We start from the raw sequence: 57,671 nt of genomic DNA, 5'->3' as shown, positions 1-57,671 counted from the left end.
TCTACCTCAGATGCGGTTTCCGGCGCGAAGCAGATTCAGATGCTGGGCCTGGACGGAGCATACACCTTGATGACGACTGACAACGTTCCCGCCCTGCGGGGTTTGGCGACACCTTACCGGTTGAACTACCTCTCAGGCACATACATTGACGCCATTGACATCATCAAAGGCACCGGCTCGGTATTGAATGGCTATGAATCCATCTCGGGGCAGGTGAACGTGCGATTGAAAGACCCGGAGAAATCAGACCGACTGTACGTGAACCTCTACGGCAACAGCCTGGCCAAGTGGGATGCCAACGTGAACACCTCGTTCACCCTCACGCCCAAACTGAGCACCGTGCTCATGCTTCACACCGACCAACTGAGCAACCGCGTAGACGGCAACAATGACGGTTTTCTGGACCTGCCCCTGGGCAAGCACTACAACGTGTTCAACAAATGGAAATTCAACACTGGCAAACAATGGGTAGCCGAGATAGGCCTTCAGGCGCTGCGTGAAACCCGCACCGGCGGACAGGTGAATTACCGCTCTGGCATGCCGCAAAGAGAAGGAAGCTTTTACGGCACTGAGTCCGAGACCGGCCGCTTTAGTGGCTTCTCCAAAACCTCGTACACGTTCAAGAACAAGCCATACCAGAGCATCGGGTTGATTTTGTCTGGTGCGCGGCATGATTTTGACTCGCAGTATGGGCCCAGAACCTACAAGGGCTACCAGAACAGCGGCTTGGCGAATTTGATCTTTCAGTCGGCGTTTGGGAACACGGCTCACACCTATAAAACCGGGTTGAGCTACCAGTACGAAGATTATAAGGAGAATCTGGCCGGTCAGCGGCTGAAGCGCCAAGAGCGGGTGCCAGGGGCGTTTTTCGAGTATATTTACCAAAACAGCACCAATCTGACGCTGGTAGGCGGCGTTCGGGCCGATCATCATAACCTGTTCGGGTGGGTGTACACGCCGCGTTTTAACGTGAAATACGACTTCAACCCGAACTCTATTCTGCGTCTGGCGGCCGGAAAAGGCTTTAGGGTAGCCAATCCCATTGCGGAGAACGTGGCCTCGCTCATCAGCAACCGCGCCTTCTACTTCAAGGACAACCTGCAACCCGAGAAAGCCTGGAACCTGGGCGGAAGCTTCACGCAGTACTTTGAGGTGGGCGAGCGCAAAGGCGCCTTCATCACCGATTACTACTACACTTCTTTCCAGAACCAGATTGTGCCGGACATGTACAGCAGTCCGTACCTGGTGACGTTCACCAACCTGAACGGACGCTCCTTTTCCAAAAGCTTTCAGGCCGAGGTGCAGTATGAGCTGACGTCTATGCTGGATGTGAAAGCGGCTTACAAGTACTTTGACGTGCGCACCACCTACAACGGCGAACTGCTGCGGCGGCCGTTCATCCCCAATCACCGCGCGTTCCTAAACCTGGGCTTCGCGACGCCTTTTGACAAATGGCGCGCCGATTTGACCGCACAATGGTTCGGGAATAGGCTGGTTCCTTCCATGGAGCATAACATGAACCAGCACGAAACCTCCATTATGACACGAACTGTTCATCCCTACGCGGTGTTTAATGGGCAGATCACCCGGGCTTTCAAACGCTGGGAAGTGTACGTAGGCGGCGAGAACCTCCTGGATTACAAACAGAAAAACCCGATCATCGCCGCAGACCGGCCTTTCAGCCAGGAGTTTGACGCGAGCATGGTGTGGGCCCCGGTGATTGGCCGCGTGATTTACACCGGCATGCGCTTTACTTTGAAATAATTGTTGATTGCTGATCAGAAAAACAATCAGCAATTAACAATTGAATCCGTTTTTGGCCTGATTTTCGCAAAACATGCTAAAATCGCTCAGCAATAAATTAAACGTTTAATCCATATCTCTAACCCTTAACCATCAACCATGAAAACCCTTAAAATCTGGATGTTTTCTTTAGTGCTCATCGGGCTGTCTACTGTAGGTTTCGCGCAGGACGGCAAGAAAGGCGAAGAAGTGAAAATTAAAACCTCGGCGGTGTGCGGCATGTGCAAAGCCACCCTGGAAAAAGGCCTGGCCTACGAGAAAGGCGTGAACAAAGCCACCCTGGACGTAGACTCCAAAATTCTTACCGTGTCTTACAACGGCGAGAAAACTTCTTTGGAAAAAATCAAAAAAGCGGTGAACGAGCTGGGCTATGACGCAGACAGCTCACCGGCTACGCCCCGCGCCTATGACCGTCTGGATGCCTGCTGCAAAAAAGACGCGGTGCACTAAGCTTCTTTTAGCGTTTATATATCCTCTAAAGCCTGCTTTTCAGCAGGCTTTTTTGTTGTACCGCATTCCGTTTCAAGCCGATTTTCCAAAAACAGGCTAAAAACAGACACCACCGGGGCAGATCAGAAAATTCGTGCACCAAAAATCCGACTGTCCTGAAAGCTCCGTACGTATGAGCTAACCCAAAACTAACCCTATGAAAACCATCCTCTTTGTTCATGGAATGTTCCAGAATCCCAAAAGCTGGGAGAAGTGGGTAGCGTTCTTCAATGAACGAGGCTATAACTGCATGGCCCCTGCCTGGCCGCTACACGCCGGAGAACCGGCCCAACTGCGCGCCAATCCGCCCGCCGGATTGGGAAAACTGGGCCTGGACGATATTATCGCCGAAGTAGAAGTCTTGGTCCTCACCCAAAACCAAAAGCCTATCGTCATCGGGCACTCCGTAGGTGGGCTGGTTGTACAGATATTAGCGAACCGCGGGTTGATTGAGGCCGGCGTGCCCATCAGCTCGGTAGCGCCCAACGGTATGATTGATTTCGATCTGTCGTTCTTCAAGAACAGCGCTACCATTGCCAATCCGCTGAAAGGCGATGAGCCGGTCTTCATGGACCTGGAGACGTTTCACGCGGCCTTTGCCAATACCTTGCCCGAAACAGCTGTGCAGGAAGCCTATGAGCGCACCGCCACGCATGACAGCCGCAACGTATTCCGGGACTGCATGGGCTCTTCGGGCAAAGTAGATTTGGAACGGTCTCACCCGCCGCTACTTTTTATCTCCGGCGCAGAAGACAAAATCTGCCCCGCCGATCTGGTGGAGAAAAACGTGCGGGCCTACGAAGACAAAAGCAGCATTCTGGAATTAAAGGAGTTCCCCAAGCGTAGCCACTTCATCTGCGGCGAGCCCGGCTGGGAAGAAGTAGCCACCACCATTTACAACTGGCTCCAGATCCTTCCGGAAGAAGAACTCTAGGAAGAAATCAAACTTGCAAAGGCGCTTTAGAGTCGTTTTCCTGAAAACGGCCCTAAAGCGCCTTTCCATTTGAACGCCCAGGAAAATGGCCGCTGTGGGTACGCCTCACGGCAGAAAGCCTTACCTTTAGCCTGCAGTCCTGTTCCCACTGCCCATCACTGCATGCGATCACCCAAACAACTTCTCCTCTGCGCGTTGCTGGCGGTAAGCACCAGCGTCTTTGCCCAGCAGCCCTTGCCCATGCCGCGCAACATTGCGGCCGCGTACCAGAACGGCACCCGCAGCCTGGACGGCTCGCCCGGGGAAAGCTACTGGCAAAACACCGCCGACTACACCATCAAGATCGATTTTGACCCGTTTTCCCGTAAACTGGCCGGAACCGTAGACATCGCCTACACCAACAACAGCCCCGACACGCTGAAGCAGATTGTCTTCAAGCTCTACCCCAACCTGTACCAGAAAGGCGCTCCCCGGGCGGGCGGCATCGCCCCCGAGGACGTGAGCGAAGGCGTGCAGATTGAGCGCCTCAGCGTGAACCAGGAGCCGCAGAATGTGCAGAGGCTTCGCGTGGACGCTACCAACCTCACCCTTCGGGTCAAACCTATTCCGCCTAAGCAGAAAGCCAATTTTTCCATCGCCTATAACTACACCTTAAACGCGGGTTCGCACATGCGCACCGGGCAGGTAGACTCGCTGGGATCGGCGTTTGTGGCGTACTTTTTCCCGCGTATTGCCGTGTATGACGATGTGGACGGCTGGAACCGTATTCCGTACCTGGGTCCGCAGGAGTTTTACAACGATTTCTGCTCGTTCAACACCGAGATCACCGTGCCTAAAAACTTCGTGGTGTGGGCCACCGGCGATCTGAAAAACGCGCCGGAAGTGCTTTCCAGGAAATACGCCAAGCGCCTGGCCGATGCCGAGAAGAAAGACGCCATCGTGGCCATCATCGACCCAAACGACCTGAAACGCCAGGACATCACCGCCCAGAAAGCCCGCAACACCTGGAAATTCTCGGCTGACAACGTGGTGGATTTCGCGTTCGCTACGTCAGACCATTACCTCTGGAACTCTACCAGCCTGGTGGTGGACCCTAAGACCAAACGCCGCACCCGCGTAGACGTGGCCTACAACCCGGCCCACCATGACTTCGAGGAAGTGATTCATTTCGCCCGCAAAACCGTGGAGGCCATGAGCTACACGTTCCCCAAATGGCCTTTCCCCTACTCCCACGAAACCGTGTTTGACGGCCTGGACCAGATGGAATACCCCATGATGGTGAACGACAATCCGGTGAAAACCCGCGAAGACGCCATTACCCTCACCGATCACGAGATCTTCCACACCATGTTCCCCTTCTACATGGGCACGAACGAAACCAAATACGGCTGGATGGACGAAGGCTGGGCCACCATTGGCGAATGGATCATCTCGTCCATCATCGAACCCAAGCTGGTAGATGATTATGGCGTGACACCCTACGCCCGCCTGGCCGCCACCGAGGCCGACATGCCCATCATGACCTTGTCTACCCAACAGAACGGCACTCCTTTCTTCCTGAACTCCTACCCCAAACCGGCACTCGGCTATTTGTATGTGAAACAAATGCTGGGCGATGAGCTGTTCACGAAGGCCCTCCACCACTACATTGCGCAATGGAACGGCAAGCATCCGCTGCCCTGGGACTTCTTCAACGCCATGAACACCGGCGCGGGCCGCAACCTCAACTGGTTCTGGAAGCGCTGGTTCTTTGACGAAGGCTACCCCGATCTGGCCATCGGCAACGTACAGCAGCAAGCCGGCCAATACCAGGTGACCGTGCAGGCCAAAGGCACTAAACCCGTTCCGGTGGAACTGGTGGTGACCTACGCCGATAACAGCACTTCCCACATCACCCGGAACGTGTCTGTCTGGGAAACTGGGAACACCTCGGTTCAGGTTGATTTCAAACCTGAGAAAGCCGTGAAGAAACTGGAGCTGAAAGGCACGTACGTACCAGACTCCAACCCCAGCGACAATGTGTATTTGGTGAAGTAATTTTCCACCAGTCCTAAAACAGGCAAGGCGGGCAAAGAGAGGTATCGTTCTCTTTGCCCGCCTTGCCTTTTGGGCCGTTTTTCTGAAAACGGCCACGAAACGCTATTGCCCTTTTACTAGCCGGTTTTTCTCCTGGTAGAGTTTCCACCAGGGCAGATACGGCTTGTCATGGTGCTCATAATGGTACCCAAAGAAATAGCAGCTGAAAAAGGCCCACAGATGGTTTCTGGACTGGGTGGAGGATTTGTGACGATTGTCGTGCTCGTGCTCACCCCGATGCGGCAGGTACGTCCCGAAGTAGAACAGTTGTAACGTGGCCAATACGGCCGGTACCATCCAGAACAGAATCACGTTCTCCACCGGAAACCACACCTGCAGCAAATGGTAGGTGCCCGCCATCAGCAGCACTTGCACCACGGTGACGTACTGCATCGCGAAGCTAAGGAACCACAGAAAGAAGTTTCCGCCGTGGTAATCGGGGTCCTGGTCGGTGGCGACGTGGCGGTGGTGCAGGTGATGTCTGGGGTACAGGCGACCGTAGTAGTTGTAGGCGAACAGACCGGCGCAGATGGTGCCTATGACGGTGTTGAGTGGCTTGTTTCCGGGGGCGACTACCCCGTGCATTGCATCATGGGCGGTAATGAACAATCCGGTATACAGGTGCATCATGACCAGTACCGCCAAGTAGGTAAGCGGAGACCAGAAGTTTACCTCCCAGTGCAGCAGAGACCACAGCACGGCTCCCCAAGTCAGCAAAATGACGAGGGCGATGATGATTCCGGTATGTTTTTGAAAAAACTGCTTCAAAACGCGTTAGACTCTGTTCTATCTTTCGGTACGAAGGTACCACTCTTTCTGATAACTTATTTGACGGGTGTTTGCGCTGGTCTTGCGGATTGTTAGCTGAACACCCTCTTCGAATTTACTTCCCTGACACTTTCTTCTGTTAGTCACGGAAGGAACTTCCGCGCCATAGCTGGAATCAGGAACATGAACTCCATAAGTACCGCAAGAGCGTTTAGAGCCCCTTTTTCAAAAAACACCCTCTAAACAGCTTGTCTCTAGATTATAGAACCGCCTGATTTTTGGCTAACCGCTAAAACGCCATCAAAGCATTTCGGACCTCCTCCATAAGCCACATGGGCGTAGAGGTGGCTCCGCAGACGCCAATGGTATCTCCCGGGGCAAACCACTCGGGGTTCAGTTCCTCCACTTTGGAGACGAAATACGTGTTGGGGTTGGTGTCTTTGCAGACCTGGTACAGCACCCGCCCGTTAGACGACTTGGTGCCCGACACGAAAATCACCTTGTTGTATTGCTGCGCGAAACGGCGGAGTTCCTTGTCGCGGTTGGAGACCTGGCGGCAGATGGTGTCGTTGGCGGCCACGGAATAGCCCCGCGTCTCCAGCTCGTTCTTGATGCGGTAGAAATTATCGGTGCTTTTGGTGGTCTGGCTGTAGAGCGTGATGTTCTGTGGCAACTCGTGCCGAAGCAGTTCCTCCAGGTTCTCAAACACCACGGCTTCGTTGTTCGTCTGGCCCAGCAATCCCAACACTTCGGCGTGGCCGTGTTTTCCGTAGATGAAGATCTGGTCTTTTTTATCAAACGACGTTTTAATGCGGTTCTGCAGCTTGAGCACCACCGGGCAAGAGGCGTCTATGAGCGTGAGGTTATTCTGCAGCGCCGTTTGGTAGGTGGAAGGCGGCTCGCCGTGCGCCCGGATGAGCACACTTTCGTCGCGCAGGTTCTGCAAGGTGTCATAGTTGATGATGCGGAGCCCTTTCTGCTGCAGACGCTCCACCTCCTCGTCGTTGTGCACGATGTCTCCCAGGCAATAGAGGTATCCCTGTTCCTCCAGCAGGTCCTCGGCCATCTGAATGGCATAGATCACCCCAAAGCAAAAGCCCGAATTCGAATCAATTTGTACCTGTAGCTGACGCATATACCCTAAACAAGTCATGTACCGGATTGTTTACACGTACCCCTGCTTTTCCCTTGAAAAAATCACAGAAGCGTGATCAGCAGCATTTATCTTATCTCCTCGGCCGGGATAGCGAATTCTAAAAGCAACAAGCAGCGGGTCTCTCCATTTCTATGGGTGAGGTCCCCTCCTTTTGCATGGGACCAAACGAATACTTCGCCTGGTCTGAACGTGGTGAGTGTCAGTACGCTCCAAGGAGTATGACACATACAGCTAATTTATAAAAGTCTGATGAAAAGACGTCAGAGATGATCCAGAAAAACAACCGTACTCTGCGCTATGAGTTAGTTTTAGATAGCATGACGGTTTATACCTGCCTTCTGTACTTTTACGCATTTAACAACTAAATGGCGGGAGTTCAGAAAGCATAACCAAAAGATAAGGCTCTGTTTTTGAGCTACTTTCTTGAAAAAGAGCCAAAAACGGCTCTGCTAGAGATCCAGCTTGGCGAGTTGTTGCTGCTCCTGCTCGGTGAGTAAGTCTTTGCGCATGAGAAAATCGCGCATGATCTTCACGGTCTCCGCGGAGATGCCGGAGCGCGGATGCCGCAGGATAGCGTCCATGAAAACTCTCTTGTCTTCCTCCAGGTGGCTGCTCATGTTCAGGTAGCGCGGAATGTAGTTCTCAATGGAAAAACGCAGAAAACGGACCTCGGCGTCTTGCTTGTCCAAAGCCACCGCCTGTTCAAAGAACTGGGAAGACTGCCGAAGGTACTTGAGCTTGGAATACGGGCTCCAGACATGTTTGGCCATGATGGCGTGCGACACCGCCCGGTAACCCATCTTCAGCGGATCTTTGCCCGGGTACTTGTCCATGAGGGAAACAAACTTCTTGGCTATCTCTTCGTCTTTGGCGGCCGTCTGGTAATAGTTTAACAGGGTGGCATGAGCGTAAGGGTCTGCTTTTTGCGGCAGAGAAACCAGGCTGAAGCAAAGAAAGACAAGAGAAGCGAGTAACTGCATTAGATCGTTTTAAACTGGTACCTAATATACGAACTTAACAGTAAAGCCAACTTCGTATTATCAGGCACTCTTACGCGTTCTGCCAAAATTTGGGCAGCAGGAAGCTGTTTAATTTTCTTAAAAAGCTTCAGATAGTAGATGTACGCCAGGTAAACGCCCAGTTTGGCTCCTTTGGGCAAGGCTACGATGCCCGCGTAGGCGTTGTCAAAATCCTGCTGAATGTCCCGCTCGATCTCCTCTTTGTCTTTGTTGCAGAACGAACGGAAATCTACCTTGGGAAAGTAAACGCGGCCCCGGTCCTGGTAATCACTGCGGATGTCTCTGAGGAAGTTCACTTTCTGGAACGCCGCGCCCAACGAGCAGGCGGCGGCTTTCAAGCGGTCAAACATGGGATTGTCACCCTCGCAGAAAACCCGCAGACACATGAGGCCTACTACTTCGGCGGAACCGTAGATGTATTCCTCGTACAGGTCACAGTTGTACTTCTGGTCAAACAGGTCCATTTCCATGCTGTGCAGGAAGGCGTTAATGAACTCCCGATCAATGTGGTACTGGTTCACCACCATCTGGAAGGCGTGCAGCACCGGATTGAGGCTGATTTTCTCTTCCAGCGCCTGGTACGTCTCCTGTTTGAACCGCTCCAGCAGGCTAGCCCGGTCATGGGTGTGGAAGGTATCCACGATCTCATCGGCGAACCGCACAAAGCCGTAAATGGCGTAGATGGGATCATGGAACCGCGGGTGCAGCGTTTTGATTCCTAACGTGAAGGACGTGCTGTAGCGCTGCGTAATGAGTTTGCTACATTCCAGCGTGGTGTGGTCAAACAGGGTCATGGGCGCTGAAATCATCTTCATACGGTTAGGGTGGTTTCCTGCGGGGCAAAATCCTTTATCACCTCGGCGGCCACTACCTGCCCTGAGATCAGGGAAGGCGGCACTCCGGGGCCCGGCACGGTCAGTTGCCCGGTGTAAAACAGGTTACGAACTTTCTTACTTTTCAAGCTGGGCTTCAGCACGGCCGTTTGCAGCAGCGTATTGGCCAGCCCGTACGCATTGCCTTTGAAGGCGTGGTAATCCTGGATAAAATCCTGATGCGCGTAACTGCGTTTATAGATCACCTGGCTCCTGATTTCCTGCCCCGTGATCCGCTCCAGGCGGTCCATGACCAGGTGGTAATAATGCTCGCGCACGGCTTCGGTGTCTTGCAGATCAGGCGCGACCGGAATCAGAATAAACAAGTTCTCATTGCCTGCCGGGGCTACCGAGGCATCGGTCTTGGAAGGCACCGATACGTAGAACAGCGGTTTTTTAGGCCAGGCAGGTTGCGTGTAAATCTCATGGGCGTGCGGCCCGAAATCCTCGTCGAAAAACAGGTTGTGGTGGCGCAAGCCTTTGAGTGGCTTGTCCACGCCGAGGTAGAAAATCAACGAGGACGGCGCCATCACGCGGCTGTCCCAGTACTTAGGGGTATAACTCTGAAATTCCTGAGGAAGCAGCTTCGTCTCCAGATGGTGGTAATCTGAGCCGCCAATCACCACCTCGGCTTCATACTGGCCTTTGGCAGTGATGACGCGGGTAATGGTATCGTGGTCAAACTCCAGCCTTTGTACTTCTTCGCCTAACCTGATTTTTACGCCCTGCTCCTGCGCCAAGGCCACCATGCCTTCCACAATCTTGTGCATGCCGCCCATGGGATACCAGGTGCCCAGCGCCATATCGGCGTAGTTCATGAGGCTGTACAGGGCCGGGGTGTTCTGGGGCAAAGCGCCCAAAAACAGGATGGGGAACTCCATCAACTGGATCAGCCGGGGATGTTTGAAGTACTTGCGCACGTGCTTGTGCATGGATTGAAACACATCCAGGCGCAGCACGTCTACCAGCAGCTTCACGTCCAGAAACTCGGTGAGCGAGCGGCTGGGCTTGTACACCAGGTTGTTGATGCCCACCTCGTATTTATAAGCGGCCTGTTTCAGGAACGCCCGTAGCTTTTCCGCCGATCCGGGTTCCAGGGACTCAAACAGGGCTTCCAGTTGGGGCATGCCCGCGGGAAGCTCCATGGTATCCTGCTCGCCATACAACACCTGGTAAGACGGGTCAAGGCGCTCCAGGTGGTAATAATCTGTAGTGGTTTTGCCGAACTTCTGGAAAAACTGCTCAAAAACGTCGGGCATCCAGTACCAGCTGGGCCCCATGTCAAAGGTGAAACCATCGGCTTTAAACACGCGCGCCCGGCCACCGGCCACGTCATTCTTCTCCAGCAGGGTAACGTCATAACCAGCCTGGGCCATACTGGCGGCGGACGCCAATCCGGCAAACCCGGCACCGATGACTACTACTTTTTTCCTGGGGAGCTCACGCATGTTGAAGGCTTTCTGATGAAAGATGGATAGATTCTGGGTACTTATACTTCAAATATGGACGATTTGCTGAAACAAGATACATTCTTTTTTCACCATAATCCAGCTCAGCGGGGTTAGAGGCTGAGCCAGAGGAGATGGCAAAGAAGTAATTCTCAGTCAGCGTAGGCGTATCCTTTCAGTTCCTGCTTGAGCTCTTTGCGGGCCAAGTGAATCCGGTTCTTCACCGTGCCAATGGGGAGTTTGAGCTTTTCAGCAATCTCCAGGTACTTATACCCCACATAGTACATCATGAAAGGAGTCCGCAACTCCTCGGGCAGGTTGTCAATGGCGGCATAGATGTCATTGAGGGCGAAATCGCCGGAGGCGCGGTTCACGGCAATCATGCGGTCATCTGAGGGGTGCGTCTGGATGTAGTCAGTGGTGTCTACGTTACTAGAGCGCTTGGTCACCTTGTTGTAATGGTTGATGAAGGTGTTGCGCATAATCGTGTACAACCAAGCCTTGAGATTGGTACCCGCCTTGAACCGGTCACGATTGACGAAGGCTTTCAGGAGGGTTTCCTGCACTAAATCCTTCGCATCATCACTATCACGGGTCAGGTTATACGCGGCGGGGCGGAGAGAGGGCGCCATGCGCTCTACAACGGAAGTAAAATCTAGTGCAGTCATTTTGTTTAACTATTAACAACAAACATTAAACAATAATACGGATCAAAAAATATTAAAGCCAATGTTTGTTCAATATTTTTCACACATCCTTAAACATTATTCGAAATAAAGTAAGATCACTCCTTGAGGAGGCCAGAAACCATTTGCTTGATTAGTAAGCAATTTTGGCAACATCCCTAAGCCCCGCAAAGGCCGAAAAGGCCCCGGTTGCATCAGAGATGCAATACTTACTAGAAAGGGAAGTACTTTGGATTTCGGCCCAAGAAAAAAAAGAGGAAGTATAAAAGCCGTTTTGCCCCTGTTTTGAGTAAAACAGGGGCAAAACGGCCCGGCAGGACATCGCCTTAGCGGAGTATCCTTCAATTGCAGAAGAAAGAATAGGAGTTGGGAAGATAATTTGGTGAGCTTTACCCGATAATCAGCCTATGTAATGGCCTGCCACAGAAAAGCGTATTCCTTCAGCGGCGTTTCCAGGGTTCAAGCGCAGGAAAGCTTTTGCTCAAAGTATCAGGCGGTGACTTTTCCGAAGGAGGCCAGCCACCGCTCAAAACTCTCCAAAGATTCAAAGTAGGTCACCCTTTTGGGCAGGTTTTGCTGAAACGGCTGTAAAATGTACCCGCTGAGCATCAGCTGCACGTCTGGCAATTGCTCCAGCAAACGGCTGAGGTAGCTCTCCACCTCGTCGCGGACGGGAGACGTGGTGAACACCGAGCAGATGTAATGCGGCTCATACTGCTTGGCGGCTTTGATGAGATCTTCCAGCGGCAGGTGCTGGCCCAGGTACAACGTCCTGAAGCCGGTGGCCCGGAACTGGAAATGGCTGTAAAGCAAAGAGAGCTCGTGCAATTCGCCCTCGGGGAGGTACAGCAACACTTTGGGGGCAGCAGCATCTTTGGTCAGGCGCTGCCCGTCTATGGCCACCAGCATTTTCTGCCGGATGAGCTGGCTGATGAAGTGCTCATGGGCGGGCGTGATGTTGCCGGTCTGCCACAGCAACCCGATTTTGTTCAGGAAAGGATACACAATCTGCTGCACCGCGGCCGGAAAGCCCAACTGCAACACCGCCCGGCTCAGCACGCGCTCAAACAGACTCTCGTCCAGCTCCACCATGGCAATGATGAGCTGGCTCATGAACTGATCCTGCCCCAGATCGGCCTCGGTGACTTTGAGCACCTCATGGGCTACCTGGTCGGGCGGCAATTTCGCGATTTTGGAGATTTTGTAGCCCTCCTGGTACAGCAACGCCACGTTGAGCAGGTTCTTCAGGTCCGCGTCATCATAATACCGGATATTGGTAGTCGTGCGCTTAGGGGCCAGCAGCTGGTAGCGCTGCTCCCAAATACGAAGCGTGTGGGCCTTAATGCCCGACAAATGCTCTAACTCTTTAATAGAGTAATGCGCCACAGGAGAGAGATTAGAAACGAAACGTAAAGTTAACGCTTCCGGGCGATACGAAAGAATTTAGGATGGACCCAGAGCATGCCAAATGACTCTGAGCCGTCTCTGCCTTTGGTTTTATGGTGCACTTTGTGCGCTATGTCCAGGGCTCTGAGGTAGGTGCTTCTTGTCTTGCCAAACAGCTTGAGCCGTCTATGGATAAACAAATCATGCACCAGAAAGTAAGCCGCGCCGTACAGCGAGATGCCCACCCCAATCCAGAACCGGTAGTCCAGCGTCTCCGTCCCATAAATGAAGCACAAGGCCGCAATCACCCCGTAGAACACAAACGAGACATCGTTGAGCTCAAACAGATGGTTGTGCCGGGTGTGGTGAGACTTGTGGATGTTCCACAAGAAGCCGTGCAACACGTATTTGTGCACCGCCCACGCCACCAGCTCCATGATGACAAAGGTTCCTATTACTATCGCCGCGTTCGTCAGCATACTCTCTCAACCAACAGCTTGGCCAATTGTTTTAAATATATTTTCCTGAATATCTGTTTTCAGCCCGAAATCTGAAAAGTATGCGCTAAATGTAGCAAACTGGTTACACTTACGAGGCCAAAACTTTTGCCGAATATCCTCTGGATTTACTTTCTCCTGTTACACCTGTTCAGAAAAGCGAACGCGAGCTACCACGGCCCAAGCGGCGGATGTTCACCAGCCAGCGAAAGGCCCTTTTGTTGGATGGTGGGCGAGCACAACGACCAGTGGACGGCCGAGTTGTCAACTCTGCTTTACAAAATAGATTCAAAGGCTCCTAGTATGATGAACCGTGCTCCAGACCTGGGCGAAAAAAACCGAAAAGAAATTCTTACCAGATCATGGACTGCTTGTCCAGGAACGCCTGAATTCCCAGTTGGCAGTCATCGGTGGCACGGGCCAGGGCGTTGCGTTCGGCGGCGTACTCCAGGGCATCCAGAAGCGGGAGTTCCTGCACGTGGGCAATCATTTCCTTTGTGACTTCCATGGATTGGCCGGAGTTCTGGAGGCACATCCGCTCCGCCAGATCCCGCACGAAGGTATCCAGCTGATTCTCAGGCATTACCTCCGTAACCAACCCGTAGGCCTTGGCTTTCTCAGCGGAGATCAGGTCGCCGGTGAGCAGGAGTTCCTTGGCCCGGGCCTCCCCTATCTTGCGTAACAGAAACACTTTCACGATGGCGGGCAAAAACCCGATCTTCACCTCGGGGTACCCAAACTTAGCCGATGGGGCGGCATAGGTTAAGTCACAGACGGTAGCCAATCCGCAGCCCCCGGCTAACGCCGTCCCAGCCACCTGAGCAATCACTACTTTCTTGAGCGTGTAAATCTGGTAGAAAAGCTGCAGCAGGTGCTTTGAATCGTCTAAGTTATCGGCATAGGAGGAATTGCCCACCGTTTGCAGGTACTCCAGATCTGCCCCGGAACAGAACACCGGTCCGGCCGCCTTCAGGATGATGACTTTGCATTCATCGTCGTCCTCGGCGGTGTCAAAAGCCTGCTTCAGCTCACTGACCATCTGGTAATTGAGGGCGTTCCGTTTCTCGGGGCGGTTCAGGGTGATGGTCGCCACCCGGTTAGAACATTGGTAATCTATGTAATGCAGTGCCGTGACGGCCGTAGAGGTTGTAGGCAGGTGTTTCATTTTACTTTTTACGGAGCCTGTTTTATTAAGGTACCAAAAAGTGCTCCGCCTCCCTCCTTCTCCTTGCGCGTACACCAGAGATTGCTCAAGAAAATCTTGTACATTTTTCAACGTTTTGGACCTGTTTTGGCGAAAACGGCAGCAAAAAAGCCCGACTCCTTTCGGAGCCGGGCTTCGCCTTAAAAAATATCCTGTTTACAGACTTCTGATGCCTTCCACCCAGGGGATCAGGTTCTTGATCATGGGTTCCAGGCTACTGAAGTGGGTGCCGCCCTTCACCGGAATAAAGGTCAGGTTAGGGGCACCGGCGGCTTTCATGGCATCAAACGTCACCTGCGAGTTCACAAAAGGGACCATAGTATCAGCGGTGCCGTGGTACAGGCGGGTGGGGCTTTTGGGCACGAAGTTCTTCAGGCTGTTCGTCTTCAGGGCTTGCTTTAACGCTACTTCCCCGTCGCCTTTGAGGCCGGCCAGAAAAGCCGGATTAAACAACTTCGCCGGATCTTTGGCCAGCGCGCTGTTGATGGAGCTACTGGTGCGGGTGCCGTCAATCAGCTCCTGGATACGGGTGGCATACGGCTCCTGGAAGAAATCGGTGAGCAGCCGGTTCCAGTTGTAAGTTTTGTTGTAGGCCTGCAGAATGAAGGCCAGGTTAGCCGGATAGTCATATGATTGCCCCGATACCACGCGTGCCAGCATGCCTTCCAGGTCATACCCGCCGGCCCCGGCCCCCGAGGCGGCCACCGTAAGGCCATGGCCTGGGTTTTCCTCAATCTCTTTCTGCGCCGCTAGGGTCACGTAGCCACCTTCTGAGTATCCGGCCAGGAACAGCTGATCAGACGCTTTGATGCTGTTTTTCTGGAAGTACTCTTTCCCGGCTTTGATCATGTCCACCACGGCCAAGCCCGAGTGCTTCACGTCATAGTACGGGTGCAGAATCTGCTTGGACTCGCCGTAGCCCAGGTAATCGGGGACCAAAGTCAGGTAACCGGCCGCGCCAAACGCCTCAAACCCGGTAAAGGAGTTAATCTGGAAATTGCTTGGGGCGTACTTCTGGTCAAAGGTGGTGCCGTGGTGTGCGCTCAGAATGGGAGCCGGAGCCGTCAGGTTCAAAGGCACCACCATCAACCCCGAGGCCCGCACCTCTTGCCCGTTGTACTGGGTGAGGTACACCAGGCGGTACACGTCCACGTCATATTTCACCATGGCCGCCAGATCGCGCTGTCCGTTGCTGATGGCGAGTTCCCGCAGTCCTGCCGCCTGAATGGTGGTCAGTTTCTCCGCGGAGATAACTAGTTCTTTCTGAGGTTGCTGTACCTGCTGGTCGTCCAGCACCTCGGTTTCCTTGCAGGAGGAAAACCAGGAAGACATAGCCAGCAGTACGGTTATGAAGATTGTTTTCAAAGTCTGAGTTTGGTTAGATGTTCTACTATAGAAAGGATACCTTCTGCCCTAAAGTTCCTTCCGGCGGGCAGTGTTTTAGGCCTTCTTTCCTGAAAAACAGCCTAAACCAGAACTTGTTTACCTGAGCCGACCTTCACCCCGAATTGCCCTTTTCCGTATATTGGCATGAAACATCTATCTAATTGCCATGCCGAAGAAATCTTTTCAGGAAATCATCAACAGCCCGGGCATGCCGGTGCTGGTAGACTTCTACGCCGATTGGTGCGGACCCTGCAAAACCATGGCGCCTATCCTGCAACAGGTGGCCCGGCAGTACGAAGGCAAACTGAAGGTGATCAAGATTGACGTGGACAAAAACCCCGCCGTAGCCCAGCAGTACCGCGTCCAGGGCATTCCCACGCTGCTGCTCTTCCACCAGGGCAAACAGCTGTGGCGGCAATCCGGCGTAGTACCCGGCCATCAGCTGAGCCAGGTGGTACAGCAGCACCTGCCGTAAACAGCCGTTTTGGGGCCGTTTTAGCAAAACGGCTTTAAAAGAGGTTGATCTGCTGCTAGCCGTTAGAATACTGGCAAAGCCTAGAATCCCCTACTTGAAGTAGGCCGTTAAATTCTAAAATAATGCTGGTTCAAAAATATGGCTGGTTCAAGTTTCCAACTTGGACCTAGAATGAGCTGAAGTTTGTAACTTCAGTGAGCCGTGAGGCTCAAAATGTGCAGTACCGTTAATGGCCTTCCCGAAAGTAGCAAACCATCGAAATAGAACTTAACGGCCCTACCGGTTAGGGATTGGTAAACGTTTCTTAAAACCAAGCTCAGAACAATATTGACACAGACGCTCGCAGGACCTTCGGACGCTGCGAGGTCATTAGAGCAACCGGAATAGCGCCGGCTATCTAGAGAACTCCCCTCCTGATTCAGGAGGGGTGCCCGAAGGGCGGGTGGTCATAAGGCAGCAGCTAATGCAATAGACTTGTTTATCTACTCTCCAGCAACCATAGTTTCGCGGCTACCGCCCCGAGGGTAGTCAGGAGACTACCCATTATCCGTAGGCACGAGTTACAAACTCGCGCCAGAGAAAAGCACAGTGCGCCAATGGAGCAATCAACAACCAGTAATTAACAATCAATCCGCTATTTGGCAGGAAGAAGCGGCAAGGTGAGATGGAAAGTGGTTTGGACGTAGGGAACGGAAGAAGCGTGCAGTACGCCGCCGTGTTGCCGCACAATCTGACGGGACAGGCTTAGGCCAATGCCGGAGCCATCGGGTTTGGTGGTGTAGAACGGGATGAAGATCTGCTCCTGCAACTCCGGCTCAATACCCGGGCCGTTGTCTATCACCTCCATTCTGACTTTGTGCGGCTGTTTGTGGTCCAGAGCGGCGCGCAGGGTCACCGCCGGGGCATCCACTAGCTGGGCGGCTTCCATGGCGTTTTTGAGCAGATTCAGGAGAACTTGCTCTAATTGCTCGGCATCCGCCGAAAGCCAGAGTTGCTCCTCGGGCAGTTGGAGGGTAAAGGCAATCTGTCGGTTTTTCATCTGGGACTCCACCAAGCGGCTGACGTGGCCGCAGAGCGCCTGCAACGATAATTCTTCCAGCTGCGGCGGCGGCACCCGCGTGAGCCGGCGGTAATTCTCCACGAAATGCTGCATGCCCCGGGTCCGTTTCTCAATGGTGCGCAAACCAAGCTGCAGGTCTTCCATGGTGTCTTCCTCCAGGTACCCGGCCTGGGTCACCGGCGTCAGTTCAGACTGCACCAAATCACTGATGGAAGAAGTAAGCGAGATAATGGGCGTCACCGAGTTCATGATCTCGTGCGTGAGCACACTGATCAGCTTCTTCCAGGACTCCAGCTCCTGCGCCTCCATCTCCGAGCGGATGTTCTGGAACGACATAATCCTGACATCCTGCTCCTGAAGCCGCAGCACGCTCACGTGCACCGTAAGCAGTACCTCCTCGGTGAGTTGCCGCAAGCGGATGAGGCGGGCATCGTGGTGGGGCTCCGCGAAGGCGACCTCGGCCAGGGCCGGGTACAGGCGCTCCACGGAATGAAGATTCTGCAGGAACGGCAGATCCAGCAGGCGGTGGGCGGCTTTGTTCATAAGCTGCACGTGCCCCTCGGCGTCAAACGTGATGAGCCCGATGCGCAGGTGCTCCACCACGCCCTGCAAATACCGGTGGTGAATCTCCTTTTCGGCTTTGATGCGGGCGAAGGCCCCGGTGAGGTCATTGAACATGCGGTGCAGCTCGCGGTACTGCGGCGGAGCACCCTCTACGGCAAACCGCTGCGTGAAATCTGAATGCCGAATGGCCTGCAGAAACCGGATGAGGTCACGGTTGGTGCGCTGCACGTATTCCATCAGTTCCAGCATCTGCCCCACCGCCAACAAGAGCAAACAGAACAGCGAGATGTACCAGGCATGCCGCAGCCCCACGTACAGCGCCGCCAGCAAAGTGAGCGACAAGAGCACCACCCGCAAGGCCACCCTCCCATTGAAATACTTATAGCCCATGCTTTTCTATCCGGCGGTACAAAGCGGTGCGCGTAATGCCCAATTCTTTGGAGGCGTGCGTGATGTTGCCGTTGTGCTTCATTAGCGCCTGCTGCACCAGCGTTTTCTCCACGTTGCCCAGGGTGGCCTCGTTCTCTATGGTGACGGATGAGTAGGCCGATGGTTCCGCTAAGTAAACGTCTGAGGGGTGCAGCTGACCGGGTTCACTCATGATCACGGCGCGCTCCATGGTGTGTTCCAGCTCCCGGATGTTGCCCGGCCAGGAGTAGCCCATCAGTTTCTGCAGCACCGGTTTCTCCAGTCGCAAATTCGGTTTTTGGTACTTTTTAGAAAAAGAGGCCAGAAAATGCTCGGCCAGCGGCTGGATGTCTTCCTTGCGCTCCCGGAGCGGCGGAAGCTGGATTTCCACGGTGTTGATGCGGTAGAGCAAATCTTGCCGGAAGCGCCCCTGTTTCACCATCTCATACAGCGGCAGGTTGGTGGCGCTCACCAGCCTGATGTTCACCGGCCTGGCCCGATTGGAGCCCACCGGCGTCACCACCCGGCTTTGCAATGCCGTCAACATCTTGGCCTGCAGCGGCAAACTCAGGTTCCCGATCTCGTCCAGAAACAGGGTTCCGCCGGAGGCGACTTCAAAGCGTCCGGCGCGGTCTTCCTTCGCATCGGTGAAAGAGCCTTTCACGTGTCCGAACAGTTCGCTTTCAAACAGGCTTTCGGTGACGGCGCCCAGATCAACGGGAATAAACACTTCTTTGGCCCGGAGCGAGAGGCGGTGCAGCAGGCGGGCGGCTACTTCTTTTCCGGTGCCGTTTTCACCCAGGATGAGCACATTGGCATCGGTGGCGGCTACTTTCTCCAGGGTCTGGTACACGCGCTGCATGGCCGGTGATGTCCCGATCAGCTCTACGCCGGGTTCGTTCAGGGTTTGGTTCAGGTGGCGCTGCTTGGTGCGCAGGTGCTGTACTTCTGAGGTAGATTGCCGCAGTTTGCCCGCCGAGATCATGGTGGCCAGCAGCTTCTCGTTGTGCCAGGGCTTGACCACAAAATCGGTGGCACCCAGTTTCAGGGCCTGCACGGCCAGATCAATATCGCCGTAGGCGGTCATCATCACCACAACGGCCTGCGGATCAATTTCCAAGATTTTCTGCAGCAGTTCCAGTCCCTCGCGGCTGGAGGTGGCCCCGGCGGTGTAGTTCATGTCCAGCAGGATCACGTCATAGGGCTCGTTCTGGAGCAGTTCAGGAAGACGCTGCGGGTTGATCAAGGTGCGCACCAGCGAGAAATGTTGCTTCAGGAAGATGCGCCCGGCGGTGAGAATATCCTCCTGGTCATCAACAATAAGAATGCGGCAGTTGGTTTTGCTCATCTGGCAAAGAGTAGTTCAACGGTGAAGACAGGGCAAGCACAAGGAAAGTGCCACAGCGGCTTAGCGCTCTCGCCCTTCCAGATTATAGCCTGTATTTCAACAATTTACACAAAACCAAGCAGTAATCTCAGCAACAGGGGTGTCCGCTTACAGACGAATAAATGTACGGAATCGTACACTTTAGGGCAAGCCATGACGCAGGCGCACTGGCAAACGCTTCAGCAGCTTCACTTTACGCATTCTGGCACTGCATTTGGAACCTGGTTTTCTGGGCTGAAGAAGGAGACGAGGCAAACGGCTACTTCCGTTTAGGGGCTGTTTTCGGGAAACCAGCCCCTAAACAGCCGGTGCTGGGGAAGATCAACTCGCCCAAACAAAGGCTTTCCTACACCATGTTTACCCGCGTTTTTGTAAATCGGGTGTGAGTAGCCAAATCGTTCCTAGACGCAGACGACTTAGAGCAAAGCTATGATCAAGAATTACCTAAAGATTGCCTGGCGAAATCTGCTGCGCCACAAAGCGTACTCGGCTATCAACATCATCGGGTTGGCGACCGGCATCTCGGCGTGCTTGCTTATTTTCCTGTACGTGCGCCACGAGCTGACCTATGAGCAGGAGTTTGCCCACGCGGAGAACATCTACCGCGTGACCAGCCGCATGACGTTCCAGGAACAGGACGACAAGTTAGCCTTGACTCCCAAACCGCTGGCGGACTACATCAGGCGAGGCATGCCGGAGGTAAAACACGTGGCCCGGATTAGCACCGTCGGGAAACAAACCCTTTGGGTAGATCAGCAACCGTTTCTGGAAGAGCACCTGTTTTTCGCCGACAGCACCTTTTTCCAGGTGATTCCTTTTCCGTTTCTGGCCGGTGATCCGGTTACGGCTTTGCAAGCGCCCGGCACTATTGTGCTCTCAGACGAACTCGCCCGGAAATTCTATGGCGGGGTAGAGCAGGCACTGGGAAAATCTCTCCAGTTCAGCCATAACCGCTATACCGTGACCGGCGTTTTCAAGGACACCAACCACTCGCACATCCGGGCCAATGCCTTTCTCTCCATGGTCACCCGCGACGCCGCAGAACGCAGCGGGAAAGATGCGGCCGAGGCCGCCGAAAGTGTCAACCACTGGCTGTACTTTGGCTACTACACGTACTTCACGCTGCACAACCCGGCTTCGTTGCCCGTGTTCGAGCAGAAACTGGCCGATCTGGTGACCCGCTACGCCGTGCCCTGGATGCAGGAAAACCAGATCTCGGCCTCCATGAAACTGTTTGTGCAGCCCATCTCCCAAATCCACCTGAGCAATGAGTTTGGCAGTGACCTAAGTGCCGCCGGTAACCGATCCTACGTGTACATCTTCACCGTGGTGGCGGTGTTCATCCTGCTCATTGGCTGCATCAACTACATGAACCTGGCTACCGCGCGATCGGCTAAACGCGCCCGCGAAGTGGGTTTGCGCAAAGTAGTGGGCGCGTACCGCAGGCAGATCATCGGGCAGTTTTTAGGCGAGTCCATCCTGATCACGTTATTGGCCTTGCTGCTGGCGCTGGCCATGACGGAAGTGTCTTTGCCGGTCTTCAACCAGCTCACCAGAAAAGAATTTACCCTTTCGTCTTTCTACAGCCCTGAATTTGCGCTGCTCATTCTGCTTATTCTGCTTTTTGTGAGTTTGGTGGCGGGCAGTTACCCCGCCTTCTTTCTGTCTGGCTTCAACCCCATAGACGTGCTCAAGGCAGATAAAAACCCCAGGGGCAGCAACGCGTGGCTCCGCCAGTTTCTGGTGGTGGTGCAGTTCACCATCTCGCTGGTTTTGATCATCGGGACGGCCGTGGTGTACAGCCAGCTTCAGTTTCTGAAAAGCAAGAACCTGGGGTTCACCAAAGAACAGATCCTGGTCCTTGACTTACCCAAAGCAGACTCCCTGCTGATCAAACAACTGCCCGTCTTCACGCAGAAACTGGTCCAGCACCCCAACGTCTTGCAGGTGGCTACAGCAGGCAACATTCCGGGCGAGAAACTCAACCAGTTACGGATGATTGTGGAGGAAAAAGACGGCACGGAAAAAGACCGGGCCATGAACGTGATGTTTGTGAGCTATGGTTTCCTGGAGTTGATGGGCATTCAGACCAAAGAGGGCCGCATGTTCCAGAAAGACCTGCTTTCTGACCGAAAGGGAGCGGTCATGATCAATGAGGCCGGGGCCAAATGGCTGGGCTGGGAAAACGCCATCGGGAAGCACGTGCAAGTCATGGACTATGATGCCCGCGTGATTGGGGTGGTGAAGAACTTCAACTTTGAGTCGTTGCACCATGCCGTGAAACCGCTTATGCTGGTGCCCATTCAGGCGAGCAATGGCTATCTGGTGGCCAAAGTACGGCCCCAGAACCTGGAGAACACCCTGGCCTTTCTGGAACAGCAGTGGAAAGCCTTTGCGCCCCGGCACCCGCTGGACTATTTCTTCCTAGACGACAATTTCAACCAGCAGTACCAGGCCGAGGAAAAGATGCTGACCGTGTTTGGCTATTTCGCGGCACTCACCATCCTGATTGCCTGCCTGGGTTTGTTCGGGCTGGCCTCGTTCACCGCCGAACAGCGCACGAAGGAAATTGGCATCAGGAAAGTACTGGGCTCTACCGTGCTGGAGATAGTGCTGCTGCTATCTAAAGACTTCGCGCTGCTGGTACTGCTGGCCATTCTCATTGCCTCACCGGTGGCGTGGTACGGCATGAAGAACTGGCTCCAGGATTTTGCTTATCAGGTGAACCTCAGTCCGTGGCTGTTTTTCACGGCGGGGCTGGTCTCGCTGCTGATCGCCATTACCACGGTGGGCGTGCAGGCGGCCAGAGCGGCCTTGCTGGACCCGGTGAAGTCGCTACGGCGCGAATAAACCCTTTTTAGGTCTCCTTTTCAGAAAAGCCCCCCGAAACACCTTTTTGTAAGATTCAGCCCAAACCTGCGACTAACCCGTAGAGGAAAATAATTTCCGGCGGGAAAACGGCCCAGGAATCTTCCGGCAGAGACACCTAAACCGGATAACTTTCGTTTTCTTAGCATTCTCAGATAATATACCCCTATGCTCAAAAAATCTCTGGCGGCCCTGGCGTTTGCCGCCCTCCTGCACTCCCCCCTGCTGGCGCAGAACAACGCCACACCCGCGTATCGTTTCTCCGTAGACCTGGCGCAGGCCAAGGATGACAAATTGCAGGTAACCCTTATTACCCCAGACTTCAAAGAAGACGAAGTGCTGTACCACATGCCCAAAATGGTGCCCGGCACGTACGCCGTGTATGATTTCGGGAAGTTTGTTTCTGAGTTCAATGCCTTTGATAAGAAAGGCAAGAAACTGAGCGTAGAACGCCTGGACCAGAACACCTGGAAAATCAAGAAAGCCAAGAAACTGGCCCGTCTTTCCTACCTGGTAGATGACACCTGGGACACGCCCAAGAAAGAAGACATCGTGTTTGAACCGGCTGCCACGGATATTGAGGAAGGCAAAGTGTTCCTGATCAACACGCACGGGTTCTTCGGGTATTTCGCCAACATGACCAAGGCGCCTTACCAGATCACCGTCAACAAACCGCAGGATTTCTACGGGGCCACGCCGCTCAGAGCCACCAGCTCCACGCCTACCTCAGACACCTACCTGCTGCAAAACTACAACGACCTGGTAGACGCGCCCATGCTGTACAGCCGCCCAGACACCGCCATGCTGAAAGTAGGCAACGCCGATGTCCTCATCGCGACGTACGCCGCTGGCGGCGGAGCCCGTTCCAAGAATCTGGCCGAGCACATCAAACCCATTCTGGAAGCGCAGCGCGCCTATCTGGGCGGCACCTTGCCGGTAGACAAATACGCCTTCCTGATCTACATTGACAACAAACAGAACCGCACCGGCGCTTACGGCGCGCTGGAGCACTCCTACTCCTCGGTGTACTATTTCCCGGAGATGCCGCCCGCTATGCTGGCCGAACAGGTCCAGAACATCTCGGCGCACGAGTTCTTCCACATCGTGACCCCGCTCAACATCCACTCAGAGGAGATCGGGAACTTTGACTTCAGCAACCCTAAGATGTCCAAGCACCTCTGGATGTACGAGGGCGTGACCGAATACTTCGCCCACCACGTGCAAGTAAACCAAAAGCTGACGGAACTGCCCGATTTCCTGACGGAGATGCGCAACAAGATCATCGCCTCGCAACAGGAGTACAATGATGCCCTTTCCTTCACCGAGCTCAGCCTGGGGGCCCTGGATAAGCACGAGAAACAATACGGCAACGTGTACCAGAAAGGCGCGCTCATCGGCATGGCCCTGGACATCAGATTACGTGAGCTTTCCGGCGGAAAATACGGCATCCGGAACCTGATGAAGGACCTGAGCCAGACCTACGGCAAAAACCAGTCGTTCAAAGACGAAGAGCTGTTTGACAAGATCACGGCGCTTACGTTCCCAGAGGTGCGCGATTTCTTCAAGCGCCACGTGGAAGGCAATGAACCGCTGCCGTACTCAGAGATTTTCCGGAAAGTGGGCATCACGTACCAGCCCACCGGCACGCAGAAACGCATCTCTTTGGGTCGGCCTACCATTGGCTATGACCAGGCCTCGGGGCACCTGATGGTGGCCAGCGTGGAGAACCTGAACGCCTTCGGGAAGCAGCTAGGCTACAAGGCCGGCGACCAGTTATGGCAAATCAACGGCGAAGACCTGAACCTGCGCAACGCCACCGATCTCATCAACAAACACGTGATGAACGCCAAGGAAGGCACTCCCATCGCCATCACCGTGGGCCGGAAAGACGCCAATGGAACTGTGAAACCGGTAGTGTTGAAGGCCAATCTGGTATCCGCGGAAGAGACGGTCTCGCACCTGCTCACCCCTGACCCGAATGCTACTCCTGCGCAAATAGCGCTGCGGCAAGCCTGGCTGTATTCCAGCTTGTAAGCGAACCAGATTTGCAGCGGTGCCCGTTTAGGGGCTGTTTTTAGAAAACAGCCCCTAAACGGGCACCGCTTTTTGGGACTATTCTGAGTAGGAAAACGCTTCTGGCACCTAAGCCAAACCAAGGTAAGTACCTGCAAACGATTTAAACTCTTATCTTTAAGGAAGCATAGCCAGAACCCTTTAAAAACATATCAGGGGTTTGGGCGTTATGTTCTAAATCTGACTTCTTCCGGCGTGCATCACCTCTACTTATATTCTCCTGTGCGGGGGCCTGAATCCAGGCGATTTCTTTTGTTTCTGCTGTTTCTGTTTCTCCTGCCTTTCTCTGCGGCCTGGGCGCAAAACCGCGTCACGTTGGGCGGTACGCTTCGGTCGGCGGCTACCGGCGAGGTCCTGATTGGGGCCAGTGTCTCGGTGGCGGGCACCACCACGGGCGTGGAAACCAACACCAACGGCGTGTACACCCTGCCGCTGGACCCCGGCACCTACCAGATTCAGTTCTCGTACATCGGTTTTCAGACCCTGACCCGTGAAGTGGTGCTTACCCGCAACACGCGCCTCAACGTGGAGCTACTGGAGGAAGCTAGCCAGTTGGGCGAAGTGGTGGTGGAATCTGAGCGGAACACGTTTCAGGAGCGCCTTTCCACGCCGCAGATGAGCATGGAAACTCTCTCGTCGCGCGAGGCGAAGCTGCTGCCGGCTCTGTTTGGCGAGGTGGACATCATCAAAACGCTGCAATTGAAACCGGGCATCCAGAGCGGCGGCGAGGGCAGCAGCGGTTTGTTTGTGCGGGGTGGCAGCTCAGATCAGAACCTGGTTTTGCTGGACGATGCGCTGGTGTACAACCCCAGCCACTTGTTCGGGTTCTTCAGCGTGTTCAACCCAGATGCGGTGCGCGGCGTGGAGCTGTACAAGGGCGGTTTCCCGGCCCAGTTCGGCGGTCGGCTTTCCAGCGTGCTGGACGTGAAACTGCGCGACGGCAACCGCAAGGAACATGACGTAAGCGGCGGGATTGGCTTGATTGCGTCGCGTCTTTCGGTGGAGGGGCCTATTCAGAAAGACAAATCCTCGTTCCTGATCTCGGGGCGGCGCACCTACGTGGATGTGTTCACGCGCCTGATCAACAAATCGCAGGAAAGTGACCCGGAGTGGAGTCCCATCCCCGATTATTACTTCTATGACTTCAACGCCAAGGCCAGCTTTGAACTAGGGCCCAATGACCGGCTCTTCCTCAGCGGCTACTACGGCCGCGACTTCTTTAAATTCAACGACGAGGATTTCAACTTCAATTTCAACTGGGGCAACAAAGTAGGCTCAGCCAGATGGGCGCACCAGTTTTCGTCCCGTTTCTTCGTCAACACCACGTTTTCGGCCTCCAATTATGAATATGCCATCAAAAACGAACTGGACATCTACTCCTTCAGCCTGACTTCCAACATCACCGATCTCACCCTGAAATCAGATTTTGAGTACATTTCCTCGGAGCACCACCACCTGCGGTTTGGGGCAGCGGTCACTGATCATCGGTTTACCGTGGGTCGGCTGGAAGCCAACAGCCAGGACGGTACCGTGAACATTGGGGCTGGGAACAAGTACCGGGGTCAGGAATACGGCGTTTACGCCTCTGATGACTGGACCTTCAGCCCGGCGTTCACCCTGAGCTACGGCTTGCGCCTGTCTGGTTTCTACAACGACGGCAAGAACTTTCTGGGCCTGGAGCCCCGCGCCGCCGCCAGCTACCGCTTCTCGGAGACCCTGACGCTAAAAGCCAATTACACCCGCATGTTCCAGTACGTGCACCTGATCTCCAACTCGGGCGCCTCGCTGCCCACTGATATCTGGTATCCGTCCAGCCCCGGCGTGAAACCGCAGCGCTCCGACCAGTACACCCTGGGTCTCACCAAACTCTACAAAGGCAAATACCTCTTGAGCACCGAGGCTTACTACAAAAAGATGAACCGCCAGCTGGACTTGCGTGATGGGGCCGAGATTTTCGGGAACAACGAGCTGGAGCAGGAGTTTGTGTTTGGCACCGGCGACAGCTACGGCCAGGAGTTCTACGTGGAGAAAAAGGAAGGCAAAACCACCGGCTGGATCGGCTACACTCTTTCTTGGTCAAACCGCACCTTTCCGGACATCAACAATGGCCGCACCTTCCCTACCCGCTTTGACCGCCGCCATGATGTCTCGGTGGTGGCCATCCGGGAGGTGAGCAAGCGCGTCAATGCCACGGCTACCTTTGTGTACGGAACCGGCAACGCCTACTCGCTACCGGTGCAGCGCTTCATCTTCCAGGATGTGAACGGCGAAGATTTCACCGTGATTCCGGTGTACCCAGACCGCAACTCGTTTCGGCTAGCCGCCTACCACCGCCTGGATCTGGGGCTGGTCTACAAACTTCGGCCCAAGCGCGGCACCTCTGACCTCACGTTCAGCGTGTACAACGTCTACAACCGGCGCAACCCGTATTTCGTGTATTTTGAAACCATTGAAGACGAGGAAACGAAACAGATCACCGGCTTTGTAGCCAAGCAGGTGTCGTTGTTTCCGGTGATTCCTTCCGTGACGTATAACTTTAAATTCTGATGGGTATTTCCAGTTTTTTACGGCAACTGTTGCCGCTGCTGCTTCTGGTGAGCTTGCTTTCTTCCTGTGATATGGAGCAGGAGATTGAAGTGAAACTGCCCGACATGCCTACCCAGATGGTGGTGGAGTGTTACCTGATCAATGGTGAGCCCATGAAGCTGGCGCTGCAGGAATCGTCCAGTTATTTCGCCGGGCCCGAGGCGCTGCTGGTGGAAGGCGCCACTGTTACCATCACCAGGAACAACGGCACCCCTGTAACCTTGAAAGACACCGTGCTGGTGGATGAAGTGAACCGAAAAGTGTACACCCACTACAGCCCCGCCCGGGTGCGCGCCACGCCCGGCGATGTGTTCACCCTGGTGATCTCTGACCCCAAAGGCCGACGACTTACCGGCACCACCACGGTGTTGCCCCGCGTGCCCATTGACAGCGTAGGCTACAAATTCAACAGCAAACCCGAGCAAAGCCAAGAGGCCTATCTCTTGGTGCGCTGGCAGGACAATCCCGATCAAAAGAACTTCTACCGGCTGCTGGTCCATAAAAACGACACGTCGGGCATAGACAGTCAATTAGACGCCGAAGTGAACGACCGTCTGCGGAACGGCCAGAAAATTACCTACACCACCACCTACCGCTTCGACCGGAACGACACCCTGACCGTGAAGCTCTTTCACCTGGATGAAGCCTATTATGATTTCATCAGCAGCGTGGAAGACGCCCGCCGCGCCAACGGCAACCCCTTCGCTCAGCCGGTGACTATTAAATCAACCGTGGCTGGCGGCTTCGGCATCTTCACCCACCTGAACTCCGATTCCCAAACGGTGATCATCAAGTAAGCGGCATAGCCAATGGTTCTTCTCCCGTTTTAAAGCTGCTTTTGGAAAACGGCTTCAAAACGCGAGGCGATCAAGGAGCCTTTTTCGTGAAGCCACTGGGTAATTCCTTCGCCTTGGCAGTGTGTTTTCAACCGCAAGCGGAAAGGCGACTGCTTCGGGCTTATTGGTGAGAACAGCAACAAGGGCCGCTGAATGGTAGTTTCGGCTGCTTTATGAAACCGGTTCAAGTGAAGCGTCTAAGACAATCAATAAAACGGCATCGGCTCCAGAAAAACTCTGGAGCCGATGCTGTTTTCAGCCAAATTGAACTACTGACTGAATACTGTTTTAAGGGCAGTTTATGAAAAACAGCCCCAAAACGGAAACGATGGTCCTACGTGAAACACCAACGCTTTTCCAATTCGCCCACAAGATCCTTTCAGGATGACAAGAGAGGAGGGCGACAATGGAGGATGATACTATTAGCAAGCTGATCTAGGATGATCATCCAGGCAGATCATCCAGGAAAATGATGCAAATAGGTCAACCCGCGCAGGGCCAGTTCGCCAATTCTTAGAAAGACCTGCCCCCTAAATCCACGACTCAGGACTCTGGACTCAAGACTCAGAACTCATTTTTATTGCCGCTTGATGAGTTCTTTGATGAGCAGGGTCATGTTGGGCTCGGCTTTGGCGGCGGCATCCAGGATGTCCTGCAGGATCACTTTCTTGATTTTGCCCGGCACGCACAGGTCCGTGATCACGGAGACCGCGAAGACCGGTAAGCCCATGTGCACGGCGGCAATCACCTCCGGTACGGTGCTCATACCCACGGCATCGGCCCCGATGGTTCTGATGTAATGGTACTCGGCTTTCGTTTCCAGCATGGGGCCGGGGGCACTGGCATAGACCCCGGTTTTCACGTCCAGGCCGTGCGCCTGGGCAATCTCCAGGGCCTGCTGCACTAAGCTTTCACTGTACGGCTCGCTCATGTCGGGGAAGCGCGGCCCCAGTTCGTCCAGGTTTTTCCCGATGAGCGGGTTGGAGGGCAACAGGTTGATGTGGTCGGTGATCACCATCAAATCAGAGGTGTTGAAGGCCGGGTCAAGTCCGCCGGCGGCATTGCTCACCAGCAGCTGCTGAATGCCCAGCAGCTTCATCACCCGGATGGGGAACACCACCTGGTCCATGGAGTAGCCTTCGTAGTAGTGGAAACGGCCCTGCATCACCACCACGCGCCGTCCGCCCAGCTCCCCGAAGATCAGTTTACCGGAGTGGCTCTCCACGGTAGAGACCGGGAAGTGCGGAATATCGGCGTAGTTAAGGCTGTAGGCAATCTGGATATCGCGTACCAAGGCGCCCAATCCGGTGCCCAGCACAATTCCGAAATCGGGTTGGAACTGATCGGTTTTCTCACGGATATAGGTACTGGCTTCCTGCAGGGCGGTCATCATAATCTTGGAGTTTAAGTGAGCTGTTTTAAGGCCGTTTTCAGGAAAACAGCCCTGAAACGGGTTCGTTCTGGAAAGGCGCAAGGTCGGAAAAAATAGAGAAAAACCGGACGTAGGGCGGCGGCTTTACACAAAAAAGGCTGCCCTCGGGCAGCCTTTTTCATTGAAGAGAAGGTTCTCTGCTTAGTTGATTTCGATCTCAAACGGCATGCGGGCCTGGATGCCCTGCATCTGCAGCACGCGCTGGTACTGCTGGTAATACGGCAGCATCTCGCCCAGTTCACTGCGCAGCGAGTACATCTTCACCTGTGACTCCGTGTCTGAGAGCAGGTTGTCCATGAAGCTTTTCTGGGCCGGCAAGGTGCGCAGGCGGTACTCGCCCTCTTTCAGTTTGGCTTTGCGGGCCGCAATGGCGATGGCTTGCTCCATGCCGCCCAACACATCCACCAAACCGCGCTGCTTGGCCTCAATGCCGGACCAAACTCGGCCTGAGGCAATCTTCCGCAGTTCTTCCACCGGCATTTTCCGGGATTTGGCGGCTTTGGTGGTGAAATCATCGTAGATGCGTTCCACCTCGCGCTGGATGTGCATTTTCTCGTACGGCGTCATGGCTCGGGTCACCGAGGGCACGTCTGAGAACTTGCCGGTTTTCACGCGGTCAGTGGTGATGCCCAGCTTGTTTTTGAGGAAGTTCTCGGTGTTGACCATCATGCCAAACACGCCAATGCTGCCGGTAATGGTGGTGGGGTGCGCCACAATGGTATCGCAGGCCATGGCAATGTAATACCCGCCCGAGGCCGCCACGTCAGACATGGACGCGATGATGGGTTTCACTTTCTTGGTGAGCATGACCTCGCGCCAGATCACGTCTGAGGCCAGCGAACTGCCGCCCGGTGAGTTGATGCGCAGCACCACGGCCTTCACGTTCTTGTCCAGCCGCGCCTTCCGGATGGCTTCTGACATGCCTTGCCCGCCAATGGTTTCGTCATCGCCTTTGCCGCCCACAATATCGCCGGAGGCGTAGATCACGGCAATTTTATTCGAAGACGAACCCGATTTCTTCTCGGTGTCGGCTACTTTCTTGTAGGTGCCCAGGTTCACCAGCTTCAGCTCCTTGTCTTTCTTAACGCCGGTTTTGCTTTTCATGAAATCGGTGGCCTCGTCATAGTAGCCCAGGTGCGTCACCAAGCCCAGGCGCTTCGCATCGTCGGCGTTGTGCACCAGCATAGAGTCTGACACGTTTTTGAGGTAATTGAAATCCTTCTGGCGGGCGGCGGCAATGTTCTTGAGCATGAAATCATTGAGCGAGTTCAGGAAAGAAGCGGTCTGCTCGCGGCTGGGCTCGCTCATCTTATCCAGAATGAACGGCTCCACGGCGCTTTTGTACTCCCCTACCTTGAAGATATACGGCTGCAGGTCCAGTTTCTCCAGGGTGCCTTTGAAGAACATCACCTCAGAACTGAGGCCGTTCAGCTCCATGGTGCCCTGCGGATTCAGGTAAAACCGATCGGCCACGGAGGCCAGGTAATAGGCTTTCTCGGTGGAGAACTCGCTGTAGGCCACCACAAACTTCTTGGATTTCTTAAAGTCCAGCAGCGCGTTGCGGATTTCCTCTACGGAGGCCATGCCGGCTTGCAGCAGATCCAGGTTCAGGAAAATGCCTTTGATATTGTCATCGGTTTTGGCCTTTTTGATGGACGCTTTGATCTCGTCCAACCCGATTCCCTCTTGCCCGAACATATCGCCAAAGCCCAGTTCTGAGAATGGATTGCGAGGCGTCCGCTCCACCACCGGCTGGCTCAGCTTCAGCTCCAGCACAGAACCCTCGGAGATGCTGACGGTGTCACTGGAAGACGCCGCCGCGGCAATGCCCAACAAGATGAGGAAGCCCACCGTCATAAATAAAAACAGGCCCACAATGGTGGCCAGTACAAACTTAAAGAATTGTCTCATATTGAATTTTTCCTTCCGATAAGCGCGCCCAGGCCCGGCCTGAGGTGTTGCTACATAAGTCGTAAAATAGGCAGAAAACTTACAAATCTTTTCCTGCAGACGCAGCTTTCGCAGAATAGCCGCTTAATAGACTCATGTTCAGGTCGTTCAAACGGAGAAAGCCACGCACAAACGCCTTGGGCTGGAATGAAACGCGGTCAGCTGGCCGGGCGCTTTCTACCCCGCAGAAAATTTTTGGTTTCCCTTTTGGCGTTTCGCGCGTACTTTCAGCAAAACCCGTTATCTGCCGTATATAGGTGTACATGACTAGATGGATACTACTTGCGCTCCTTTTTCTGGGATCGTTCTCTGGCCAGGCGCAATACAAACGCAACCTGAACTTCAAGTATTTCGGTTTGACGCTGCACCCCAAAGGCGATGACAACGCCGAGCTGATGCCCCTGAACCCCGATGGCAAAGGATACCTGGTCTTGAACATTGGCGCCAGCGTGGGCTACGAGCACTTCATCGTCCCGGATAAATTCTCCGTCAAAGCCATCCAGGCGTTCTACGCCGACTGCGCCCTGCGCTTCGCCGGTTTTACCCACCTGGGCGTGCGGGCGGTGGTTTTCCAGATTGGCCGCCACTCGTTGAACGGCGGCATTGGGCCTACGCTGGTGTACCGCCGCAACTGGTCTGAACTGGACGGCTACAACGTGTCTACCTCCTTCTTCGGGGGCTCGCCCAATGATAAATGGCAATACAAAATGGTTTGGTACGCCGGCGAGTTTGAGTACAATTACCGCCTCTCTGACCGCACCGATTTCTCCACCTCGTTTGTGCCCGGCTACCCAGACATCATGAGTCTTTCCTTCGGCATCCGGTACTGGCTCAAAGAAAAAATCAAGGAGTAGCGCTTTCAGGGCCGTTTTTCAGAAAATAGGCTTAAAACGAGAGACAGACGGTTCTCTCCACCAGATTATCGCATACCGTAAGGCCCATCCTCTCCAGTGCTCCTGAGTTGAACCACCTACCCGTACCTGCGTTTACTCACTTTCTTAGCCAAAAACTATCTAAAAGAGGTCCAAACCTTCGCTTTCTCTTTCAGTAAAAGGAAATATAATAAACCCAAGCCAGAAGAAGAACCCATGAACCCCATCCATTCTGCAGAAAGCATTAACTCCTTCTTTGTAAACCAGGTGAAGGATTACGCCATTTTTGCCACCGACACGGAGGGAATCATCAACGCCTGGAACCTGGGGGCAGAACGGTTGAAAGGGTACACCGAGGAGGAGATCATTGGGCAGTATTACGGGATTCTGCACCCAGATCCGTATCAGCAGGCGGGTCTGCCCCAGCGGGAACTGGAACTGGCCCTGAAACAGGGTTCCTACGAGAGCGAGGACTGGCGCAAACGTAAAGACGGTTCCCTTTTCTGGGCCTCGGTTACGCTTACCCCTATCTTCTCCGAAGATGGAAAACACATTGGCTACACCAAAATCACGGGAGACCTCACCAAACAGCGCGAGCTGCAGGAAAAACTGGCTGATCGCCAACAGGATGCCCTGGAGCATAAAAACCAGGAGCTGGAGCGCACCAACCATGACCTGGACAACTTCATCTACACGGCATCGCATGACCTGCGCTCGCCCATCACCAACATTGAGGCCCTGGTAGACTACCTGGAAGAACGGTTAAAGGAAGAGAACAGCCTCAGCCCCGAGAGCGAGGAAGTCCTGAAACGGATCATGGACTCGGTGAACCGCTTTAAGCACACCATTGAAGACCTCTCTGATATAAGCCGGTTGCAGAAAACAAGCCTGGAGGGGGAAGTAACCGAAGTAGTCACCAACATCCAAGAAGTCTACGATGACATCATGGCCGACCTGGACTATCCCACCAAACAGAAAATCTGCTTCATTCAGACCGATTTTCAGGTGCACCAGCTCAACTTCTCCAAAAAGAACTTCCGCAGCATTCTGTACAACCTGATCAGCAACTCCATCAAATACCAGTCACCAGAGCGCGACTGCATTATTGCGGTGCATACCCGGCTGGAGGAACCGTACGTGGTGCTGTCTGTGGAGGACAACGGCCTGGGCATGAACGATCGGCAGCAGGGGCAGCTTTTCGCCATGTTCCGGCGCTTTCATGACCACGTAGAGGGCACCGGTATCGGCCTGTACATGGTCAAGCGTATTGTGGAGAACGCCGGCGGCAAGATTGAGGTGAAAAGCAAAGAAGGAGAAGGCACCGAATTGAAAGTTTACCTCAAGTCTGCCATGTGACACCTGCCCAAAACCAAGTATCTTTGTGTATTGGAACAAGCATAGCAGGAACTCATCACATGGAGGAGCGAAGAAAAACGGAGGCAAACCCGGAAAAATTGCAGCAGATCAACACGGTAATGGTAGTGGACGATGACGACAACTGGATCTTCGTTTCAAAATTAATCCTGAAAAGAACGGGTGTGGGCCAGGAGGTGATCACCGCCAGAAACGGCCGCGAAGCCTTCTCTATCCTGCAGGCCATTGCCGCTGACCCAGAGAAACAAATGCCCGAACTGCTGTTTCTGGACATCAGAATGCCCGTGATGGACGGCTTCGAGTTTCTGGAGGAAGTCACCAATGTAGAAGGTCTGGATTTTTCCCAAACCAGAATTTACATGTGCAGCAGTTCCCTCAACCCCGTTGACAAGCAGAGAGCCGACCTCTTCCCCGTGGCCGGATTCATCACCAAACCGCTCACCAAAGAGGCTCTGCTCCAGATTCTGAGTCAATAGCCAGTCACCCCATCCGGGTGCAGCGTTTTAGGGCTGTTTTTATAAAAAGGGCCAGAAGACAACTATTCTTCTGGCCCTTTCCTTTAGCTCTGGTTACTGCCTTATCCCTTTCAGTAATTGTACCACTCGCCCCACTGGTTGCGCAGGTTCTTGCGCATCTCGTTCTCGCGGGCGTTGTTGCCGGGGTTGAAGAAAATGGTGCCTTTCAGCTCATTGGGCAGGAAATCCTGCGGCACAAAGCTGCCTTCGTAGTCATGGGCGTATTTGTACTCGTTTCCGTAGCCGATTTCCTTCATGAGTTTGGTGGGCGCGTTGCGCAGATGCAGCGGCACCGGCGGACTCCCCTGCTCCCGCACCATGGCCCGGGCGTTTCTTATGGCTTTGTAGGCCGCGTTGCTCTTGGGCGAGGTGGCCAGGTAAATAGCGCACTGCGATAGAATGATGTCGCACTCGGGGTAGCCAATCACGTTCACTGCCTGAAAGCACTCGTTGGCCATGATCATGGCCGTGGGGTTCGCGTTCCCGATGTCCTCCGAGGCCATGATGAGCATGCGCCGGGCAATGAACTTGGGGTCTTCGCCGCCTTCAATCATACGCGCGAGCCAGTAAATGGTGGCGTTGGGGTCTGAGCCCCGCATGGACTTGATGAACGCCGAGATAATGTCATAGTGCGCCTCGCCGCCTTTGTCATACAGGGCCAGGTTCTGCTGCGCAATCTGCTGCACCACGTCATTGGTGATCACCAGTTTCTCCTGCTTTCCGCTTCCATCAATCACAATCTCCAGCAGGTTGAGCAGCTTGCGGGCATCGCCGCCCGAGATGGTGAGCAGCGCCTCGTACTCCTGCACGTCTATGTTCTGGGTTTTCAGAATCTCGTCCTCGGTCAGCGCCTTCTGGATCAACTCCACCAGTTCTTTCTTCTCCAGCGATTTCAGGATGTACACCTGGCAACGGGAAAGCAAGGCCGGGATGACTTCAAACGAAGGGTTCTCCGTGGTAGCGCCAATCAAGGTCACAGTCCCTTTCTCCACCGCGCCCAGCAGCGCATCCTGCTGTGATTTGTTGAACCGATGGATCTCGTCAATGAACAGCACCGTGCCCTGCCGCTTGCGGGCCTGGTCAATCACATCGCGGATGTCTTTCACCCCGGCGTTGATCGCGCTCATGGCCACGAACGGCACCTTCAGTTGCCCGGCGATGATGCCCGCCAGCGTGGTTTTGCCCACGCCCGGAGGTCCCCAGAAGATCATGGAGGGCACCATGCCGGCTTCAATGTAGCGGCGCAGCACGCCTTTGGGGCCTACTAGATGCTGCTGACCGGCGTACTGATCCAGGTTGTGCGGGCGCATGCGCTCCGGCAGCGGGGCTTTGGTGGTTTGGAACATGGGAAGCGGATTTTCAGGATAACCCCTCGCGTGCTGCGAGGCGCAAACAAAAGGCAATTTACTTTCTTTCCCCCATTGTTTCGGGCCTGTTTTTCAGAAATCGACCTAAAACTGCTTTCCTCGAAGATTCCCCGGATGAAACCAGCCCGCCAGATTCGGTGGCTTTTCCGGAATTGAGGCGTAAAACACCCCGTCGTTCCCTGCGTATCTTCCAGAACACTTCTCCTGGAAAACCATGGACCCAACTACTCCCGGAAAAACCATCTTACAGGCCGTGGCGGCCTTTACCACCGTGGGTGGTTTCCTGATGGACTGGAACAAAACCCACCTGTTCAACCCCCACTGGACGCCGCACGCCAAATTCCATGACGCCATGACCATTTTATCTGGCACGCTGCTGGGAGCCACCAGCCTGTATCTGCTCCAGAAAAAAGACGGTGACCCCGCCACCAACCTGAAAACAGCGGCTTTTCTGCCTGCCATTTTTTACCTGGCCCAGGCGGGCAGCTTCACGTTTCCGGGCGCCAAAGGCATGGACGCGGAATTCCCGGAGAAAATCCCCTCCGTGGGTAGGCTCAGACTGAACGAAGGCCCCTTCTCCCTGGTCATGCTCGCAACTTTGGGAGCGGGTTATCTGTTAGCCAAAAACGGAGACAAATAGCCCTCAAGTTGTTTTATGCCCGTTTTTAGAAAATCTGCCTTAAAACGGAACGGGGTTTTGCATCAGGAGCAGCGCTTAATGCGGCAGACGATCCCGTACCACGCCATAAAAATACGTGCCCAGCAGACCGCCCGCAATGGCCACCAGAATGGCCCAGTACCCATGCCCCAGGTTCACGAACAGCGGCCCCGGGCAGGAACCCACCAAGGCCCAGCCCAGCCCGAAGATGATGCCGCCCGCCAGATAGCGCGTAATTCCTTTCTCCTTGGGCTGGAACTGGATGGGCTCGCCCTGCACATCGCGGAGCTGAAATTTCTTGATCAGGAACACGGCCAACGCGCCCAACGTCACCGCCGTGCCCATGAGGCCATACATGTGGAAACTCTGAAACCGGAACATCTCCTGGATGAGGTACCACGAGATGGCCTCTGATTTACTCATCACAATCCCGAACAGAATACCGGTCATTACAAACTTCAAACCTTTCATCTCTTTCTGTTTAGCCGCCGATTTACGAAAACAACAAAGGAAACACCAGATGGGTGGTAATCAGGCCGCCGATGAAAAACCCGATGACCGCGATCAGGGAAGGAAGCTGCAGATTAGAGAGCCCGCTGATGGCGTGCCCCGAAGTACAGCCGCCCGCATACCGCGTCCCAAACCCGATGAGCAAGCCCCCAACCAGTAACAGCAGCAAGCCCGGCACGCTCCCCAGCGCCTCCGCCCCGAACAGCTCCTCGGGCTGCAATCCCTGTGGGGCCGCAAAGCCCAGCTGCCGGAGGTCCTGAATAGTGTTTTGGGAGATTTGCACCGCTTCTCCGTTTTGCAGGAACTCCTCGGAAATCCAGCCGCCCAACACCGCTCCCACCAGAAACAACAAGTTCCAGGTCTGCGCTTTCCAATTGAACCGGAAGAAGGGCACCTGCCGCCCGGCCCCGCAGGCCGCACAGATCACCCTGAAATTGGACGAGAACCCAAACGACTTCCCGAAGAACAGCAGCAGCACCATGACCAAGGCAATCACCGCCCCTGACACATACCAGGGCCACGGCTGTGAAATATATTCTATCATCTGATTGTTAATTTTAGCTCAGTTTTGGAAAAACGCCTGCAAAGTGTTCCTTTTCGGAGAGGCGGAATGCCTACTCATGTAGTCCGATGTAGGGGCAATCCCTTGTGGTTGCCCTATCACGGAGGCAAACGCAAGGGGCAACCACAAGGGATTGCCCCTACCTTCATCAATACCACCTTCTATGGCGCGGAAGTCACGGAAATAACTTCCGCGCCATAGAATAGGAAGCCGATTTTCGGGAATACCTTGATCTGCAAGCGTAGTCATCCCCCCTTCAAAGGGGTAGGGCCGTTAAGTTCTATTTTAACAGTTTGATTCCTTTGAAAAAGAAATGGCAGTACTGCATAATTTGAGCCTCACGGCTCACTGAAGTTGCAAACTTCAGCTCATTGTAGGTCCAAGTTGGAAACTTGAACCAGCTATACGTTTAGAACTTAACGGCCGTGTCTTCAAAGGGGACAATCGGATAAATCAGTTTGTCTCTTGGGCTTTGACCTATTACTACTGAGAGCTTTTAGGTAAATCGCTCTCCTTTAAGTAATTAGCTTTCGTTACCCCAAAGTAGACGGACACACGAAGGCGGTTTTGGGCACGTCTGTCTCCGCGATGGCTTTGAAGCCGCCGGCTACATCAATGAGGTTGTGGAAGCCGCGGGCTTTCAGGATGGATGCCGCCACCATGGACCGGTACCCGCCGGCGCAGTGGATGTAGACCGGCTCCTCTTTGGGAATTTCCGCTAAGTGCTCGTTCAGGGAGCTTAAAGGAAGATTGAGGGCTCCTTCTACGTGCTCGGCGCTGAACTCCCCTGGTTTCCGAACATCGATCACCGGTTTTTTTTCCGTTTTCAGGCGTTGGGCGAACTCCTGGGCGGAGATGGAAGGCAAGGTGCCAATCTCCAGTCCCGCTTTTTGCCAGGCCTCCATGCCACCTTGCAGATAACCCAGGGTATGGTCGTAGCCCACGCGGGCCAGGCGGGTGACTACTTCTTCCTCGCGGCCCGCGTCTGCCAGGAACACGATGGGCTGCTGGATATCCGGGATTAACTCGCCTACCCAGGGCGCAAAGCTGCCGTCCAGCCCGATGTTGATGGCGTTGGGAATGTGCCCCAGCGAGAAATCGGCGGCTTTGCGGGTATCCAGCACCAGAGCGCCGGTTTCGTTCACCAGCGCTTCAAACGCCTGGGGGGAAAGCGCCCGCAATCCCTGGCTGAGCACGTTTTCAATGTTGGCGTACCCTTGTTTGTTTAACTGCACGTTGAGCGGGAAATAACCCGGGGGCGGCAGCAGACCGTCGGTGACTTCCTGCACGAACTCGGCTTTGGTCATGTCGGGGCGCAGGGCGTAGTTGGTTTTCTTCTGGTTGCCCAGGGTGTCAAACGTCTCTTTGCTCATGTTCTTGCCGCACGCTGAGCCGGCCCCGTGCGCCGGGTACACCAACACGTCATCGGCCAGCGGCATAATCTTGGTGCGCAACGAGTCAAAGAGGATGCCGGCCAGTTGCTCCTGCGTGAGGTCAGATTTAGCGGCCAAATCGGGGCGGCCCACATCGCCAATGAACAGGGTATCGCCGGTGAAGAGCGCGTAGTCTTTCCCGCCTTCGTCTTTCAATAAATACGTCACGGACTCCAGCGTGTGACCCGGCGTGTGCAAGACCTGAATGGTAACGTCTCCTACCGTCAGGACTTCGCCGTCCTGGGCCAGGTAAGCCTCAAACGATGGTTGCGCCACTGATCCGTACACAATCTGGGCATCGGCGGCTTTGGCCAGATCCACGTGACCCGACACGAAATCGGCGTGAAAATGGGTTTCCAGCACGTATTTGATCTTGGCCTGGTCTTTCTCCGCTTTCAACAAATAGGGTTTAATCTCGCGCAGCGGATCAATGATGGCCGCCTCGCCGTTGCTTTCAATATAATAGGCTCCCTGAGCCAGGCAACCGGTATAAATCTGTTCTACTTTCATCTTCAGCTGAACTTAGTTTTTACTTCTTTCTACAAAATTAGGCCTAAAACAGACCTGGTACTGTGACTTTTGTCACCGTGCGTTTTTACAGGAAAATCTCCTTGGCTAAAATAAAAATCCCCATGGCTAGCACAAACCACCCGAAGCCTTTCTTCAGGGCCCGGCTGTTCACTTGATGCGCGAAGGCGGATCCCAGGTAAATCCCGCCCACTGACAGGGCCGAAAACGTGAGCAGGAACGTCCAGTTGATAGAATAGTGCACCATATCGCCCAGGAAACCCACCAGCGAGTTGCCCGCGATGAGCACCAGCGACGTTCCGACGGCGGTTTTCATGTCCAGCCGGAGCAGCAGCACCAGGGCCGGGATGATCAGGAAACCGCCGCCCGCGCCCACCAGCCCCGAGATCAGCCCCACCAGCACAGCCTGCGTGATAACCCTGGCGTAAGGCACCTGAGGCTCCGCCGCCGGCTCCTGACACACTATTTCCTGGTGGTGGATCATCCGGTAGGCGGCCAGGACCATGAGCACCGCAAACAGCACCATCACCGCCCCACTTTTGGTCACCACCACCGCGCCTACCTGCAGCAGCTCATTAGGCAGCGCGGGCACCAGGAACAGGCGGGTAAGATAGATCGTCAGGAGCGAAGGCACCCCGAAGGAGAAAAGGGATTTCAGGTGCACCTGCCCTTTCCGGTAAAACCGGATGCCGCCGATGCTGCTGGTCGCGCCCACCACAAACAACGAGTAAGACGTAGCCATGACGGGGCTCAGCCCGATGAGGTACACCAGAATAGGAACCGTCAGGATAGAGCCACCGCTTCCGGTAAGCCCCAGAGAGAGCCCAATGAACACCGCCGATATGTACCCTAGTATTTCCATTCCTCTTTGTTTGCGGTGACAAAGGTAGAAGATACTTTGAGCCATCACAGTGACAAAAGTCACAGAACTGTTTTAAGGCCGATTTTCAGAAAATAGCCCCTAAACGTTAGCCCCGTTTTTTTAGAGCGGATGCGGTGTTGATTTCTTCACGAAATGGAAAAGTTGCCGGACTACGCGGGCTGGTGCAGCTCAATAAAGTTACGATGCAGCGTCAGCACGCCGCGTTGCTCCAGTTTCTTGAGCAGGCGCGAAATCACCTCGCGGGAGCTGTTCAGTTCCATGGCAATCTGCTGGTGCGAGATTCTGAGCTGGTTTCCTTTGAACTGCTGGTTTTTCCGGAGATAGAACAGGAGCCGCTCGTCCAGGCTTGTGAACGCCACGGCATCCAGGGTCTGGAGCAGTTCCTCGAAGCGCTCGCGGTAGGTGCCGATCACAAACATGTGCCAACTGGGGTATTTGGTGAGCCAGCGCTCCGCCACGTGCATGGGCACCAACAGCACCTGGGCAGGAGTCACGGCCTGCGCCGAGATCTCGCTTTGCTCCTCGCGGACGGCGCAAAGCATGGACAGCGCGCAGGCGTGGCCCGGCTCCAGAAAATACAGCAGGAATTCGTGGCCTTCCTCGTCCTGGCGGTACACCTTCAGAAGGCCGTTCAGCAGCAAAATGGAAGATTTCAGGTATTGGCCGGTCCGGATAATGAATTCGCCTTCGGGCAGGTCTTTCAGGGTGGCTTCCTGCAGGAGTTCCGCCCGCAGGGCCGGTTCTAAGCGCGGGAAAAACCGCTGGAGTTGGGTTTCTAAATCATCCATGGTAAACGAACGAAGCACGCGCTGCTTTAGGTGTGTTTTCGCTAAAACGTGCCTAAAACCACTTTGCCGCCCCGCCATCATGTTCCTGTTCGTAAGCTAGCTTAACACACCCGGAAATGTGGCCTAATTCAGAATTCTTCCTTAGCTTAGAATCCCTGATCAAACCTCCACCGGAAGCCATGGCAAAATCTAACCTTACCGCAGAACAGAACGAGCAGAAAATAGAGACCTTCTTCGCGCAGGCTCCGGAGTTTGCCCAGCCCATCTGTGCGAAACTGAGAAGCGCCATCGCCGCGGCTGATCCCGCCCTGCAACCTTCCTGGAAGTGGAATGCACCCGTTTACGAGAAAGCCGGGGCAGGCATGGTGTGTGCCATCAGCGTGCATAAACAGCATGTGAACCTCTCTTTTTTCCAGGGCGCTTTGCTGGAAGACACGCACGGATTGTTCACCAGCAGCCAGGATGCCAAGGCCATGCGCCTCATCAAGTTCACCGATGCCGCGCAGGTAAATGAGCCGGCACTGATAGAATATATCCGGGCAGCTACAAAGGTAGAGGCCGGCACCGCCGCCAAAGCCCCCGAACGCAACCTCATCGAAATTCCGGAGGATCTGAAGCAAGCCTTAAATGAGGCGCAGCAACTGGAGAAGTTTGAGCAGCTGGCCTACACCCATCGGAAAGAGTACGTGCGCTGGGTGAACGAAGCCAAACGCCCCGAAACTAGGGAATCCCGCCTCCAGAAAACCGTAGTCCGCATCACTGAAGGCAAGAAGTTCAGTTAATTACTCTTCAGACCTCCTGCTGGGCGGAACGAAAAGCTATTGGTGCAGACACTCGCAGAACCTCCGGACACTCCGAGGTCTTTTGAGCAAGCAATAGAGCGGTGGTTCACAAAAACTCCCCTCCTATTTTAGGAGGGGTGCCCGAAGGGCGGGGTGGTAAAACGCGTTTTGCAACCCTTTTCCAGAAAGTAGCCCCAAAACACCCCTACTCCACTACGTGCGCCACAAACTGAGACAGGTTGGTGATGATGCCGCGTTCCCGCCGGAACCCGATGGCGCTGCCTTCACCGGCCCAGAAGACGCCAGCCTGGTAGCGATAGCCCTGCTCGTCCTGCGGCAGTTCGGCCCAGGCCTGGTAGATGTGGGGTTGGTTGCTGTACTCGCCGGTGGTGGAAGACACATCGGTGTTTTCGCGCACCTGGATGTTCTGGCCCTCCCGCCCGAAGAAGGGTTTCTCCACGGCTTTCCCGGCAAAGGAAGCGAACTCGGTGCGCAGCAGCAACGGATGGTAGGGAAACTGCTGCCACAGCCAGGCCAGAAAGCCTTTGGTCTGGAAAATAAGCGAGTACGCTGGGTTGGCGATGAGCACGCTGCGGGAGTATTGTAGGTCGATGAGATCGGTGCAGAGGTCTGGCTCCAGCTCCGCGAACAGCTCCCAGGGCACCAGCTTGAAGAGGAACGGGAACCTACGCCACTGCTCGGCACCAATCTGCGCCCAGATGCCGCGCTCGGCGCCCAGTGTGGAGACTTCCATTTCTTCCACAGCGCAGATGTGCGTTTCAAAACCGGCTTCGCGGGCGGCCTGCGCCAACACTTCGCAGTTGGTGTAGTCTTCCCGGCTTTCGCCTAAGTACACTAGCAGCAGCGCGGGCTCCAACTCAGGATTCAACCCCTGCCACGTTCTGAACTGATCTACCAAGGCTTCATACAGGCCATTGGCCTGGTGGCTGTCGTTTTTGCCGGCAGCGGCCAAGCTGGCCCATTGTACCACGGCGGTTTCAGGGATGGAGGTGGCGGTATCGGCGTTGAACTCCAGCAGTTTCACCCCTTCCGGCGTCTGGGCGAAGTCAAAGCGGCCGTAGATGTGCCAGTGGCGTTCATCGTTCCAGGAGTGCCGGATGGCGCGCCAGACACGTTCCGGCAAACCCAGCTTTCGCAGGAAATCATCAGGCAGCTCATCGGGCACGGCTTCCACCATCATCTGGTACAGCGTGGAGGCGGCTTCCAGCAGCTCATCGGCGGCGGGTTGGGTTAACACCACCGCTTCGCCGGATAGATAAGTCTGGCACTCTTCCTCCACTACCCACTCCCAGCCCATCTGGTGAACCATTTTAGTGACATCGCCGTGGTGCGGCATTAATCTGACCGGGAGAGACGTGGCTGACATAGCGTTGAATAGACGTTTATGGATGGAAAGTGAAGGTTAGGTGACAAGGCGTTTCAGGGCTGTTTTCACGAAAACGGCCCTGAAACAGGAAGTTTAAACAAAAGGTAAAAAGCGGCGGAGGCCGAAAGGTTATCCTCCGAAACCGCTGGATCTTCCGCCGGAACTTCTCCCAAACGTGCCGGAACGGCTGTTGGTGGGCCGGGTGGAACGGACATTGCCCGAAGAGGCAGGACGGCTGTACGTGCCGGTAGTTCCCCGGAAGGCCTGCGCGCCCCGGGCCCGCTCAGCGGTAGTCTGTTGTCGCCAGGCCTCGTTCCGCTGGATGGTGTTGGGGTTGGCATAGTACGCGCGGTTGGGGGAAAGCATACGGCCAGCCATGTACCCGATGCCGCTCCACATGAGCACGTTCATCATGCTGAAGCCCGAGCCGTTGTGCGGATTGGCCTGGGTGTACTCCTGCATGCGGCGCTCCAGTTCCAGCCCTTGCAGGGTGTCTACTTTGCCGTCGTGGTGCTTGAGAATGGCCATGACCTGACCGGCCTCGGCAGGGCGCTCATCGGTGATTTTCCAGTTGTCCGGACTCATTTCGGTCATCTCGGTAATGACGCCCTGGCTGTATTTAGGGGCTGCTTCCCCAGCATTCCACTCGGTGGAGGCTTCGTTCTGGGTGGAGCGGTTATCTGAACAGGAGGCTAACCCAAGGCAGGCGGCGGCGCTCACCAACAACACATTGCGGGAGAAATCACCAATCAGGAAATAACGCTTTTTCATAAGTTGAGGTCAGGCAAGCCGTTTTAAGCTTGCTTTTGTAAATGTAAACGAAAAAAAGACCAAACGGGTATGCTATTCCCAAAGCGGATAGTGCTTCAGGTTGACTTTCTGCTGAAAAAACAGCTGCGTGGAGGCCTCAAAGGACACCGTGTAGTCTGAAACATAGAAATGCGGCTCGCCGGGCAACTTCAGCGAGGCGATGCCCGCCTGGGTTAACACATTGGCTACGTGCCGCGCCACCAGTTCTGAGGCATCCAGCACTTTCACCCGGCCGCCGTAATATGCGGTGATCTGCTCCTTGATTAAAGGATAATGCGTGCAGCCCAGAATCAGGGCCTCAATGCCGTCCAGCGCCGGATCTGACAGGTACGTCTGAATCACGCTCTCTGAGATGGTATTGTTAAAGAAGCCTTCCTCAATCATGGGCGCCAGCAAGGGCGTGGCCACCGACTTGAGCTGCACCCCGGCATTCAGATCATCGATCTTCTTTTTATAGACATTGGAATTCACGGTTTGCTTTGTCCCGATGAGGCCTACCGTTCTTTGGGCAAATCTTTCGCCCACATAGTGCACCACCGGGTCAATCACGTTCAGGACAAGGGCTTTGCTGCCCACATATTCCCGCACCAACTCATAGGCCGCCGCCGAGGCAGAATTGCACGCGATCAAAATTATTTTACAATTCTGCTTAATCAGCAGATCGCAGATTTTGACCGAGTACGCCTGGATGGCAGCCGTTGATTTATCGCCGTACGGCAGGTGCGCGGTGTCCCCAAAATAGACCAGTTGCTCTTCAGGCAAAGCCGCTTTTATCGCCTTGGCAACGGTTAATCCGCCAATTCCACTATCAAACACCCCAATGGGGCGTGCCCCGTTTTCAGCTTTCATCATCTCCTTCTTCTTCCCTTAAACAGGCTACCTAAAACCCATCCGTAGAAATACCCATATTATTAAAATACAAAATCAAAATGCACTTTTCCGCAACAACCCCAAAAAGAAGGGCGTAAAAGAGCATACAAGTTGGAACTAAAAAAGGAGGAATAAAAATGAAAGTATTATCAACCCGTACCCACGGGATCATGGATTATCTGGTGGGTTTATTATTGATTGCTGCTCCCTTCATCCTTGACTTTGACCGTGGTGGAGCGGAAACTTGGGTGCCCATTATTGTTGGTGCCGTGATTATCTTACAGAACTTGATGACCAACTGGGAAGTTGGGGCATTTAGAGCATTGTCTCCTAACATGCACATCACTATGGACTACCTGATTGGTATTTTCCTGGCCGCTTCCCCATGGATCTTTAATTTTGACGAATATGTCTACCTGCCGCACTTGATTGTAGGTATTGTGATCTTATTGCAAGCCATGATGACCCGTGTAGTGCCTGCCCACGGAGCAGTGACCAACACCAGAATGCACCATGGCCATACCCACTAAGGGTAACCAAAGAATTGAGTTAAAGACACAAAGGAGGCCGGGAAATCCCGGTCTTTTTTGTGTTCCACCACTTTTGCGGAACTGGCTCTGGGATACGCTTTTCTGTTTGTGTACCTTTGCGCCATGAATTACCTTTCAGCAGACTCTATCTCTAAAAGCTACGGCGACCGCTGGCTTTTTCAGAACCTTATATTTGGCATAAACCGCGGGCAACGCATTGCACTCATTGGCGCCAACGGAGCCGGGAAAACCACTTTACTGCAAATCTTAGCCGGTACGGTTCCCCCAGACAACGGAACCGTGAGCGTGCGCAAAGGCATCAGGGTGGGCTATCTGTGGCAACAACCGGAGTTTCCGGCGGGTGCCTCGGTACAGGAAGCCATCTTCTCGGGCCAAACCGAAGTCCTGGACGCCATCCGGGATTACGAAGCCTGCATAGAAGACCCCAACACCACCGATGCCCGCATGCAGCAGGTCATGGAGCGCATGGAAACCCTGCACGCCTGGGAATACGAAGTACGCACAAAGCAGATCCTGGGCAAACTGGGCATCCAGAACCTGGACGTGCAGGTGGAACACCTCTCCGGCGGACAGAAGAAACGCGTAGCCATGGCCCGCGTGCTCATTGAAGAGCCCGATCTACTGATTCTGGATGAGCCTACCAACCACCTGGACTTGGAAACCATTGAGTGGTTTGAGAACCTACTCACCACCGAACAGACTACTCTCCTGATGGTGACCCACGACCGTTACTTCCTGGACCAGGTAGCCAACGAGATTGCCGAACTGGACCGCGGCCAGGTGTACACTTACAAAGGCAACTACAGCTACTACGTAGAGAAAAAAGCCGAGCAGGAAGAAGCCAACGCCGCCGAGATGGGCAAGGCCAAGCAACTCCTGAAGAAAGAACTGGACTGGATGCGCAAGCAGCCGCGCGCCCGGGGCACCAAGTCCAAGTCCAGGGTAGATGCTTTCTATGACCTCAAAGACAAGACCTCGCAAAAAGACACCCGCACTGCCTTGGAACTATCAGTGAAGAGCACGCGCCAGGGAAATCAGATTCTGGAGATCGATCACCTGAGCAAGCGTTTCGGGGAGAAAGTGGTACTGGACGATTTCAGCTACATCTTCCGGAAGAAAGACCGGGTAGGCATTGTGGGCCCGAACGGCGCGGGCAAAACCACGTTCCTGAACATGCTCACCGGCCGCCTGGCCCCGGACAGCGGCGAGATCATTGCCGGCCAGACTACCGTGTTCGGCTATTACACCCAGTCTGAGCTGACATTCAACGAGAACCAGCGCGTGATTGACGTGGTGAAGGAAGTAGCCGAGGTAGTAGAAACCGGCAACGGCGAAGTGATCACCGCCAGCCAGTTCCTGCAGCATTTCCAGTTTCCGCCGGCCCAGCAATACACGTTTGTGAGCAAACTGAGCGGCGGCGAGAAACGGCGTCTGCAGCTGCTGCGCGTGCTCATCAAAAACCCCAACTTCCTGATCCTGGATGAGCCTACCAACGATTTGGACATCCAGACGCTGAACATCCTGGAGGATTTCCTCCTGAACTTCGGAGGCTCGCTGCTCATCGTTTCCCACGACCGTTATTTCATGGACCGTTTGGTGGAGCACTTGTTCGTGTTCGAGGAGAACGGTCACCTCCGGGATTTCCCGGGCAACTACACCGATTACCGCGAGTGGGCGAAGGAACGCGAAAGTCTGAAAGCCCAGGAAGAGGCTAAACCGGCGGCGAAACCAGCGGCTACTCCCGTTGCCGCGCCTGCTGCCCCTCCGGTGGTGGAAACGCCTAAACGGAAAGCTTCTTTCAAGGAAAAACAGGAATACGAGCGTCTGGAGAAAGAAATAGAAAACCTGGAAACCGAGAAGGACACGCTGGCCGCTGAGATGAACTCCGGCTCCGCCGATCACAAACGCCTGGCGGAACTCGCCCAACGCATCAAAGACATCAACACCGAGGTAGAACAGAAAACGGAGCGCTGGCTGGAACTGGCTGAGTTCGTTTCTTAGTATCAGGTAGCACGAAGAAGGCTTCTGCTTTGGGCACGTTTACTGAAAAACGAGCCCAAAACAGAAGCCTTATCTTTTCAAGTATTTCCGTTTTAAGCCTGTTTTAATCAAAATGGCTGAAAAACGGGCGAGCTTGGAAATTGGAGGATAAATAGCGCAGATCAACACTACACACGACTTCAGGTACATCTATTCCTTGTAGATGATGCCTTCACGGGTGTGATCCGTCTCAGAAGTATGGCTTCAGAAATGCGTGATTTCGTTACTGCGTAACGAGGATAGTCTGAGACTATCCCTTACCTTTCGGCACGAGTCTGGAGACTCGCGCCAGCGGTATAGGCAATAAAACAGCTCGGCCCGGAGGGAACTGAATCACTCCGGGCCGAGCTGTTTTATGAGAAAGTCTTGCTACCTGATACGTGCTACGCGATACTAATAAACGTTCGGTTTGCGCTGGTAACTGAAGGAGAAGCCTACTTTCTGCGGGGTACTCACTTGTTGCTCTTCCAGTTTCTGCTTCACGGTGATTTTTCTGATCTCTTCCACGTCCGGGGCAATCAGGTCATTGTTCACTGAGGCCACCATGGCACTTTCAATGAATAGCCGAAGTGTCTCATCGGTGATGACGTTTTTGGCCATGTCATTGTAGGTAAGATCCAGCTGCTTCACCCCTTCCAGGTAGAAGTGGTTGTCTATGTTGATGAGCACGCGCCCCAACAGATAACCGGGGTCATTGAGGCGGTTGTACTTGATGGAGTCTGCCATGAAGTTGTAGGCCATGATGTGCCCAAAGAAACGCCGCCGGAAGTCTTCGTCTACGTAGCGGCTTTTCATCAGCTCGTGGTCCTCGGGGAGGGTGATCACGTTGGAGTGCATCACAAACACGAGCAGATCGCCGGAAAACTTGATGTGAAACTCAAAATCATTGATGCTTCGGTACTCTATCAGCACGTTGGAGTCTACCTCCTGAATCCGTTTTCTCAGGTTCTCCACCAGCTCAATAGAGCAGTGCCTCAGTTTTTCAAAAACCTCGCGGGTGTTCCTGAAAATAGCTTGCTTGGTAGTAGACTTCTGCCGCAACCCTTCAAAGATCGTTTCAATTTTGTCTTCCATAGTTTGGACCTTTTCGTAAGACATGTTCTTGTGCCGCCCTGGGCAAAGTATCTATAATAGTACTTTCCGTAGCGCCTTTTAGTTATCCTTTTTCTGTTCCGCCGGAAATACCAGCCGTTTTTGGGCTAGTTTTTCAATTTCAACCGCTAAACACCCGGCTTTGTTTTGCAGCACCTCTACCGTGTGCTGGCCTAACGCTGGCGGCATTGCCAGCGGCAAAGGTACAGAATCTGGGCTTGAAAACGCGATTTGACGCACTCCCCTGGGCTGATTCTTCTGATCTGCCAGCAACTGGGGCTGCACTAAGGGTTGCGCCAAGGCTTCTGGTACAGAGTGTACGGCACCGGCAGGCACGTTTTGTTCTACCAGAACCTGCAAAAGTTCTTGCTGCGTAAAACGCGCCACCAGTTTTCTCAATTTTTGGATTAAAGCTACCCGGTTCTGCACGCGCCTGTAATTGGTGGAAAAATCTGCTTCTTCCCCCAAGGCCGCATCTCCCAACACCTGGCACAGGGTCTTAAACTGCCTATCATCCCCTACCGCCAGCACCAGTTCCTTCTCATCTGAGGTCTGAAAGATGGTACCGTAGGGCACAATGGTGGGGTGCTCAGAACCCATCCGCTGAGGCGATTCCCCGGCCACCAGATAGTTGGTGGCCTGGTTGGCCAGAGAGGAAATGGCGGCCTTCAGCAAAGAGACTTCCACGTATTGCCCCTGCCCGGTCTTTTCCCTTCTATACAGCCCCGCCAACAAGCCTTCTTTCAGTTGATGGGCGGCCAGCAGGTCAATCAGAGCCACCGGCATTTTGAGGGGAGCACCGCCTTTCTCGCCATTCAGGTACATGAATCCGGTTTCAGCTTGCAGAACGGCGTCATAGCCCGCGCGGGCCACCTCGCTCCCGTAGCCGGTGATGTGGCCGTACAGCAGTTTGGGGTTGAGTTGCGAGAGGGTGTTGTAGTCCATCTGCAGCTTTTCGGCATCGCCGGCCTTGAAACTAGCCAGCACAATATCAGCTTTCCGGACGATGCAGTGCACCAGTTCCCGCACGGGCTCAGCCGCCAGATCCAGGCAAACAGACTTCTTTCCCCAGTTAGCAGACGAAAAATACGCTGACACCGAGGTATCGGGGTTTTCCGAGGATAGCTTCCAGCGCCGGGTGACATCGCCCTGGCTTTTAATGTTCTCGATCTTCAGCACCTCGGCGCCCATCTCGGCGAAGAACTGCCCTACGCTGGGCCCGGCCAGCACGCTGGCGAATTCCACCACTACCAAATCCTGAAAAAGCCCTTTGTGTACGTCCATTTGTTTTGCGGCTGTTTTTCCAAAAATGGGCAAAAAACAGGAAACGCTACACTTCTTTTCTTAAGGTCGAGGCAATAAAAAAAGCAGGCAGTGACCAGAAGTCACTGCCTGCTTAGCTTCCTATCAATCCAATTCTAACTTTATCTTACCACGATGCGCTGGGTAGTGCTGCGGCCGTTGGCGGTCACTGACAGCAGGTAAATACCCGCTCTGATGTTCATGCCTGACAGGTTCATGTCTACTTCTGAGTTCACGCTGCTCAGTTCCTGGGTATGCAGCACGCGGCCACTCATATCGCTTAGGCGGATGGTAGCGCCTCCTGAAACCTGCTCCTGGAAGCGAACGGCTACTCTTCCGTTGGTTACCGGGTTAGGGTACACGTTGATGGCAGCCTGAGCAACCGCACCAGTTGCGTGGCTCACGGAGATCACTTTAGAGTATTCAAAGGCACCATCAAAGTCAACTTGTCTCAGGCGGTAGTACACGGTTCCGGCGGCAGCGGCATGGTCTGTGAAGGCGTAGTTGTTAAGGGTGGCGGAGTTACCGTTTCCTTTCACTTCACCCACTTTGCTGAAGTCTTTGCCGTTGGCGCTACGCTCAATCTCGAAGCGGTCATTGTTGATCTCAGAAGCGGTGCTCCAGGTCAGCTCTACTCCACCGTTGCGGGACACGCCCCCAAATCTGGTCAGGGTCACCGGCAGTGGGTTACCGTTTCCGCAGTCTTCCACAAAGATCTGTTGCTCAGCTACGGCGCTGCCGCAGTCATTGGTGGCCGTCACTCGTACGGTGTAAGGCTGTTCTAATTGCGCTTCTTCCAAAACAGCCACAAAGGTGACAGAGCCATTGCTTTCCTCCAGAACTAAGAATCCTTCTGGCAAGTCAAAGGTGTAGGTTACTCCGGCTTGCACCTGACCTACTGTGATGGTGGTAGGCTCATTGGCGAGGTTACAGATGGAGGCGGGCGCTTCCAGAGACACGGTTGGTTTGGTGCACGGACCAGTTGGGCAATCCTCTACTTGCACTGGCAGGCAAACCGCCTCGGCTCCGCAGTTATTGGCATTTACCGCAATAACTGTCACAAAGAGCGTTGAATCTGGCTTGGCGTTGTTCACTTTGATGTTCACGTAGCCGTACCCTTGAGACACCACTTGAAACTCTTCTGGCAGGAAGAAATCATACTTCATTCTGCCGGATGGGTCTCTGTTTTCTACCGCAAATTTGTAGATCTTATCTCCTGAGGCACATACCACGGTAGGAGCTTCCACGTCCAGATTTGGCTTGGCGCAAGGGCTGCAGTTAGGTTTAGGAGTTACCGCAATCACTGCTTCACCAGCCTCACAGATCGCTTTGTTCTTTTTAGCATTGCTGGCCACGGTCACTGACACGTCTCCGGCGGCAGTACCGGCTTTTACAATTAGCGTGCTGGTACCCTGACCAGAAACGATGGCCCAGCCAGCTGGCACGTCCCAGGCAAAATCATACGATTTGTTTTTGCCGTTGCCATTTCCGTTGCCGTTGGTTTTACCGGCCGAGGCTTTGAAGACCAGTACATCTCCGGCGCAGTATTTAGAGTCTCCTTCAATGGAAACTGCCAATGCATTGCCTGGTTTCACCGGCAGGGTGGCTACTTTCGTGCCGCATTCAGCGTGGTTCACGGTCACTTTCATGGTGCCGTTTTTCATACCCACGCGCACTCTCACTTTGTTTGTACCTTGTCCGCTTACAATTTCCCAGCCGATAGGGGCTTTTCCTTCCTGCGCTCTTGGCACATCCCAGGCATAAGAGGTGTATTCATTCCGGATGGTATATTCTACAATTTCACCAGGGCAAGGGCTGGTTGGTCCTTCAATAGGTCTTGGCTGAGAGTCTTTGCAGTTGTCTCCGCCGTTATTACCACCATTGCCATTTCCGCCACCGTTGTTTCCGTTGCCGTTGTTTCCATTGTTCCCGTTGTTGCCGCCGTTATTTCCATCTCCGCTGTTTCCGCCGCCGTTGTTAGCGGGCGCGCAGTTCTGCGGGTTGAAGGAGAAAGTGCCTACGTTCTGGCCGGCTTTGGCCTGGATGCGCATAGACTTCATCTTGCTGAAGGCAGCGGTGTTCACCTCGTAGGAGAACACATCCTCAACTCCTTTCTTGTAACCATTGATGCCCTTGCCTTCGAATTTTACCGAGTAGAAAGGATTGTTGGTGGTGTTTTCAACAGTGTAATTGTACTTCTTGCCCATAGGCGCGGAGGCCCGCTGTCCGGAAGGAAGCTCAAAGGCCACATTGCTCAGGTCTTTGTCGCAGTTCACCTTCACGGAGAAGGTCAGCTTGGTGTTGGAGCCAGAGGCGGTGGCGCTCACCAGTTTGAAGTCAAAGCAGCCGTTGGAGCCGGCGCACTGGGCCTGGGCCTGGCCCGCAAAACAGAAAAGTATAAGCAAAAGGGTGCTAGCCCATGAAAGTATAGTTCTTTTCATGATAGGAGAAAATTGGACGGTAAATAGGACTTGGAAAAGACGTAGTTATTCAATGCCCCTGCTAAACAGGGAATAGGGAGGGTAAAAAGCCAGATGGGCTTATAAAGCTGTGTATAGCAATGTGCTTATGCAGACTTGTTCAGAGGGGAAAGTACAGATATTATCATAGCTTCTTAGAGGATTTCGTTCAACACCTTCTTTATCTTCAATTTCTTACTTATATTCTCTTTAACGAAGGCGAAAAACTGCGGTTGCACAAAATTGCACTTTCAGTTAATATCACAAACAAAATCGCAACAAAATACAACAGCCAATCCGGCTAAACTGGCTAAATACCTCTATACCGCACATTAACACCTATATACCTTTTGCAATATATCTGGGATTGACTACATCAACTGATTACACCTTCTTTCTAGTTACACTCCAATTTCTCGCTAGAACAAGAACAACAGAACTTCGATGCTTGATAACAGACTTTCCACCGTGATACATCCGGAGATGCCTTCACCAACTGCTTTACTTGACTTCTCTAATTCTGCCGTGCACAAATTGGCAACTCTCAACTTATCAAGGCAGCCATAGCTAGAAAAGAACATATAGACTTCGCTACATAGTAGACATAAAAAAAAGCAGGCAGCGACCAAGGGTCACTGCCTGCCTACATCCTATCAATCTCTCTCTTTATTATCTCACCACAATCCGTTGGGTGGTGCTTTTGCCGTTCACGTTCACTGAGATCAGGTAGATACCAGCTTTCAGATTCAGGCCGGTCAAGTTCATGGCAACCTCAGAGGCTACGCTGCTTACTTCCTGGCTGTGCAACAGTCTGCCGCTCATGTCCACCAGACGGATGGTAGCGTTTCCGTTTACCGGCTCCTGGAAGCGAACATTCACTTGTCTGTCCGTTACCGGGTTAGGGTACACGCTGATTCCTGCTGCGCTGCTGGCGGTGGCCGCGTGGCTTACTGAAATCACTTTGGAGTACTCAGAAGAGTTGTCAAAGTCAACTTGCTTCAGGCGGTAGTACACGGTTCCAGAGGTGGCGCTACGGTCTGTGTAAGCGTAGTCTACTTTCACTGAGGAGTTACCGTTTCCTTTCACTTCACCCACTTTGCTGAAGTCTTTGCCGTTGCTGCTACGCTCAATCTCGAAACGGTCGTTGTTGATCTCAGAGGCAGTGCTCCAGGCAAGTTCTACTGATCCGCCGCGAGATACCCCGTCAAAGGCGGTGAGTGTTACCGGAAGCGGGTTACCCAAGCCGCAGTCTGCCACGATGATGGTTTCTTGCGCAGTTGCCGTTCCACATTCGTTTGAGGCAGTTACCGTGATGGTTTGTGGCTGACCAAGTTGCTCTTCTTCGAAAACCGCCACTACTGTTACAAAGTCAGCTCCTTCTTCCAACACGATGAATCCGTCTGGCACATTGAAGGTGTAAGTAACACCGGCTTGTGGTTGCGCTACTCTGATAGTGGTTGGCTCGTCGGCTAAGTTACAGATGGTGTCTGGGGCAACCAAGCTCACTTCTGGTTTCACGCAAGGAGGAGTAGTTCCACAGTCTTTCACATTCACTGGCAGGCAAACTACCTCGGCACCACAGTTCGTTGCATTGATGGCTACTACAGTTACATAAAGCGTAGTGTCTGAGTTAGCAGAGTTCACATCTACGGTCACAAAGCCATTTCCGCTTTCTACTACTGTGAATTCTTCAGGCAGGTAGAAGTGGTATTTAACGCCTGTTTTTGCATTTTTAACTCTGAACGTGTACAGGTCGTTGGTGCTGTGGCATACTTCAGATGGAGCATCTACCGCCAGATCAGGTTTAGGGCACTGGCCGCATACTGGGTTCACAGTTACTGGCTGCGTATCGGTTCCGGTTCCGCAGTAGGCAGGGTCATTCTTTTTAGAGGCTGAAACATTCACGGCCACATTGCCTGCCACCGTTCCGGCTTTCACGATCAGTTGGCTAGTTCCCTGACCAGATACTACTTCCCATCCGGCTGGCACAGTCCACTGGTAGGCGTACTCTACCTGGCTGTTTTTATTGTTCTTGTTGTTCTTGCTCCAGGTGCTGGCTCCAACTCCTCCTTTGGTTTTCACTACTCCGCTACCGGCAATTACTGCATCAAAGGTAAGTACATCGCCTTTGCAGAATTGAGCCTGACCCGTGATGTCTACTTTGAAAGTTGGGCAGATGGAAGATGTTCCGCAGTTCTCATTTGTTTCTACCAGGATCATGTCAGAGGCAGTTCCGCAGTAGCCTTTTTTGTAACCGCCTACTCCGTTTCCGTTATTGCCGTTACCGCTTACTTTGGCATTATCGCTTACATACACGTTCACTTCGCCGTCTGTGGCACCTGGGATCACTACAATTTTGTCAGTACCTTGTCCGCTTTGGATGGTCCAGTCAGCAGGAACAGTCCAGTTGAAGTTGAATTCGCCTTTGGCGTTTCCATTACCGTTTCCGTTGCCGTTCGTTTTCTTAACTGAAGCGGTGTACGTTTGTGGGGTTTTTACGCAGATAGAGTCTGGACCAGCAATGGTTACTGTGAAGCTTTTACCTGGTTTCACTGGCAGCGTGGCTACTTTGGTTCCGCAGATAGGATCGTTCACTTTCACTTTCATGGTACCGCTTTTCTGACCTACTCTAACAGTCACGCAGCTTGTTCCCTGTCCTGAGATAATCTCCCAGCCTACTGGAGGCTGACCTGCCTGTGCTCTTGGAACATCCCATTCAAAGGAGGTATAGTTACGATCATTCTCAATGCAATATTGGATAACGTCTCCGGCGCAAGGGTGCTGATCACCCATAATTGGTCTTGGCTGAGAATCTTTGCAGTTGTCGCCACCGTTGTTTCCGCCGCCGTTGTTAGCCGGCGCGCAGTTCTGCGGGTTGAAGGAGAAAGTGCCTACGTTCTGGCCGGCTTTGGCCTGGATACGCATGGACTTCATCTTGCTGAAGGCGGCGGTGTTCACCTCGTAGGAGAACACATCCTCAACTCCTTTCTTGTAACCATTGATGCCCTTGCCCTCGAATTTTACCGAGTAGAAAGGGTTGTTGGTGGTGTTTTCAACAGTGTAGTTGTACTTCTTGCCCATTGGTGCGGAGGCCCGCTGTCCGGAAGGAAGCTCGAAGGCCACGTTGCTCAGGTCCTTGTCGCAGTTCACCTTCACGGAGAAGGTCAGCTTGGTGTTGGAGCCAGAGGCCGTGGCGCTCACCAGCTTGAAGTCAAAGCAGCCGTTGGAGCCGGCGCACTGGGCCTGGGCCTGGGAGACCAGCCCGAAAAATATAAGCATAAGGGTGCTAGCCCATGAAAGTATAGTTCTTTTCATGATAGGAGAAATAAAAGAATGATTGGATAAAGAGAAGACGTAGCTATCCCAGGGACCTTAAAAATTCAAGGAGGGATATAAAATTTTTAAGCGATCTTTGTAACTAATTCAGTTAACAGCAGCGCTCAGTCAGATTTCAAGAGAAGGGAAAGTATAGATAGCTTCATAGTTCGTATCAGGGTTAACAACTTAGTTATTTTCAATTTCTTTCTATACACGCTTTAACGAAGGGTTAAACCTGCGGTTTCACGCAATTGCATTTTAGAAAAATGTTACAAATAACTTCTTACTTATATGCAATTTATTTCTTTAAAACCGATGAAAACAGGTCGATTTTGACTAATTACCTATTTTTACCTATTGTATTCTTACTACAACATTCCTTGCAAAGTTTCATTCATAAATAATATATAGTGCAATTTCTATACACAAAGATCAGTATATAGAAATAGGGCAGAATGCATTATTTTGCCCTGCTGTTCAGAAACAATCTGACACCAATCAGCAGAAAAGGTTATCTTTACAGGAGCTTATACCAACGCCAGTTCAATTCCCTTGCTGGCATACAAGAAGATACAGAACAATGAGCATTACATTTGACGATTTCAACCTGCAGCCCGACTTACTGGAAGGTATTCGGTCTATGGGTTATAAACAGGCAACTCCTATCCAGGCCCAGGCCATCCCGCATATACTAGAGTCAAAGGATTTGATTGCCTGCGCCCAAACGGGTACAGGTAAAACGGCGGCCTTTCTGGTGCCTACCCTCAGCAAAATCACCGAAGCGAAATATGATTTCACCAGTACGCTGGTGTTGGTACCCACCCGGGAACTGGCCAAGCAGATTGATGACCAGGTAGAAGGCCTCAGCTACTTTACCGGCGCTACTTCCATTGCCATTTACGGCGGCAACAATGCCCAGAACTGGGACCAGCAGAAGAAAGCCCTCACCAGCGGCGCAGACATTATTGTGGCCACACCAGGCCGCTTGATCGCGCACATGCAGATGGGCTACGTGAAGCTGGACCAGTTGAAATACCTGATCTTAGATGAGGCAGACAAGATGCTGGACATGGGTTTCATGGACGATCTGATGAAAATCATCTCCCAGTTGCCCAAGGAGCGCCAGACCCTGATGTTCTCGGCCACCATGCCGCCTAAAATCCGGACGTTCGCCAAGCAGATTCTACAAACCCCGGAAGAGATCAGCCTTTCCATCTCCAAACCGGCCGCTAATATTGACCAGCAGATTTACCTGGTGTATGATAACCAGAAACTGCGCGTGCTGCAGCACATCTTAAAGGATGCCCAGATTCAGACCATGATTTTGTTCACCTCGCGCAAGAACGCCGTGAATGACATTGTGCGCTCTTTGCAGAAAATGGGCTTTGATGCCGAAGGAATCAGCTCTGACCGCACCCAGGACGAGCGGGAGGCAACCCTCCAGCGATTCCGGAACAAGCAACTGCAGGTACTGGTTGCCACGGATGTGATGTCCCGAGGGATTGATGTGGACAACATCAGCCACGTGGTGAATTTTGACGTACCGCAGGACGCCGAGGATTACGTGCACCGCATTGGCCGCACGGCGCGCGCCGGCACCAAAGGCATGGCTATCACCTTCGTGAACGAGCAAGACCAGGAGCGTCTGGTGAAAATAGAGAAGCTGATTGAGCGCGAGCTCCCCAAGTTACCGTTGCCGGAAGGCCTGGGCGAAGGTCCGGCGTTTGACCCGATTGGCAACAGCAAGAGAAACAGCCGCGGGCGCGGTGGCGCTCCGGCCGGCAGAGGCGGAAGACCCGAGGGCGGTCGGCCCGAAGGCAGACGCAGAGAAGGCAGTGGCGGCGGTACCCGTGACAACAACCGGAGAAGAGAAGGAAAGCCCCGCCCTGAAAAAGCAGCCGGCGCACCCACTGAAGGCGCTCCAGCCACTCCCCGTCCACCCAGAGTGGAAGGCCAGCCCCAAGCTCCCAGAGCGGAGGGCGAGCAAATAAAGCGCAAGAAAAAGCGCCGCAAGAAACCGGCCGCGCAGAAAACAGGTGAAGGAGGACAACCCGCGCAAACGGCTTCTACCACTTCTTCCGCTGAGTAAAAGCAAATCCTCTTAGAAACACTAATTCCTTTGTTTTAGGGCGCGTTGACAATTGTAGAATTATTTTTCCTGGCAGTTGTTAGAGTATCAAAAAGCCTATGCGTCGTTATGAGATCAC

At 53.8% G+C, this 57,671-nt stretch carries 45 protein-coding genes (1 of these 45 running past the window's edge); 17 read left to right on the top strand and 28 right to left on the bottom strand.

Translation table 11 applies throughout. The features are described from left to right. From H7U12_RS03155 to H7U12_RS03140, 4 genes are all read left to right on the top strand, one after another. Nucleotides 1-1,764: the 3' portion of a TonB-dependent receptor gene (locus H7U12_RS03155; protein WP_186632757.1), read on the top strand. Its footprint begins 459 nt before the window's first position; the window shows 1,764 of its 2,223 coding nt (coding positions 460-2,223); the start codon falls outside the window, past its left edge; its stop codon occupies nt 1,762-1,764. A gap of 138 nt (nt 1,765-1,902) precedes the next feature. Further along, a complete protein-coding gene (locus H7U12_RS03150) occupies nt 1,903-2,253 on the top strand; it encodes a heavy-metal-associated domain-containing protein (RefSeq protein ID WP_186632754.1) in 351 nt (116 codons plus the stop codon). A 196-nt stretch (nt 2,254-2,449) separates the two neighbouring features. Continuing rightward, nucleotides 2,450-3,226 (top strand): alpha/beta hydrolase, encoded by a 777-nt coding sequence (locus H7U12_RS03145; RefSeq protein WP_186632751.1) that lies wholly within the window; start codon nt 2,450-2,452, stop codon nt 3,224-3,226. Nucleotides 3,227-3,388: 162 nt separating this feature from the next. After that, nucleotides 3,389-5,263: a M1 family metallopeptidase gene (locus tag H7U12_RS03140; protein ID WP_186632748.1), complete on the top strand. Its 1,875-nt coding sequence runs from the start codon at nt 3,389-3,391 to the stop codon at nt 5,261-5,263. Between the two features lie 102 nt (nt 5,264-5,365). Here the strand turns inward: H7U12_RS03140 and H7U12_RS03135 are convergent, their stop codons facing one another. The 10 genes from H7U12_RS03135 to H7U12_RS03090 form a co-directional block, all read right to left on the bottom strand. Beyond that, a complete protein-coding gene (locus H7U12_RS03135) occupies nt 5,366-6,070 on the bottom strand; it encodes a fatty acid desaturase (protein ID WP_186632745.1) in 705 nt (234 codons plus the stop codon). Between the two features lie 289 nt (nt 6,071-6,359). Continuing rightward, on the bottom strand, nt 6,360-7,205 hold the full coding sequence (locus tag H7U12_RS03130) for a 4-hydroxy-3-methylbut-2-enyl diphosphate reductase (RefSeq protein ID WP_186633282.1): 846 nt from the start codon (nt 7,203-7,205) through the stop codon (nt 6,360-6,362). A 470-nt stretch (nt 7,206-7,675) separates the two neighbouring features. Next, a complete protein-coding gene (locus H7U12_RS03125; protein WP_186632742.1) occupies nt 7,676-8,206 on the bottom strand; it encodes a hypothetical protein in 531 nt (176 codons plus the stop codon). Continuing rightward, entirely contained in the window at nt 8,206-9,060 is an 855-nt protein-coding gene (locus H7U12_RS03120) for a phytoene/squalene synthase family protein (protein ID WP_241749080.1), read from the bottom strand. The genes H7U12_RS03125 and H7U12_RS03120 overlap by 1 nt, the downstream gene beginning before the upstream one ends. Continuing rightward, nucleotides 9,057-10,565, bottom strand: coding sequence for a phytoene desaturase family protein (locus H7U12_RS03115; RefSeq protein ID WP_186632738.1), 1,509 nt, complete (start codon nt 10,563-10,565; stop codon nt 9,057-9,059). The genes H7U12_RS03120 and H7U12_RS03115 overlap by 4 nt, the downstream gene beginning before the upstream one ends. Nucleotides 10,566-10,717: 152 nt before the next feature. Beyond that, entirely contained in the window at nt 10,718-11,233 is a 516-nt protein-coding gene (locus tag H7U12_RS03110) for an RNA polymerase sigma factor (protein ID WP_186632734.1), read from the bottom strand. Between the two features lie 507 nt (nt 11,234-11,740). Next, entirely contained in the window at nt 11,741-12,637 is an 897-nt protein-coding gene (locus H7U12_RS03105; protein ID WP_186632730.1) for a MerR family transcriptional regulator, read from the bottom strand. A gap of 29 nt (nt 12,638-12,666) precedes the next feature. Next, complete coding sequence (locus H7U12_RS03100; RefSeq protein WP_186632727.1) at nt 12,667-13,116, bottom strand: sterol desaturase family protein; 450 nt, start codon at nt 13,114-13,116, stop codon at nt 12,667-12,669. A 370-nt stretch (nt 13,117-13,486) separates the two neighbouring features. Further along, the gene (locus H7U12_RS03095; RefSeq protein ID WP_186632724.1) at nt 13,487-14,299 is read right to left on the bottom strand and encodes an enoyl-CoA hydratase/isomerase family protein; all 813 of its coding nucleotides are present in this window, start codon (nt 14,297-14,299) and stop codon (nt 13,487-13,489) included. Between the two features lie 195 nt (nt 14,300-14,494). Beyond that, a complete protein-coding gene (locus H7U12_RS03090; RefSeq protein WP_241749073.1) occupies nt 14,495-15,703 on the bottom strand; it encodes a lipase family protein in 1,209 nt (402 codons plus the stop codon). Between the two features lie 187 nt (nt 15,704-15,890). Between H7U12_RS03090 and trxA the strand changes: the two genes are divergently transcribed. Continuing rightward, nucleotides 15,891-16,199 (top strand): thioredoxin, encoded by a 309-nt coding sequence (gene trxA / locus H7U12_RS03085; protein WP_123126354.1) that lies wholly within the window; start codon nt 15,891-15,893, stop codon nt 16,197-16,199. Between the two features lie 634 nt (nt 16,200-16,833). Here trxA and H7U12_RS03080 read toward each other — a convergent pair. After that, a complete protein-coding gene (locus H7U12_RS03080) occupies nt 16,834-18,213 on the bottom strand; it encodes a sensor histidine kinase (protein ID WP_186632721.1) in 1,380 nt (459 codons plus the stop codon). Continuing rightward, nucleotides 18,203-19,579, bottom strand: coding sequence for a sigma-54-dependent transcriptional regulator (locus tag H7U12_RS03075; protein WP_186632718.1), 1,377 nt, complete (start codon nt 19,577-19,579; stop codon nt 18,203-18,205). The genes H7U12_RS03080 and H7U12_RS03075 overlap by 11 nt, the downstream gene beginning before the upstream one ends. 468 nt (nt 19,580-20,047) lie before the next feature. Between H7U12_RS03075 and H7U12_RS03070 the strand changes: the two genes are divergently transcribed. The 4 genes from H7U12_RS03070 (at nt 20,048) to H7U12_RS03055 (ending at nt 27,942) form a co-directional block, all read left to right on the top strand. Continuing rightward, a complete protein-coding gene (locus H7U12_RS03070) occupies nt 20,048-22,468 on the top strand; it encodes an ABC transporter permease (RefSeq protein WP_186632715.1) in 2,421 nt (806 codons plus the stop codon). Nucleotides 22,469-22,654: 186 nt separating this feature from the next. Then, a complete protein-coding gene (locus tag H7U12_RS03065; protein ID WP_186632712.1) occupies nt 22,655-24,520 on the top strand; it encodes a M61 family metallopeptidase in 1,866 nt (621 codons plus the stop codon). A 291-nt stretch (nt 24,521-24,811) separates the two neighbouring features. Continuing rightward, nucleotides 24,812-27,106, top strand: coding sequence for a TonB-dependent receptor (locus tag H7U12_RS03060; protein WP_194362496.1), 2,295 nt, complete (start codon nt 24,812-24,814; stop codon nt 27,104-27,106). Beyond that, nucleotides 27,106-27,942: a DUF4249 domain-containing protein gene (locus H7U12_RS03055; protein WP_186632709.1), complete on the top strand. Its 837-nt coding sequence runs from the start codon at nt 27,106-27,108 to the stop codon at nt 27,940-27,942. Before H7U12_RS03060 ends, H7U12_RS03055 begins: the two co-directional genes overlap by 1 nt. Before the next feature lie 616 nt (nt 27,943-28,558). Here the strand turns inward: H7U12_RS03055 and H7U12_RS03050 are convergent. The 3 genes from H7U12_RS03050 to H7U12_RS03040 form a co-directional block, all read right to left on the bottom strand. Then, nucleotides 28,559-29,374 (bottom strand): purine-nucleoside phosphorylase, encoded by an 816-nt coding sequence (locus H7U12_RS03050; protein WP_186632706.1) that lies wholly within the window; start codon nt 29,372-29,374, stop codon nt 28,559-28,561. A gap of 180 nt (nt 29,375-29,554) precedes the next feature. Beyond that, on the bottom strand, nt 29,555-31,324 hold the full coding sequence (gene sppA / locus H7U12_RS03045; RefSeq protein WP_186632703.1) for a signal peptide peptidase SppA: 1,770 nt from the start codon (nt 31,322-31,324) through the stop codon (nt 29,555-29,557). A 79-nt stretch (nt 31,325-31,403) separates the two neighbouring features. Further along, nucleotides 31,404-31,628 carry a hypothetical protein gene (locus tag H7U12_RS03040; protein ID WP_186632700.1) on the bottom strand — a complete coding sequence of 75 codons (225 nt, stop codon included), beginning with the start codon at nt 31,626-31,628 and terminating at the stop codon, nt 31,404-31,406. Between H7U12_RS03040 and H7U12_RS03035 the strand changes: the two genes are divergently transcribed. From H7U12_RS03035 to H7U12_RS03025, 3 genes are all read left to right on the top strand, one after another. Continuing rightward, entirely contained in the window at nt 31,627-32,217 is a 591-nt protein-coding gene (locus H7U12_RS03035; protein ID WP_186632697.1) for a hypothetical protein, read from the top strand. The two genes, H7U12_RS03040 and H7U12_RS03035, sit on opposite strands and share 2 nt — an antisense overlap. Before the next feature lie 234 nt (nt 32,218-32,451). Next, the gene (locus H7U12_RS03030; RefSeq protein WP_186632694.1) at nt 32,452-33,591 is read left to right on the top strand and encodes a sensor histidine kinase; all 1,140 of its coding nucleotides are present in this window, start codon (nt 32,452-32,454) and stop codon (nt 33,589-33,591) included. A 59-nt stretch (nt 33,592-33,650) separates the two neighbouring features. Then, entirely contained in the window at nt 33,651-34,085 is a 435-nt protein-coding gene (locus tag H7U12_RS03025; RefSeq protein WP_186632691.1) for a response regulator, read from the top strand. 110 nt (nt 34,086-34,195) lie between these two features. On the opposite strand, the gene H7U12_RS03020 is transcribed toward H7U12_RS03025, so the two are convergent. Further along, nucleotides 34,196-35,470 carry a replication-associated recombination protein A gene (locus tag H7U12_RS03020; protein WP_186632689.1) on the bottom strand — a complete coding sequence of 425 codons (1,275 nt, stop codon included), beginning with the start codon at nt 35,468-35,470 and terminating at the stop codon, nt 34,196-34,198. A 235-nt stretch (nt 35,471-35,705) separates the two neighbouring features. Between H7U12_RS03020 and H7U12_RS03015 the strand changes: the two genes are divergently transcribed. Next, nucleotides 35,706-36,131: a DUF6640 family protein gene (locus H7U12_RS03015; RefSeq protein ID WP_186632686.1), complete on the top strand. Its 426-nt coding sequence runs from the start codon at nt 35,706-35,708 to the stop codon at nt 36,129-36,131. Nucleotides 36,132-36,206: 75 nt separating this feature from the next. On the opposite strand, the gene H7U12_RS03010 is transcribed toward H7U12_RS03015, so the two are convergent. The 5 genes from H7U12_RS03010 to H7U12_RS02990 form a co-directional block, all read right to left on the bottom strand. Beyond that, nucleotides 36,207-36,620: a DUF6691 family protein gene (locus tag H7U12_RS03010; RefSeq protein ID WP_186632682.1), complete on the bottom strand. Its 414-nt coding sequence runs from the start codon at nt 36,618-36,620 to the stop codon at nt 36,207-36,209. A gap of 22 nt (nt 36,621-36,642) precedes the next feature. Next, nucleotides 36,643-37,203 (bottom strand): YeeE/YedE family protein, encoded by a 561-nt coding sequence (locus tag H7U12_RS03005; RefSeq protein WP_206683858.1) that lies wholly within the window; start codon nt 37,201-37,203, stop codon nt 36,643-36,645. Nucleotides 37,204-37,754: 551 nt separating this feature from the next. Further along, nucleotides 37,755-39,164, bottom strand: a complete 1,410-nt coding sequence (locus H7U12_RS03000) for an MBL fold metallo-hydrolase (protein WP_186632679.1) — start codon at nt 39,162-39,164, stop codon at nt 37,755-37,757. An 85-nt stretch (nt 39,165-39,249) separates the two neighbouring features. After that, on the bottom strand, nt 39,250-40,044 hold the full coding sequence (locus H7U12_RS02995; protein WP_186632676.1) for a sulfite exporter TauE/SafE family protein: 795 nt from the start codon (nt 40,042-40,044) through the stop codon (nt 39,250-39,252). A 170-nt stretch (nt 40,045-40,214) separates the two neighbouring features. Further along, nucleotides 40,215-40,871, bottom strand: a complete 657-nt coding sequence (locus H7U12_RS02990) for a Crp/Fnr family transcriptional regulator (protein WP_255897428.1) — start codon at nt 40,869-40,871, stop codon at nt 40,215-40,217. Nucleotides 40,872-41,032: 161 nt separating this feature from the next. Between H7U12_RS02990 and H7U12_RS02985 the strand changes: the two genes are divergently transcribed. Continuing rightward, on the top strand, nt 41,033-41,635 hold the full coding sequence (locus tag H7U12_RS02985) for a DUF1801 domain-containing protein (protein ID WP_186632673.1): 603 nt from the start codon (nt 41,033-41,035) through the stop codon (nt 41,633-41,635). Nucleotides 41,636-41,840: 205 nt separating this feature from the next. On the opposite strand, the gene H7U12_RS02980 is transcribed toward H7U12_RS02985, so the two are convergent. The 3 genes from H7U12_RS02980 to murI form a co-directional block, all read right to left on the bottom strand. Beyond that, nucleotides 41,841-43,022 carry a glutathionylspermidine synthase family protein gene (locus H7U12_RS02980; RefSeq protein ID WP_186632670.1) on the bottom strand — a complete coding sequence of 394 codons (1,182 nt, stop codon included), beginning with the start codon at nt 43,020-43,022 and terminating at the stop codon, nt 41,841-41,843. 129 nt (nt 43,023-43,151) lie between these two features. Beyond that, the gene (locus H7U12_RS02975; protein ID WP_186632667.1) at nt 43,152-43,793 is read right to left on the bottom strand and encodes a hypothetical protein; all 642 of its coding nucleotides are present in this window, start codon (nt 43,791-43,793) and stop codon (nt 43,152-43,154) included. Between the two features lie 72 nt (nt 43,794-43,865). Continuing rightward, entirely contained in the window at nt 43,866-44,681 is an 816-nt protein-coding gene (gene murI / locus H7U12_RS02970; protein WP_186633265.1) for a glutamate racemase, read from the bottom strand. Between the two features lie 158 nt (nt 44,682-44,839). On the opposite strand from murI, the gene H7U12_RS02965 reads away from it, so the two are divergent. Next, entirely contained in the window at nt 44,840-45,232 is a 393-nt protein-coding gene (locus H7U12_RS02965; protein WP_186632664.1) for an SPW repeat domain-containing protein, read from the top strand. Between the two features lie 123 nt (nt 45,233-45,355). Beyond that, nucleotides 45,356-47,254: an ABC-F family ATP-binding cassette domain-containing protein gene (locus H7U12_RS02960; RefSeq protein ID WP_186632661.1), complete on the top strand. Its 1,899-nt coding sequence runs from the start codon at nt 45,356-45,358 to the stop codon at nt 47,252-47,254. A 432-nt stretch (nt 47,255-47,686) separates the two neighbouring features. On the opposite strand, the gene H7U12_RS02955 is transcribed toward H7U12_RS02960, so the two are convergent. From H7U12_RS02955 to H7U12_RS02940, 4 genes are all read right to left on the bottom strand, one after another. After that, nucleotides 47,687-48,367, bottom strand: coding sequence for a hypothetical protein (locus tag H7U12_RS02955; protein ID WP_186632658.1), 681 nt, complete (start codon nt 48,365-48,367; stop codon nt 47,687-47,689). Nucleotides 48,368-48,445: 78 nt separating this feature from the next. Beyond that, the gene (locus H7U12_RS02950; protein ID WP_186632655.1) at nt 48,446-49,669 is read right to left on the bottom strand and encodes a CaiB/BaiF CoA transferase family protein; all 1,224 of its coding nucleotides are present in this window, start codon (nt 49,667-49,669) and stop codon (nt 48,446-48,448) included. A gap of 140 nt (nt 49,670-49,809) precedes the next feature. After that, nucleotides 49,810-52,092, bottom strand: a complete 2,283-nt coding sequence (locus H7U12_RS02945; protein WP_186632652.1) for a T9SS type A sorting domain-containing protein — start codon at nt 52,090-52,092, stop codon at nt 49,810-49,812. A 723-nt stretch (nt 52,093-52,815) separates the two neighbouring features. Beyond that, nucleotides 52,816-55,425 (bottom strand): T9SS type A sorting domain-containing protein, encoded by a 2,610-nt coding sequence (locus H7U12_RS02940; RefSeq protein ID WP_186632649.1) that lies wholly within the window; start codon nt 55,423-55,425, stop codon nt 52,816-52,818. Between the two features lie 619 nt (nt 55,426-56,044). On the opposite strand from H7U12_RS02940, the gene H7U12_RS02935 reads away from it, so the two are divergent. Continuing rightward, entirely contained in the window at nt 56,045-57,553 is a 1,509-nt protein-coding gene (locus tag H7U12_RS02935) for a DEAD/DEAH box helicase (RefSeq protein WP_241749071.1), read from the top strand. Nucleotides 57,554-57,671: the final 118 nt, after the last annotated feature.

Origin of the sequence: Rufibacter sediminis, from assembly GCF_014269285.1 — a bacterium.
Lineage (GTDB): Bacteria > Bacteroidota > Bacteroidia > Cytophagales > Hymenobacteraceae > Nibribacter > Nibribacter sediminis.
Note: the sequence above shows the minus strand (reverse complement) of the source record. Positions and strands in the feature narration are given on the sequence as shown.

Coding starts and splice junctions, on each gene's coding strand:
- H7U12_RS03150 (WP_186632754.1), top strand. CDS start 1,903: ATGAAAACCCTTAAAATCTGGATGTTTTCTTTAGTGCTCATCGGGCTG.
- H7U12_RS03145 (WP_186632751.1), top strand. CDS start 2,450: ATGAAAACCATCCTCTTTGTTCATGGAATGTTCCAGAATCCCAAAAGC.
- H7U12_RS03140 (WP_186632748.1), top strand. CDS start 3,389: ATGCGATCACCCAAACAACTTCTCCTCTGCGCGTTGCTGGCGGTAAGC.
- H7U12_RS03130 (WP_186633282.1), bottom strand. CDS start 7,205: ATGCGTCAGCTACAGGTACAAATTGATTCGAATTCGGGCTTTTGCTTT.
- H7U12_RS03125 (WP_186632742.1), bottom strand. CDS start 8,206: ATGCAGTTACTCGCTTCTCTTGTCTTTCTTTGCTTCAGCCTGGTTTCT.
- H7U12_RS03120 (WP_241749080.1), bottom strand. CDS start 9,060: ATGAAGATGATTTCAGCGCCCATGACCCTGTTTGACCACACCACGCTG.
- H7U12_RS03115 (WP_186632738.1), bottom strand. CDS start 10,565: ATGCGTGAGCTCCCCAGGAAAAAAGTAGTAGTCATCGGTGCCGGGTTT.
- H7U12_RS03110 (WP_186632734.1), bottom strand. CDS start 11,233: ATGACTGCACTAGATTTTACTTCCGTTGTAGAGCGCATGGCGCCCTCT.
- H7U12_RS03100 (WP_186632727.1), bottom strand. CDS start 13,116: ATGCTGACGAACGCGGCGATAGTAATAGGAACCTTTGTCATCATGGAG.
- H7U12_RS03095 (WP_186632724.1), bottom strand. CDS start 14,299: ATGAAACACCTGCCTACAACCTCTACGGCCGTCACGGCACTGCATTAC.
- trxA (WP_123126354.1), top strand. CDS start 15,891: ATGCCGAAGAAATCTTTTCAGGAAATCATCAACAGCCCGGGCATGCCG.
- H7U12_RS03080 (WP_186632721.1), bottom strand. CDS start 18,213: ATGGGCTATAAGTATTTCAATGGGAGGGTGGCCTTGCGGGTGGTGCTC.
- H7U12_RS03075 (WP_186632718.1), bottom strand. CDS start 19,579: ATGAGCAAAACCAACTGCCGCATTCTTATTGTTGATGACCAGGAGGAT.
- H7U12_RS03070 (WP_186632715.1), top strand. CDS start 20,048: ATGATCAAGAATTACCTAAAGATTGCCTGGCGAAATCTGCTGCGCCAC.
- H7U12_RS03065 (WP_186632712.1), top strand. CDS start 22,655: ATGCTCAAAAAATCTCTGGCGGCCCTGGCGTTTGCCGCCCTCCTGCAC.
- H7U12_RS03055 (WP_186632709.1), top strand. CDS start 27,106: ATGGGTATTTCCAGTTTTTTACGGCAACTGTTGCCGCTGCTGCTTCTG.
- H7U12_RS03050 (WP_186632706.1), bottom strand. CDS start 29,374: ATGATGACCGCCCTGCAGGAAGCCAGTACCTATATCCGTGAGAAAACC.
- sppA (WP_186632703.1), bottom strand. CDS start 31,324: ATGAGACAATTCTTTAAGTTTGTACTGGCCACCATTGTGGGCCTGTTT.
- H7U12_RS03035 (WP_186632697.1), top strand. CDS start 31,627: ATGACTAGATGGATACTACTTGCGCTCCTTTTTCTGGGATCGTTCTCT.
- H7U12_RS03040 (WP_186632700.1), bottom strand. CDS start 31,628: ATGTACACCTATATACGGCAGATAACGGGTTTTGCTGAAAGTACGCGC.
- H7U12_RS03030 (WP_186632694.1), top strand. CDS start 32,452: ATGAACCCCATCCATTCTGCAGAAAGCATTAACTCCTTCTTTGTAAAC.
- H7U12_RS03025 (WP_186632691.1), top strand. CDS start 33,651: ATGGAGGAGCGAAGAAAAACGGAGGCAAACCCGGAAAAATTGCAGCAG.
- H7U12_RS03020 (WP_186632689.1), bottom strand. CDS start 35,470: ATGTTCCAAACCACCAAAGCCCCGCTGCCGGAGCGCATGCGCCCGCAC.
- H7U12_RS03015 (WP_186632686.1), top strand. CDS start 35,706: ATGGACCCAACTACTCCCGGAAAAACCATCTTACAGGCCGTGGCGGCC.
- H7U12_RS03010 (WP_186632682.1), bottom strand. CDS start 36,620: ATGAAAGGTTTGAAGTTTGTAATGACCGGTATTCTGTTCGGGATTGTG.
- H7U12_RS03005 (WP_206683858.1), bottom strand. CDS start 37,203: ATGATAGAATATATTTCACAGCCGTGGCCCTGGTATGTGTCAGGGGCG.
- H7U12_RS03000 (WP_186632679.1), bottom strand. CDS start 39,164: ATGAAAGTAGAACAGATTTATACCGGTTGCCTGGCTCAGGGAGCCTAT.
- H7U12_RS02995 (WP_186632676.1), bottom strand. CDS start 40,044: ATGGAAATACTAGGGTACATATCGGCGGTGTTCATTGGGCTCTCTCTG.
- H7U12_RS02985 (WP_186632673.1), top strand. CDS start 41,033: ATGGCAAAATCTAACCTTACCGCAGAACAGAACGAGCAGAAAATAGAG.
- H7U12_RS02980 (WP_186632670.1), bottom strand. CDS start 43,022: ATGTCAGCCACGTCTCTCCCGGTCAGATTAATGCCGCACCACGGCGAT.
- H7U12_RS02975 (WP_186632667.1), bottom strand. CDS start 43,793: ATGAAAAAGCGTTATTTCCTGATTGGTGATTTCTCCCGCAATGTGTTG.
- murI (WP_186633265.1), bottom strand. CDS start 44,681: ATGAAAGCTGAAAACGGGGCACGCCCCATTGGGGTGTTTGATAGTGGA.
- H7U12_RS02965 (WP_186632664.1), top strand. CDS start 44,840: ATGAAAGTATTATCAACCCGTACCCACGGGATCATGGATTATCTGGTG.
- H7U12_RS02960 (WP_186632661.1), top strand. CDS start 45,356: ATGAATTACCTTTCAGCAGACTCTATCTCTAAAAGCTACGGCGACCGC.
- H7U12_RS02955 (WP_186632658.1), bottom strand. CDS start 48,367: ATGGAAGACAAAATTGAAACGATCTTTGAAGGGTTGCGGCAGAAGTCT.
- H7U12_RS02950 (WP_186632655.1), bottom strand. CDS start 49,669: ATGGACGTACACAAAGGGCTTTTTCAGGATTTGGTAGTGGTGGAATTC.
- H7U12_RS02940 (WP_186632649.1), bottom strand. CDS start 55,425: ATGCTTATATTTTTCGGGCTGGTCTCCCAGGCCCAGGCCCAGTGCGCC.
- H7U12_RS02935 (WP_241749071.1), top strand. CDS start 56,045: ATGAGCATTACATTTGACGATTTCAACCTGCAGCCCGACTTACTGGAA.